Origin of the sequence: Mesorhizobium sp. M0062 (genome assembly GCF_040323125.1) — a bacterium.
Lineage (GTDB): Bacteria > Pseudomonadota > Alphaproteobacteria > Rhizobiales > Rhizobiaceae > Mesorhizobium.
In genome coordinates this window covers 112,997-170,667 of the sequence record NZ_JAMYUO010000003.1, presented here as the reverse complement: position 1 = coordinate 170,667, position 57,671 = coordinate 112,997, and the positions used below count along the sequence as shown (strand labels likewise).

General features: G+C 64.6%; 49 protein-coding genes and 1 pseudogene (2 of these 50 running past the window's edge). 17 read left to right on the top strand and 33 right to left on the bottom strand.

Annotated elements, in window-relative coordinates; genetic code table 11:
• The 3 genes in view from NKJ64_RS05055 to NKJ64_RS05045 are tightly spaced (at most 10 nt apart) and all read left to right on the top strand, a layout consistent with a single transcriptional unit that may run on beyond the window.
• Positions 1-1,610, top strand: the 3' portion of a protein-coding gene (locus NKJ64_RS05055; protein WP_023704806.1) for a type VI secretion system Vgr family protein. The gene continues 724 nt to the left of window position 1, outside the view; 1,610 of the gene's 2,334 nt are visible here — the last part of the coding sequence; the start codon falls outside the window, past its left edge; the stop codon is at positions 1,608-1,610.
• Positions 1,611-1,617: 7 nt separating this feature from the next.
• Positions 1,618-2,043 carry a DUF6484 domain-containing protein gene (locus NKJ64_RS05050; protein ID WP_023682625.1) on the top strand — a complete coding sequence of 142 codons (426 nt, stop codon included), beginning with the start codon at positions 1,618-1,620 and terminating at the stop codon, positions 2,041-2,043.
• Between the two features lie 10 nt (positions 2,044-2,053).
• Entirely contained in the window at positions 2,054-3,217 is a 1,164-nt protein-coding gene (locus NKJ64_RS05045; protein ID WP_023704807.1) for a hypothetical protein, read from the top strand.
• A gap of 33 nt (positions 3,218-3,250) precedes the next feature.
• Here the strand turns inward: NKJ64_RS05045 and NKJ64_RS05040 are convergent, their stop codons facing one another.
• The 18 genes from NKJ64_RS05040 to tssA form a co-directional block, all read right to left on the bottom strand.
• Positions 3,251-4,297 carry a hypothetical protein gene (locus tag NKJ64_RS05040; RefSeq protein ID WP_023815183.1) on the bottom strand — a complete coding sequence of 349 codons (1,047 nt, stop codon included), beginning with the start codon at positions 4,295-4,297 and terminating at the stop codon, positions 3,251-3,253.
• Positions 4,285-5,376, bottom strand: a complete 1,092-nt coding sequence (locus NKJ64_RS05035; protein WP_023682622.1) for a DUF2169 family type VI secretion system accessory protein — start codon at positions 5,374-5,376, stop codon at positions 4,285-4,287. Before NKJ64_RS05035 ends, NKJ64_RS05040 begins: the two co-directional genes overlap by 13 nt.
• Positions 5,377-5,379: 3 nt before the next feature.
• A complete protein-coding gene (locus NKJ64_RS05030) occupies positions 5,380-5,859 on the bottom strand; it encodes a hypothetical protein (RefSeq protein WP_023682621.1) in 480 nt (159 codons plus the stop codon).
• 18 nt (positions 5,860-5,877) lie between these two features.
• Entirely contained in the window at positions 5,878-6,327 is a 450-nt protein-coding gene (locus NKJ64_RS05025; protein ID WP_023682620.1) for a hypothetical protein, read from the bottom strand.
• A 3-nt stretch (positions 6,328-6,330) separates the two neighbouring features.
• A complete protein-coding gene (locus tag NKJ64_RS05020; protein WP_023682619.1) occupies positions 6,331-7,197 on the bottom strand; it encodes a DUF4150 domain-containing protein in 867 nt (288 codons plus the stop codon).
• 5 nt (positions 7,198-7,202) lie between these two features.
• A complete protein-coding gene (gene tagF / locus NKJ64_RS05015; RefSeq protein ID WP_023815184.1) occupies positions 7,203-7,739 on the bottom strand; it encodes a type VI secretion system-associated protein TagF in 537 nt (178 codons plus the stop codon).
• Positions 7,721-11,260: a type VI secretion system membrane subunit TssM gene (gene tssM, locus NKJ64_RS05010; RefSeq protein ID WP_352462073.1), complete on the bottom strand. Its 3,540-nt coding sequence runs from the start codon at positions 11,258-11,260 to the stop codon at positions 7,721-7,723. The genes tagF and tssM overlap by 19 nt, the downstream gene beginning before the upstream one ends.
• 1 nt (position 11,261) lies before the next feature.
• Complete coding sequence (icmH, locus tag NKJ64_RS05005) at positions 11,262-12,587, bottom strand: type IVB secretion system protein IcmH/DotU (protein WP_023804377.1); 1,326 nt, start codon at positions 12,585-12,587, stop codon at positions 11,262-11,264.
• 4 nt (positions 12,588-12,591) lie between these two features.
• Positions 12,592-13,926 carry a type VI secretion system baseplate subunit TssK gene (tssK, locus tag NKJ64_RS05000; protein WP_286488924.1) on the bottom strand — a complete coding sequence of 445 codons (1,335 nt, stop codon included), beginning with the start codon at positions 13,924-13,926 and terminating at the stop codon, positions 12,592-12,594.
• Between the two features lie 156 nt (positions 13,927-14,082).
• A complete protein-coding gene (gene tssJ, locus NKJ64_RS04995) occupies positions 14,083-14,535 on the bottom strand; it encodes a type VI secretion system lipoprotein TssJ (RefSeq protein ID WP_023682615.1) in 453 nt (150 codons plus the stop codon).
• Between the two features lie 3 nt (positions 14,536-14,538).
• The gene (tagH, locus tag NKJ64_RS04990) at positions 14,539-16,014 is read right to left on the bottom strand and encodes a type VI secretion system-associated FHA domain protein TagH (protein ID WP_023754027.1); all 1,476 of its coding nucleotides are present in this window, start codon (positions 16,012-16,014) and stop codon (positions 14,539-14,541) included.
• Complete coding sequence (gene tssG, locus NKJ64_RS04985) at positions 16,011-17,054, bottom strand: type VI secretion system baseplate subunit TssG (protein ID WP_023673712.1); 1,044 nt, start codon at positions 17,052-17,054, stop codon at positions 16,011-16,013. The genes tagH and tssG overlap by 4 nt, the downstream gene beginning before the upstream one ends.
• Positions 17,018-18,892, bottom strand: coding sequence for a type VI secretion system baseplate subunit TssF (gene tssF / locus NKJ64_RS04980; protein WP_023754028.1), 1,875 nt, complete (start codon positions 18,890-18,892; stop codon positions 17,018-17,020). Before tssF ends, tssG begins: the two co-directional genes overlap by 37 nt.
• Before the next feature lie 3 nt (positions 18,893-18,895).
• Entirely contained in the window at positions 18,896-19,651 is a 756-nt protein-coding gene (gene tssE, locus NKJ64_RS04975; RefSeq protein WP_023673715.1) for a type VI secretion system baseplate subunit TssE, read from the bottom strand.
• Entirely contained in the window at positions 19,638-20,087 is a 450-nt protein-coding gene (locus tag NKJ64_RS04970; protein ID WP_023673716.1) for an Hcp family type VI secretion system effector, read from the bottom strand. Before NKJ64_RS04970 ends, tssE begins: the two co-directional genes overlap by 14 nt.
• A 52-nt stretch (positions 20,088-20,139) precedes the next feature.
• Positions 20,140-21,645 carry a type VI secretion system contractile sheath large subunit gene (tssC, locus tag NKJ64_RS04965; protein ID WP_023682611.1) on the bottom strand — a complete coding sequence of 502 codons (1,506 nt, stop codon included), beginning with the start codon at positions 21,643-21,645 and terminating at the stop codon, positions 20,140-20,142.
• A gap of 3 nt (positions 21,646-21,648) precedes the next feature.
• Positions 21,649-22,185 (bottom strand): type VI secretion system contractile sheath small subunit, encoded by a 537-nt coding sequence (gene tssB / locus NKJ64_RS04960; RefSeq protein ID WP_023673718.1) that lies wholly within the window; start codon positions 22,183-22,185, stop codon positions 21,649-21,651.
• 6 nt (positions 22,186-22,191) lie between these two features.
• Positions 22,192-23,370 (bottom strand): type VI secretion system protein TssA, encoded by a 1,179-nt coding sequence (gene tssA, locus NKJ64_RS04955; RefSeq protein WP_023754029.1) that lies wholly within the window; start codon positions 23,368-23,370, stop codon positions 22,192-22,194.
• Positions 23,371-23,695: 325 nt separating this feature from the next.
• Between tssA and tssH the strand changes: the two genes are divergently transcribed.
• The gene (gene tssH, locus NKJ64_RS04950) at positions 23,696-26,500 is read left to right on the top strand and encodes a type VI secretion system ATPase TssH (RefSeq protein ID WP_352462070.1); all 2,805 of its coding nucleotides are present in this window, start codon (positions 23,696-23,698) and stop codon (positions 26,498-26,500) included.
• Here tssH and NKJ64_RS04945 read toward each other — a convergent pair whose 3' ends face one another.
• The 6 genes from NKJ64_RS04945 to NKJ64_RS04920 all read right to left on the bottom strand — a co-directional run bounded on the left by NKJ64_RS04945 (position 26,501) and on the right by NKJ64_RS04920 (position 34,566).
• Positions 26,501-27,736 carry a VWA domain-containing protein gene (locus NKJ64_RS04945; RefSeq protein WP_023687036.1) on the bottom strand — a complete coding sequence of 412 codons (1,236 nt, stop codon included), beginning with the start codon at positions 27,734-27,736 and terminating at the stop codon, positions 26,501-26,503.
• Between the two features lie 2 nt (positions 27,737-27,738).
• On the bottom strand, positions 27,739-29,991 hold the full coding sequence (locus tag NKJ64_RS04940) for a DUF5682 family protein (protein ID WP_023682608.1): 2,253 nt from the start codon (positions 29,989-29,991) through the stop codon (positions 27,739-27,741).
• A gap of 4 nt (positions 29,992-29,995) precedes the next feature.
• Positions 29,996-31,075 (bottom strand): ATP-binding protein, encoded by a 1,080-nt coding sequence (locus tag NKJ64_RS04935; protein ID WP_023673899.1) that lies wholly within the window; start codon positions 31,073-31,075, stop codon positions 29,996-29,998.
• 19 nt (positions 31,076-31,094) lie between these two features.
• A complete protein-coding gene (locus NKJ64_RS04930; RefSeq protein WP_023738416.1) occupies positions 31,095-32,528 on the bottom strand; it encodes a DUF5691 domain-containing protein in 1,434 nt (477 codons plus the stop codon).
• Positions 32,525-33,928: an SWIM zinc finger family protein gene (locus tag NKJ64_RS04925; protein WP_023684463.1), complete on the bottom strand. Its 1,404-nt coding sequence runs from the start codon at positions 33,926-33,928 to the stop codon at positions 32,525-32,527. Before NKJ64_RS04925 ends, NKJ64_RS04930 begins: the two co-directional genes overlap by 4 nt.
• 98 nt (positions 33,929-34,026) lie before the next feature.
• A complete protein-coding gene (locus NKJ64_RS04920) occupies positions 34,027-34,566 on the bottom strand; it encodes an Lrp/AsnC family transcriptional regulator (protein WP_023724276.1) in 540 nt (179 codons plus the stop codon).
• Between the two features lie 48 nt (positions 34,567-34,614).
• On the opposite strand from NKJ64_RS04920, the gene NKJ64_RS04915 reads away from it, so the two are divergent.
• Both NKJ64_RS04915 and NKJ64_RS04910 read left to right on the top strand, forming a co-directional pair.
• On the top strand, positions 34,615-35,793 hold the full coding sequence (locus NKJ64_RS04915) for an MFS transporter (protein ID WP_023696650.1): 1,179 nt from the start codon (positions 34,615-34,617) through the stop codon (positions 35,791-35,793).
• 60 nt (positions 35,794-35,853) lie between these two features.
• Complete coding sequence (locus tag NKJ64_RS04910; RefSeq protein WP_023684459.1) at positions 35,854-36,273, top strand: GNAT family N-acetyltransferase; 420 nt, start codon at positions 35,854-35,856, stop codon at positions 36,271-36,273.
• On the opposite strand, the gene NKJ64_RS04905 is transcribed toward NKJ64_RS04910, so the two are convergent.
• Positions 36,270-37,385 carry an anhydro-N-acetylmuramic acid kinase gene (locus NKJ64_RS04905; protein WP_352462069.1) on the bottom strand — a complete coding sequence of 372 codons (1,116 nt, stop codon included), beginning with the start codon at positions 37,383-37,385 and terminating at the stop codon, positions 36,270-36,272. The two genes, NKJ64_RS04910 and NKJ64_RS04905, sit on opposite strands and share 4 nt — an antisense overlap.
• 213 nt (positions 37,386-37,598) lie before the next feature.
• Between NKJ64_RS04905 and NKJ64_RS04900 the strand changes: the two genes are divergently transcribed.
• The 5 genes from NKJ64_RS04900 to NKJ64_RS04880 all read left to right on the top strand — a co-directional run bounded on the left by NKJ64_RS04900 (position 37,599) and on the right by NKJ64_RS04880 (position 42,362).
• Positions 37,599-38,282, top strand: coding sequence for an SDR family NAD(P)-dependent oxidoreductase (locus NKJ64_RS04900; RefSeq protein WP_023668581.1), 684 nt, complete (start codon positions 37,599-37,601; stop codon positions 38,280-38,282).
• A 172-nt stretch (positions 38,283-38,454) separates the two neighbouring features.
• Positions 38,455-39,309, top strand: a complete 855-nt coding sequence (locus tag NKJ64_RS04895) for a MetQ/NlpA family lipoprotein (RefSeq protein ID WP_023668580.1) — start codon at positions 38,455-38,457, stop codon at positions 39,307-39,309.
• Positions 39,310-39,392: 83 nt separating this feature from the next.
• Positions 39,393-40,481, top strand: coding sequence for a methionine ABC transporter ATP-binding protein (locus NKJ64_RS04890; protein WP_023735630.1), 1,089 nt, complete (start codon positions 39,393-39,395; stop codon positions 40,479-40,481).
• Entirely contained in the window at positions 40,462-41,118 is a 657-nt protein-coding gene (locus NKJ64_RS04885) for a methionine ABC transporter permease (protein WP_023668578.1), read from the top strand. The genes NKJ64_RS04890 and NKJ64_RS04885 overlap by 20 nt, the downstream gene beginning before the upstream one ends.
• A 137-nt stretch (positions 41,119-41,255) precedes the next feature.
• Positions 41,256-42,362 (top strand): isopenicillin N synthase family dioxygenase, encoded by a 1,107-nt coding sequence (locus tag NKJ64_RS04880; RefSeq protein WP_023704826.1) that lies wholly within the window; start codon positions 41,256-41,258, stop codon positions 42,360-42,362.
• Between the two features lie 160 nt (positions 42,363-42,522).
• Here NKJ64_RS04880 and fba read toward each other — a convergent pair whose 3' ends face one another.
• From fba to mtnK, 3 genes are all read right to left on the bottom strand, one after another.
• Complete coding sequence (gene fba / locus NKJ64_RS04875; protein WP_023687044.1) at positions 42,523-43,587, bottom strand: class II fructose-bisphosphate aldolase; 1,065 nt, start codon at positions 43,585-43,587, stop codon at positions 42,523-42,525.
• Between the two features lie 315 nt (positions 43,588-43,902).
• On the bottom strand, positions 43,903-44,997 hold the full coding sequence (gene mtnA, locus NKJ64_RS04870; protein ID WP_023668575.1) for an S-methyl-5-thioribose-1-phosphate isomerase: 1,095 nt from the start codon (positions 44,995-44,997) through the stop codon (positions 43,903-43,905).
• Entirely contained in the window at positions 44,994-46,268 is a 1,275-nt protein-coding gene (mtnK, locus tag NKJ64_RS04865) for an S-methyl-5-thioribose kinase (RefSeq protein ID WP_023735629.1), read from the bottom strand. The genes mtnA and mtnK overlap by 4 nt, the downstream gene beginning before the upstream one ends.
• Positions 46,269-46,405: 137 nt before the next feature.
• Here mtnK and NKJ64_RS04860 point away from each other — a divergent pair, with 137 nt between their 5' ends.
• The 3 genes from NKJ64_RS04860 (at position 46,406) to NKJ64_RS04850 (ending at position 50,086) form a co-directional block, all read left to right on the top strand.
• Positions 46,406-47,917, top strand: a complete 1,512-nt coding sequence (locus NKJ64_RS04860) for a sugar ABC transporter ATP-binding protein (RefSeq protein ID WP_023735628.1) — start codon at positions 46,406-46,408, stop codon at positions 47,915-47,917.
• A gap of 74 nt (positions 47,918-47,991) precedes the next feature.
• Positions 47,992-48,987: an ABC transporter permease gene (locus NKJ64_RS04855; protein WP_023668572.1), complete on the top strand. Its 996-nt coding sequence runs from the start codon at positions 47,992-47,994 to the stop codon at positions 48,985-48,987.
• Between the two features lie 46 nt (positions 48,988-49,033).
• Complete coding sequence (locus NKJ64_RS04850; RefSeq protein ID WP_023692173.1) at positions 49,034-50,086, top strand: substrate-binding domain-containing protein; 1,053 nt, start codon at positions 49,034-49,036, stop codon at positions 50,084-50,086.
• Positions 50,087-50,156: 70 nt separating this feature from the next.
• Here NKJ64_RS04850 and NKJ64_RS04845 read toward each other — a convergent pair whose 3' ends face one another.
• The 5 genes and pseudogenes from NKJ64_RS04845 to NKJ64_RS04825 all read right to left on the bottom strand — a co-directional run bounded on the left by NKJ64_RS04845 (position 50,157) and on the right by NKJ64_RS04825 (position 54,461).
• Positions 50,157-50,444 carry a type II toxin-antitoxin system RelE/ParE family toxin gene (locus NKJ64_RS04845; protein WP_023696644.1) on the bottom strand — a complete coding sequence of 96 codons (288 nt, stop codon included), beginning with the start codon at positions 50,442-50,444 and terminating at the stop codon, positions 50,157-50,159.
• Positions 50,437-50,697: a ribbon-helix-helix domain-containing protein gene (locus NKJ64_RS04840; RefSeq protein WP_023692171.1), complete on the bottom strand. Its 261-nt coding sequence runs from the start codon at positions 50,695-50,697 to the stop codon at positions 50,437-50,439. Before NKJ64_RS04840 ends, NKJ64_RS04845 begins: the two co-directional genes overlap by 8 nt.
• A gap of 94 nt (positions 50,698-50,791) precedes the next feature.
• A pseudogene (locus NKJ64_RS04835) lies at positions 50,792-51,126 on the bottom strand (D-alanine--D-alanine ligase A); the annotation flags it as partial.
• Between the two features lie 214 nt (positions 51,127-51,340).
• Positions 51,341-53,395, bottom strand: a complete 2,055-nt coding sequence (locus tag NKJ64_RS04830; protein ID WP_023668567.1) for a bifunctional aldolase/short-chain dehydrogenase — start codon at positions 53,393-53,395, stop codon at positions 51,341-51,343.
• A 94-nt stretch (positions 53,396-53,489) separates the two neighbouring features.
• The gene (locus NKJ64_RS04825) at positions 53,490-54,461 is read right to left on the bottom strand and encodes a sugar-binding transcriptional regulator (protein ID WP_023668566.1); all 972 of its coding nucleotides are present in this window, start codon (positions 54,459-54,461) and stop codon (positions 53,490-53,492) included.
• Positions 54,462-54,651: 190 nt separating this feature from the next.
• Here NKJ64_RS04825 and NKJ64_RS04820 point away from each other — a divergent pair, with 190 nt between their 5' ends.
• The 3 genes from NKJ64_RS04820 to NKJ64_RS04810 form a co-directional block, all read left to right on the top strand.
• Positions 54,652-56,292, top strand: coding sequence for an acyl-CoA synthetase (locus NKJ64_RS04820; protein ID WP_352462068.1), 1,641 nt, complete (start codon positions 54,652-54,654; stop codon positions 56,290-56,292).
• Between the two features lie 163 nt (positions 56,293-56,455).
• Complete coding sequence (locus NKJ64_RS04815) at positions 56,456-57,061, top strand: TetR/AcrR family transcriptional regulator (RefSeq protein WP_023668564.1); 606 nt, start codon at positions 56,456-56,458, stop codon at positions 57,059-57,061.
• 58 nt (positions 57,062-57,119) lie between these two features.
• A protein-coding gene (locus NKJ64_RS04810) for an efflux RND transporter periplasmic adaptor subunit (protein ID WP_023692166.1) crosses the window boundary here: on the top strand, positions 57,120-57,671 show its 5' portion. 588 nt of this gene lie beyond the right edge of the window; 552 of the gene's 1,140 nt are visible here — the first part of the coding sequence; the start codon lies at positions 57,120-57,122; its stop codon lies off the right edge, out of view.

Sequence of the window (57,671 nt, the reverse complement as noted above, 5' to 3'; positions counted from 1 at the left end):
AGTCGGCGCAGCCCTTCGGCCACAAGCAGGCCGCCGGCGAGAACTATCGCCACCCCGGCGCGCATCTGGAAGTCGGGCGCGGCGACAGCCTGGCGGCGATCAGGCGCGAAGAAATCCAGGCGCCGCATATGCGCATTGCCGCTGTCGGCACCGTGCGCGGCCTGTTCTCCGGCTGCACCTTCAAGCTCGACGGCTTTCCGCGCGACGACCAGAACAAGGAGTATCTGGTGATCAGCGCCGAGTACCGGCTGTTCGATCCGGGCTATCGCGCCGGCGTCGACACCGATGGCGAGAATTTCAAGGTGGTGCTCGGTGTGGCGCCGACCTCAGTTGCTTATCGGCCGCCGCGCATCACGCCAAGGCCGATCATGCGCGGGCCGCAGACGGCGACGGTCGTCGGTCCGTCCGGCGAGGAGATCTTCACCGACAAATATGCCAGGGTGAAGGTGCAGTTCCACTGGGACCGCCTGGGCAAGAAGGACCAGAAGAGCTCGTGCTTCGTGCGCGTGTCGCAGACCTGGGCCGGCAGCGGCTGGGGCTTCATCCAGATTCCCCGCATCGGCCAGGAAGTGATCGTCGATTTCATCGAAGGCAATCCGGATCTGCCGATCATCACCGGCCGGGTCTACAACGCCTCGCAGATGCCGCCCTACGGGCTGCCCGGCAACGCCACGCAGTCGGGCTGGAAATCCAACTCGTCGAAGGGCGGTGGCGGCTACAACGAGCTGATGTTCGAGGACAAGGCCGGCTCCGAACTGGTCAATTTCCAGGCGCAGAAGGACCATCACCTTCTGATCAAGAATGATCGCCAGAAGCTGGTCCAGCACGACCAGTCCGACCGCATAGACCACGACGCCAAGCACTCCGTCGGTCACAACCTCGACGAGGACGTCGGCAACAACAAGACGGTCAAGGTCGGCGTCGACCAGACGACCAATATCGGGTCGAACGACACTGAGACGGTGGGCAAGAACCGCTCACTGACGGTGGGGGTCGATGAGACGATCAACATCGGCTCGAACTCCACGGAGACCATAGGTGCCAACCACACCCAGACGGTTGCAATCGTCCAGACGGTGACCGTTGGCGCGGCCCGGGTCGATTCGGTCGGAGCATCCGAGACCCGAACTGTGGGCGGTCCGCAGACGAACACGATCGGTGCGACGCGGTCGGTCACCGTAGGTGCTGCGCAGAGCCACGATATCGGCGCGGCTGATAGCTGGAACATCGCGGCGGCGCAAAGCGTCAATGTTGGCGCCGATCAGAGTTTCACCATCGGCGGGGCACAGTCGTCGCAGATCGGCAAGGGCAGGTCGGCAAAAATCGCTGCGGACGACGCAACCGATGTCGGCGGCGGGCACGCGCTCAAGGTCGGCAAAGGCAGCGGAATCCAGATAGCCGAAGACAGTGTGATCAAGGTCGGCAAGAATCTGATGATCGAGGCGGCCGACTCGATCACGCTCAAATGCGGTTCGGCCTCGATCACGATGAAAAAGGATGGCACCATTGTCGCTGATGGGAAGGATATTACCCTCAAGGGCAGCGGCAAGATCACCGTCAAGGCCGACGGCGAGGTGATCGTCAAGGGCAGCACGATCAACAACAATTGAGGGCATCATCATGGAAGTGCTGGAGCGTATCGACGGCGTCGTGATCGGCCTGCTGATCGGCTTCCAAGGCGGGGCGCCGCTGGTTGTCTTCGTCGGCAATCCGCGCGAGACCGCGATAGCGGCGCGCAGCCTGACGGAGCTGGACGTTTCGGCCGTCGGATCCGAACTGGCTTTGCTCTTTGAGGGCGGCGACCCGGCGCGGCCGCTGGTGGTCGGGCGCATCGTCGATCCTGCGCCCCGCGGCAGGAGCCTCGAAGTCGTCCGCGACGGCGAACGTGTCGTCATCAACGGCGATGAGCGCATTGAACTGCGCTGCGGCCTGGCATCGATCATTCTGGAGAAGAATGGACGCGTGACCATTCGTGGCACCCAGTTGACCAGCCAGGCCAGTGGCACCAACCGCATCCGCGGCGGGGCCGTGCATCTTAACTGAGGCATTGCCGATGCACAGCATCGCGACCATTGCGGCGATCGTGGACCAACACGCCGAGGACGCGGCGTTCCTGTGGCTTCGACGTCGTCTGGAGATCGACGGTCCAATCCTCGACGAGACCGATATCGGCCGCATCGACCAGCGTCTCGAAGCCAATCTCGAAGGGCTCATGGCAGCCGGCAAGGCCGGTTGGGAAGCTGCTCAAGCGCGCTTCGCCGACTACGCCGAACCGGGCGAGATTTTCGTGCTTGGCACTCTGGCAATGCGTTGGAGCGATGCCAAATTGGTGACCTCTGCAATCGACGCGGGCGCAAGCCTAGGTGACGCCGGCATATCGAGCCTGTCTGCCGCGATCGCGCGCACGCCGGGCGAAAACCTGCGCCCGTTCGTGGCGCAGTGGCTGGACACGCGCGACGCGCGGCTGCGCTGTCTTGGGCTATCTGCGCTCTGGCATCATCGCGTCGATCCGGGACAGCGCCTGCATGATCTGGCCAGCCATTCCAATGCGAACGTGCGTTGGCGCGCCGTCCGGCTCGCCGGCGTGCTCAGGCGGCGCGACCTGCTTCCGGAAGTCCTGGCTGGGCTTGACGGCGAGACAACGAAAGAACGTCTTGCGGCCGCCTTCGCTGCTTGCCTGCTTGGCGAGGCTCGGTCCGCGCACTCGGTGATCGACAAGATCGTGCTGACGGAGACGGACCATGCGCAGGCGGCGATCGAGTTGCGCCTGCTGACGACGCCGCCGAAGGCCGGCAAGGCCTGGCTGCAATCACGTCTCGGACAGCCTGTCTTGCGCATCGCGGCCACGGCATCGATCGGGCTGCTCGGCGACCAAGCGGTGGTGCCGTGGCTGATCGAGAAGATGCGCGAGCCGGAACTGGCATCCGCAGCGGGTGCAGCACTTCGCGATCTGTTCGAGGTGGACTTCGGCGACACCGACCTTTTCGTTGCCGATCCAGCTGTTCTTGGCGAGGGCTTTGCCCAACTCGACGACAGCTCGCTGCCGGCCGCCGATCGCGTCGAAGCATGGTGGGACGAAGGGCGCGGCGGGCGCAACCATCGTCTGTTCCGTTCGATGCGCAGGCTCAGGGTGGATGCGTTGCGCGCGGCAATCGCCACGCCCGAGGCGCCGCTGGCAGACTGGCGCAGGACACGCAAGTTCCCGGCGTGGATGTGATCGCTTTCGCCGAGGGAAGGCTTGTCCCTCCGTTCAGCGTTGGCGGAGGTCGGTAAGCGCGATCGCCGACCGGTTGCCACCCTCGGATGCAAGCTCGCAGGCTGCGACGCGGCCCGGCGCGTAACCGCTTATAAAACTGTCGGCCGCCAGCATCAGAACAAGTGCCGCACTAGCGGCTCCAATGTCGCCGACCGTCATCGCAGGGTAGGCTGTCGGGAATATCTCGCGGTGCGTGCGGTAGAAGCGCGAGCGACCGACCAGTTGTTCGAGCCCGCTGTACCGTTCCCCGTTTCCATTGCTGACAAGGAACTCGATATCGGGTTCCTTGGGTCCGGACCCGCTGAAGGCAGCAAGCAGCGAAGCCACCATCGCACGGCCTTGACTCTGGCGTTCGGAAAGAACGCTGTCGATCTCTTGAGCCAGGCCCGCCCCGCAAATCATTGCAGCCGGCCCGCTCCCCGGCGCTCGCGTCAGGCGCACGAAGACAGCGCCCTCGCCAGGGACTGCCCCTTGAGCATTGTTTTCGGATTTCAGACGATTGGCTCGCATCAAGCGCGCAATGTCGGTCCCGTTGACGAGGCTGTCCACACCACCCAGCAGCACCTGCGCGACGGTCCCGGATTCTAGCATGTCGCCGGCATAGTCGAGCAGTCCGGCGCTGGCTGCGGCACCGCCGTCAAATACGCGCGAGCCGGCATTGAAGCGCAGGCCGCATCGCTCGAAAATGGCATTCAAAAGGCGCCCCCGCTCGACCTCTTCATACGCCGGATGGTCGCGGAAACTCTCCGGCAGCGCGAGCAGAACAGCGGTGTGGTCCGGCGTTGCCTTGTTGTCGAGCATCGCCTCCTTGAGAGCGCGGGCGCCCATGCTGGCGAGCCATACCCCGTCATTGCGTCGCAGGCCCGCCTTGGCTGGAATGCGTGCCACGATCTGTGTGGTGGGAAACGGCTCTGAAAGAGGCACCTCCTGAAATGCTGACAGGTTGGCGCGAATGGCTGAGATGGTCTGGCGCGCGTTCAATCCAGCAGGCGTGACGGCGCCACCAACCGAGATGTAGAGCGGCCGCTTCACGGCTGCCACGCCGAGCGATCGCGCAGGGCCCCGTCGCCGCCGAGAAGATTGAGATAGAGTTTTCGCTTGCGGCGCGCATTGATCCAAACAGGAGAAATGTGGCCGAAGGCGATTTCCCGCAGCGCCGGCACGTTGCGCCGGATTACCACTGCCAAACGAGCCTTAAGGGTCACGCGCTTCAAGTCAGGCTCGATGAGCACGGTGTCAGGCTTGAACGCGTTTTCTTCTACACGATCGTCATAAATGAGCCGAAGCGGGGCCGTGATGCGCGGCAGGCGGAAATCCCATCTGCCCGAAGCCGTCATGCCGATCACCGTGATATCCTCGCCGTTGCCGATGCCGGCCATCTGCTGATCGGCTGGGGCGCACATATAATGCCGCGTGTCGAAGTCTTTGGGAGCGAGCGGCCATTGGGATTCGAGCCAAGCCTTGTCGTAGGTTCCGGCGAAAGCCAGGCGCGGTTGCCAGCCCCGGCCAATCGTCCCGAATCCCGCCGGCCTCAGGGATTCCCCAGGTCGGGCTTGCGCTTCGCCCGGATACATGACGTTGGGCGCCTCGGTTCTGACCGCAGGATCTGCAGACCGGGCGTTATGGTACCCCACGCCGACTGGATTGCGCTGGTCCGTGCGCAAGTCTTCCAAAGTGCCGCCATAGGTGCGTTCATAGACGATCGGCATGGTCCGGAAAGGCGCCGGTGCGCTGTAGCCGCCGGAGTCGTAGATCCGGTCCCCGACGACCTGCAATACCTTGCGGATCGAGTTACCGACACGCAGGCCAACCTGCATCTCGCGTACCGGCCTTCCATCCGGCGCGTGCGCGACGCCATTCACGATCACCTCGGCGCCAGGCTTGACGGGCGCGATGTCCGCTTCGTAGCGGGTCGATGAAAGGGCCGGATCGCCAAAAGGCTCATCGCCAAAGATCACCGGCACCTGTTCGGCCGCTGGCTGGAATTCCTTTCCTTCATCCGTCGCCGTGAAACTTGCCGACAGCATGACAATCAGAGTTTCTTGGCCGTCAGCATTCAATTGGACGTGCGTCGCGGCGGCGAAGGGTGTCCTGTTTTCCAGCCAGACATCGAAGGCCATCGTTCAGCACCACCGGCCGTTTTCATCAAGCCCGATCGGCCAATAGGGCATGGCCGTCAGCAGTTCTACATATTCCTTGTTGCCTTCATCGACGACCCATTGCAGCAGGAACACCTCAGGCGCGAGGCGGTCGGCCGCGGGCAGCGTTTCCCCCACCGCAACGCATCGCAGCCAGTATTCCCGCACGAGCCACACCACCGCCGGATGATTCGCCGGGCCGGCCGCTGCATCATCCAGCTGGGCCGTGATCGCTTGATTGACGGTCAGGCCGCCATCGACCAGTTCGTCGAGGCCAGCTTCCCAGATCTCGGAAGCCACCTCGAACGTCTCCTGCAAGTCAGCGAGGTAGGCCTTGAACAGGGACCTATAGGCAGCAGAGGCCTCGCGGCGCGAAAGGCGGATTCCATGATCGGGACCGACAACGTCCTGGGGTGCGTTGAGAAGCCGGTTCAGGCCGAGTTCGACACTATGATCAATCCGCATTGCCATCTTCTTCTAGCCTCAGCACATTTCGAGAGATGGATCCTCGCCGATCGGGACATAGACGAAGTACTTGAAGTACTTGAATAGTTCCGTGTCGTATTCGGACATCATTTCGACCAGCAGCAGATTGGGCGGCACGGGACCGCTGGCGTCCGCTTCGTCGCCATCCTCACCCCAGTTCGATTCATCGTCCTCGTCGTCATCATCGGTCTGTCGGGCGTACCGTTCAAGGTTCAGGCCGTGAACCTTGAAGTAGTGCTTGCGGTAGATCGCCAGAATCCGTGGATGGGCCACCAGCCCGGCGGGCCAATGCAGATTGGCTATGTTCTCACCGGAGGCGTTCAGGCGCTGCTGCAGTGCGCCCCACCATTCCTCGATCGCCGGCATGACGGCGTGGAGCTCTGCGGTCCACGCATCGATTATCGCCGTATAGTCAGCGTCGAGATCGGCAAAACCCGTTGCACTCATCGCCTAGATCCCCCGAGCGTTCATGAACTTCCTAATCGCCTTGTTGTCCACCTTCGACTGCCGGCCCGGCTGGCTGTTGCTGTGGCTGGAGCAATGCGGCCTGACGTAAAGCGCTTTCATCGCATCCTTGAAGCCTTGTGGGACGATCTCTATATTGCATCCACCCGCGTACCACGCTGCCTTCTGCGTCGGCTGGTGATCGGCGATCAGCGGGGCTTCCTTCCCCGAAATTTGCCGGTTGACCTTCGCCTCCAGTCGCTTGATCGCGGTCTTGTTCTTGCCGGTCGTGCGTTTCTTCAACCTGTCAAGGTTACGTTTGCATTCCCAGCATGGCCGGTTCTGAACCTTGGCTTTCTGCGGGCCTGTTGGCTGGGTGTAATGATCGTCGTAGCAATAATCGGTCGTGCATTTCTTCTTCTCTTTCACCAGAAGAGCATTGCGGAAGTTGACCAAGGCGGCGGTATCGATGGTGTTCGGGAGTGGACTTGCCGTGTTCTGCTCCATGGTGTCGCCATGGCGGCAGACACCCTTACCCTCCACCTTGACGACGAACGACCAGAGCTTGAACACTCCCTTGCCCTTGATCTTGTGCGTTATGACCCCCGCGCCGAGGCCTTGGGTGGCCGGCTCGTTGCCGGTGCTGGTCGCAACCTCCGACGAGCTTTCGAGCGCGGTCGGATTGCCTTCGATCTTGACGCTCTTACTGCCTTTGGTGAGATCGCTGGAAGACAGCATGTTGACGTATGGAACCGGAACCGGGCCTGCCGGCGGGGAAGGCGGGCTCAAGCACACATCTCCCGGCGCCACGCCCTTGCCGCCGCTTCCTTTGTGGAAGAAGCCCATGCCTTCAGCAAAGACTGTGCTGCCCATCAGAGCTATTCCGTCTCAGGGCGCGGGGCGCGCATTTTCGGCAGGGCGTTGGCCGCCAGGTCGTGAATATCCGAGAACGCGAACTCATGCACCGACCAGTCGTCGAGCCAGAAGCCAATCCGGTTCGGATCGCCATGGCTGTTACTGGGCGCGGCAAGGTTGGCCAAGCCTTCGGCTATCCAGGACTGCGTCCTCTGCAATTCGACCGCTTCATCAACGATTGACGCAACGCCGTCGAACCATGCATCGTCAGGTGCCGGTGTAGCCCCAATCCCGATGATCGCGAACGGATAGCGGCGTCCCACGCGGTCCTCGCTCATGCGCCATGCGCCGGCACAGGGCCGGTCGCCGAAAATGCCGCTCTTGACGATGAAGCGCCAAACACGCGAATCCAATTCCCCCTCGTCGGGCCTCTCACGCAACTCCATCGACATCCAGCGGTCCCAGCGGTCGATGAAGGTCCGCGGCAGGTTTACGGCGACGAAATCTCCGGTCGCCGGAATCTTGCCGAAGAAGCCGGTGTTCATATCTGCGGCGGACATGAGAATTTCTTGAACATCTGGAGGTTGTAGGGATTTTCCACGCTCGCCGCCTTGAGCTTGAAATCGGCGTACATGCCTTTCGTTCCGAGCCGCAGGCTGTAGACATCGGACAGCGACGTCCCGGTGAAGCGGCCGCCGCGCAGCATCCTCAGCCACGCCCAGCTTCCCGTCTCGTTGAGCATGATTTCGGGCGAGCCGTCGATCGGCTGGAAGGCGAGCGAGATGACGCCGGTGCCGTCCTTGCCGGGCCAGGTCATCGGTTGCGGTCGCGTCGCATTGTTGAAATAGACCAGGTTCTGGCCATCGAGGTTGAGCGTGACGCGGGTCACGTTGGGCGACAGGTCGGTCGGCTCGAGCGTGAAGGCCATCACCGGGCCCTGACCGCCGGGAAAGAGATCGTCGCGGATGCGCCGCGCCTGCTCGAAGGCGGCAAGTGCGGACGGGTCGAGGCCGAAATCGGCACGCCATTTCCAAGGCTGCGCCGAGGTGTCGACATAGCCGATCAGATGGTCGTTGATGAAGCCGTCGATCATCCCTGCCGGTCCGAACAGGCGGGCGAAGTCGCGCACGTTGACGTCGACGGCACTGTCCGGGCTGAACGGATAGCGGTCGTTGAGCGCGGCCTGGCAGAAGGGCAGGATGTCGGCGCGCCAGATGGCGTTGAGCTCGGAGGCCACGGCCTTCTGCGTCAACCCGCTGGTGTCGCCGGCAATGCCGCTCAGCCAGGTGTTGACCGGGTCGGGCAGGATTTGCGCCTGGCGGGCGACGGCGCCGGTCAGTTCGGCAAGCCCGCCCTGTTTCTTGATCGCGTCCTGCGGGTCGGGATTGGCGGTCACCGTCTGCAGCACGTTGGACAGCGCCGTCAGCGCGACGACCGCGGCATCGAGCGCCGGCGGCTGGCCGTCGACCTCGGCAATCGTGCTCTTGAGCGGCTTGAAGTGTTCGGCCACCAGCGTGCCGGTCAGGTCGACTTCGCTGGCCGATCCTGCGCGCGGCAACAGCTTGGCGCCGGTCTTGACGATCTTGCCCAGCTTGCCGAGTTTGCCCAGCAGTTTCGAGCCGCCCTTCGCCGCCGCCTTGTCGTCAGTCGCCGGCGCGTCGTCCGAGCGGGTGAGGTCGACCTCCTGGACCACCGCCGTCAACAGCCGCTTCAGCGCGGAATCGGCGCTGGAAAGGTCCTTCAGATTCTCGCTGGCAATGTTGAGGTCGCTCAGCGGCGCCAGCCGCATGTCGCGCAGGAAACTATCCCACTGCGCGATGTAATCGTCATAGTAGAGCTTCAGGATATCTTCCGACAGCGCCGACACCGAGGTCTCGGAATTTTCCGAGCAGCCGCCGGCAAACACGGCGCGGTCGAGTGCCGCCTGGGCGGCGACATCCTCGACCCGGTCGAGGATCGCATCGTGGAAGCCGTCATAGGTGAAGGCGCCTGATATGCCGACGCGCAGCGTCTTGTCGGAGCGTCGCGAAAACACCTTGGCGCCGTTCGGCCCGGCGAAATTGGCGGGGATCCATTCCTTCAATCCGGCCACCGCCGGATCGGCCAGCAATTGCTTGTAGGCCCGCGCCGGCAGCGAGATCGTGCAGACCGTTTTCAGCGCTTCGGCGACCAGCGCCTGGTCGGGCGCGATGTAGCTGTCGTCGACCGCCATGCGGCGGATCGCTGCCAGCTGGTGTTCTTCCGCATCGGCTGTCGGGAAGGGCGCGGCCGGCGCGAATTCGGGCAGGTCGTTCACCCACCAATTCTCGACGAAGTCGGAGTCCATCTGAGACAGGCCGGTCATCATGCGGTAGGTCTTGAGCGCCCCCAGCATGAAGTCCGGATCGCGGATCTGCCGCCACATGGTCGCTTCGAGCAACGCCACCATCCGCGGCTCCAGCACGTTGCGCAGAGCGTGGTCATAGGTGTCGGTCTGCGCCCGCATCATCTCGGCCGAAGCCGATGGTCCGAGCAGGTCCTGTGCCTTGTTCGGAGGCGCAGTCCTGGCATTGGCGACTTCGTCCATGGCGGTCAGGGCAACGTCCATAGCCGGCTGCAGCACCGAGGCGGGAGTCGCGGCGGTCGACGTCAGCGGCGCCTGCAGCGCTTCGAACTGGCCGGCTTGCGCGGCGATGGCGTTGCGATTGTCGTAGTAGGACCAGGTGAACAGGCCGCCGGCGAGTATGGCCGCAGCCGCGCTGGCAGCGGCGGCACCGCGCCAGACCCAGCTGCGGCGGCGCTGCGCCAGCGGATCGAAGGTGCCGAGCCCGGCCTCCTTGAAGATCACCTCGGTCAAAAGGTTCTTGAGGAAGAAGCTGCGCTTCTCGAAGCGCTGCGCCGGCATCGTGCGTCGTGCCGGCAGGCCGAAGGAGGAGGCGAGCGCCGCGGTCAGCCGGTCGATCGGCGCGCCTTCCTGGGTCGCCGAGGTCAGATAGAGGCCGCGCAGCCAGGCTGCCTCCTCGTAGCGGCTCTCGCCGAACATCGCCTCGACCAGCACCTGGATGGGCTCGGACAGGCTTTGCAGCTGTGCGGGAAAGCGGAAGATCTCGGCCCGTTCGGCCAGCTTATCCTCGTCTTCCAGCCGCGGCACCAGTCGCTTTTCCAGCTCCCTCGACAGCGTCGTGACTTCACCCGCGATCGTCTTGGCGTCGACGCGTGCATCGAGCGGGAAGGTCGTCCCCCATACCTGTTCGCGCGCCGCCGTCGACAGGCCGCCGAAGAAGGCCTCGAAGCCTCTGATCAGATCGGCCTTGGTCAGCATGAGATAGACCGGCAAGCGGATTTCCAGCCGCTCTTCGAGCTCGGCCAGGCGCCTGCGGATCTTGCGGCCATGCGCCTTGACGGCTTCGTCGCCCTCGGACAGCGCGTCGATCCCAAGCGCAACGATGACGCCGTTCAGCGCACGACGGCCACGATGCTTCTTCAACAGATCGAGGAAACCCAGCCATTCCACGGCGTCGACAACGGGCTGGCTTTCCTGCTGGACATAGCGCCCGGCGGTGTCGATCATCACTGCGTTTTCGGAGAAGAACCAGTCGCAGTTGCGGGTACCGCCGATGCCCTGCAGATCGTCGGTGAGGTCGATCGGAAAGTTGAGGCCGGATTGGCGCAATGCCGTCGTCTTGCCGGTCGCCGGGGGGCCGACGATCACATACCACGGCATCTCGCGCAGGAACTTGCGGCCGCCGAGCTTGCGGCGCTTCAACTCGACCATGACGTCCTGGAACTTGGCGCCGACCGCGGCGACGTTTTCCTCGCCCGGGCTGAGCCGCTTTTCCTCGACCGGGGCGGAAATCTCGGCGACGAACATGCGGTTGGCGCGGATCGCGCGGCGCTGCGCGACGATCAGCCAGATCAGCCAGAAGATCACCAGAAGAGCGATGATGACGATGCGCACCGTCTCCGACGCCATCGGCACATAGTCGCCGACCCGTACGATCGGGCCGAATACCCAGATGATCAGCGACAGCAGCGCCAGGCCGATCAGCGTCCACAGGAAACGCGAAGTCAGGACCGCCCAGAGGAAGCGCAGGATGAACATGTCACAGCCTCTTTTCGACCAGCACTTCGACGCGGCGGTTCAAGGCCCGGCCTTCGCGTGTGCCGTCGTCGGCCACCGGATCGGTGGCGGCCCGGCCTTCGGAGCGCACGCGCTCCTTCGGCACGCCGTTCTGAATCAGGATATCGGCAATTTCCGCGGCGCGGGCTTCCGACAGCCGCTGGTTGGTGGACAGTGGGTTGGTCTTCTGCAACGGAACGCCGTCGGTGTGGCCGACCACGGTGATATCGCCGATCAGCTCCTGGTTCTCGAGGATCACCTTGGCGACCGAGGCGATGAGCGGATCGAAGCCGTCTGTCAGCTGCGCGCGCGACGACTGGAAGAGTTCGGGATTGGAGGCCTGGATGACCAGCCGCGCCAGCGACACGCTCTCCGTGCCGCTCAGCGCTCTCTTGAGCTCGTCGGGTGCTGCCGCCTGGAATTCCGGCAGCAGCGCGAAATCCACCGCCACCGGCGGCGGCGCGTCGACCTTCGGCGAAGCGCGGGTGACATCCGTACGCGTCGGCGGCGGCAAGGCGCGAACCAGCGCCGAAAGCTCGACCGCCTGGCTGCTCAGGCTCATCGACAGCCCGATATGAATGGCGGTGGCGATCACCGCCGCTGCCGCAACCATCACCCAGATCGGCACGATGAAGCGCTGCGGCTCGTCGGAGGCGATCACGCCCTTCCAGTTGGGCGAAAGCTGTGCGCCTTCGGCGTCGCTGTCGCGCAGGAAGCGCGCCGCGGCCACACGCACGGCATTGAGCGAACGGTCGCCGGAGCGGCCCGGCACGCGATATTTGCCGCGGAAGCCGAGCGCCATGCAATGATATTGCAACTCCAGCATTTCGCGGTCGCGATTGGGATGGCGCTCCAGCTCTTCAAGACGGGCGAAGAACTGCGCGCCGGCATCGACGTCGCCGCGCAGCATCACCACCAGCGGCTGGCGTGGCCATGCGCTGGCGCCGCCCCACGGCGTGTTCAGCGCCAGATCATCGAGCAACGCGGCCACCAGCCACGCGGCCTGGTCGGCGCGCTCAAGTGACGATCCCTGTGCCATGGTGGCGTCGCGGCAGCGCACGAGTTCGTCGAGCAGCCTGGTGCGCAGGGCTTCCGGGTTCTCAGGCGGCTGCGCGTTTTCGAGTTCGGGTGCAAATTCCAGCAGCGGCGAGAACGCGTTGACGAGCACGTTCGGATGCGCGCGCGCGGAGCGTTTCGCGGTCACCCCTGACGCCGGCAGCGGCATGGCGCGCGGCGTTGGCGCTCCGCTCAGCCGAATGCGCGTCCGCTCCCGATCCTCGGACAGTCCGAATGGATCGTCCCTGCTCATCATCTCACCTGTTGACCGAGTAGCAGTCGACCTGCGGTTCGCTGGGCAGCACGCCCGAAACGCCGATCACAAACCCGGGCGCTTCGAGCAGCGAGGCCCAGTGCTCGCTTTTCTGGTCCAGTTCGAGGCACAGCCGGTCGCCGTCATAGGGAATTTCGCGCGGCTGCGAATGCAGGGGCTTCAGCGGAATGCCGGGCAGGCGTGATTTCCACAGCCCTTCGAATTCGCTGGCCGAGCCGACGGTCGCCTGGTTGACGAAAATCTTGCGCAAGGCATCCTCCGAGAGTTCGGAGCCGATCCGCACCACGATGCGGCTCGCCACCAGAAGTTTCGGGTTGTCGATGCGGATCTTCCACACATTGGTGGCATGGCGCATGACCGGCAGGGCGCGCGATTTCGGCTCGATGTAGCGCAGGCTGAGGATCAGCGAACGCAGCGCGTCGGCCAGCGCCGAATAGGCCGGGCCTGGTGCCATGTGGTCGTAAACAGGCAGTTCGCCGAGCCGCCTTGCACTCGAGCCATAGGTCGCCATCGAGCCGGCGAGACCGGCCAGCTCCATATAGACCTCGGCTGGATGGAACACGTCCTGCGCCAGCATGTGCGCCAGCCGCGGCCGCGCGGCGTTGACCAAATTGAGGATCAGAAGATCCTCGACGCTGCGCCCGGGGCCGCCCAGCACCATCTTGCCATGCGCCTCGGCGATCTGGTCGACGCCGGTGACCACTTCCTGCAGCAGCCGGCTGTACCAGGACGCCGCGCCGATGACCAAGGTCGGCGGCAGGAAGGTGTCGTCCAGGGCCACGCCGCCATCGGCGCGCACGCCCTTGAGTTCGGCCACCGGCAGCGCGGTGTAGCCGCCGACGGCCGTGCCCGGCGCCAGCAACAGCGCCTGCGGCCGTGCGATCTCGATTTCCTCGGGATCGGAGCCGCCATGCACGGCGTCGCGCACCGACACGATCCGGCCGCGATAGCGCGCGCCGGACGGCTCGGCGTGAGCGGGGTCGAAGCCGACGCCGCCTGGCGGCTCGAGCGGCAGCGCTATCAGCACCGGTCCAGCGCCCATCTCCGGCGTCACCGCCAGCGGCCGCGGCGCATCCATCGTCTCGGGGATCGCGAACGGCGTCCCGTCTGGAAAGATGCCGCGTGCCGAGAGCACCGAGATCTGGCCGGCATCGAGCTGTGCCTGATCGAGCGTCAGCGTTCGAAAGCCGAACGTATGCAGATGCCCGGCCTGCAAGGCGCCGCGCACCGTCGCTTCGAAGAAGCGGTCCTGTTGCTGGAAATGCTGGGTGCGGAGGAACAGTCCCTCCGACCACAGCACCCTGTTTGCATCGCTCATGCCGGCACTCTCAGCTTCCTGCTCATCATGTTGCGCGGCTTGCGGACTTTTGCCGCCAATGCATGTCGCTCAAAAGTGGTCACGGTTTTGAGAGAACGATGCATAAAAACAAAGACCTAAAGCGCGTCGCCTGGATCCGTTCAAACGCGACGCGCTTTAGGCGGAAATCCCGCCGCTGCCGAGCTTCACATTGACCGTGAACTTCGATCCCGGCGAAACCGATTTGGTCGTGCGCCAGTTGCGTCCGCCGGGTTCCCTGATCAGCGCGACGAAGCCGAGTGCTGCCACTTCTGGCTCGACCGTGATGGTCTTCGATGCGGTCTTGCCGGGTCCGACGGAAACCGTGTCGGAGCCGATGAGATCGCCGCCAAGTGCCGCGCCGGCACCGCCCTGCAGGGCAAAATAATCGGCCGAATTGAAGGCGCCGGTGCTCTTCAGCCGTAAGACCATTACCGTTACCGGCCTGTCGCCGCCGCCCGGTCCCGGGTTCATGCCGGCCCCACCGGCAAGATTCACTGTGATGACGGATGGTTTGGGCGGGCCGCTCTGACAAGCCGTCAGCAGTCCCGTCGCCCCGATGGCAAGGATAAATTCGCGTCTGTCGATCATGTCTCAGTCCTCCTCATATGCATCACGAAAATCAGCGCCGATCTCGCCCAGAAAACGCGTCTCGGCGCTGTGAGCGATTTCACGGTGGCGTTTCTGGTACAATTCCCAGAGCTTGGCGCCGCGCCCGCCGGTCAGCAGATTGCCGATCGCCGAACTCGACTTCAATTCCTGCTCGATCGCCGCCGGATCGAAGCGGTCGATCATGCGCTTGAGCGCGCCTTGCACGCCGCGCCAGGCACGAACGTGGTGCTGCGCCAGATCGCGCACCGCGTCCTTGATCGCCGCTTCGGCGCCGAGGAAACCGGGGCTGCGCTCGGCCAGCATGGTCACCAGAGCATCGTCGACCGAAGGCAGGAATTTGAGCGGGTTGACCTCGAACGCGCCAACCACGGTCTGGGCGACGCGGGCGTTGCCCTTCTCTTCGGCGCGCTTGCGCAAAAGCTGCATCAACCCTTCCATCATCAGCCGGTATTCGCGGCCGAACTTCTCCATGTCGGCCACCGGATCGCTGCCGGGAAAATCGGCCTCGTCCATGCCCATGCCGCGCAGGAAAGCGGCGCGCAATTCCGCGTCCGCCTGTCCGGCCGATGGCCGCGCCGCAGCTTGCCGGACAGGCGCGCGTGGTGGCGGTGGAGGCGGGGCTGGCGGTGGCCGCTGTGGCGATGGCTCGGCAGCGCGGACCGGCAGATCCCAGGGCGCCGGGGCAGGCGAGGGCGCATCCACTGCGCCGCCATCCGTCACGCCGGCGTCGAGGCTGGTGGACTCGGCAGGGCCGAAACCAAACCCGTCATCGAAGGCCGGCGGCTTCTCAGGATTGGATCTGCTAGGCTCTCTCGACAGCGGCGCGGAGTCGAGGCCGAAGGGGTCGTCGAACAGCGGCTTGCCGCCGCTTTTGCCGGGGGCGGTCTCGGGCGCAGGCGTCGCCACAGGGTCGAGGCTGAATGGATCATCGAACGCCTGCGAGCTGCGTTCATCTGCACGCGCGAATGCGCCGGGCACCGGCTTTTCGAATGGATCGGGCAGGTTGGCAGGGCGTGGCCGTCCCGGCTCTTCTTCCGTGGTGGACGAAAAGAAATCGTCGCCGCCGAGGCTGACCGGCGCCCGCGACGCCGCCGGCTTACTGGCAGGCGCTGAAGGCCTGGAGGCCGGCGCCTCGGTCTTCGCCGTCTGCAAATCGACCCACACCACATAGTCGCCCAGTCGCAGTCGCATGCCGCTTTGCAGGCGCGCGGTATTTCCCGCGCCGAGCGGGCTGGCGGCATCGTCGATGAACAACCCACTGCTGGAGGTATCGGTGACGAAATAGCCGCCCTGCTTGCTGGTGATCTTGCAGTGGGCGCGCGAGACGAACATGTCGGGATCGTTGATCTGCCAGTCGGCGTCGGCGCTGCGGCCGATTACCAGCTCGCCCTCGTCCAGCCGCGCCTGCCGCGTGACTTGCGCGCGTGGTCCCTGTTCGAGAGTCAGAAGCAGGCTCATGCCGCCACCTCTTCCCGCCAGCCGACGATGGTCCGCAACCGCATGTCGTCGGCGTCCCCCTTTTCGACCGGTCGCGCCAGCCAGGTGGTGCGGGCAAGCTGGACGGTGCCGAGCTTCGCCGGCGGCACTGCCTTTGCCGCAAGCACGATCCTGAGATCGACATCGATGGTCTCGCCGATCAGGTCGCGCACCGCCTGCTTCAACAGCTTCAGCCGCTCACCGCCCGGCAGGAAGGCCTTGTAATCGATATAGCTGAGCGCGCCGATGCGCAGCTCGATGCGGCTCTGCCGGCTGAAGCTGCGCGGGCCGATGGTGGCGCTGCGGCCGAGCGTGGCATAGCTGCCGGCAAGCCGCGTCTGCAGCGCCTTGGGGATGGTCATCCAGGCCGCGACGAACTCCTTCAGCACCACCGGCACTTTGAAGGCTTCGGCCAGGAACAGCGTCAGTCGCTCGGGGCCGTCGACTTGGGCAGCGAGCGAGGCGGCCTGGCGAAGTTTTACTGTATCGAGTTCGGCATCCTGCGTGCCCGGCAGCCCGATGCCGGCCATCGCTTCCAGCATGGAACGGACGCGGCCGCCGACACCGCGTTCGACCTGCACAGCCGGATGCGCATCCGCCCAGGCCCGATAGTAGAGCGCGATCATCCTGTGCTGCAGGATATTGACAAAATCGACGAAGGTCGTGTCGCTTGTCTGCCGCGCCTCGGCGCCGGCATACCAGCGTTGCGACAGGCGATCGAGCACCCAGCGCGTCAGATGCAGTGGCATCGGCCCTTCGGGTCCGAGCAGGCCGAGATTGTTGACCGTGACGCGTGCCGGCGACTTGTCCGTCGGCTCGCGGAAATCCACCACGTCCTGCACTGCGAAGGACAGCCGCACATTCTGGCCGAGCCTTGCCGGCTCGCGGTCCGGCCGGCCGGAATGGCCGAACAGGCCGCCTTGCCGTTCGAGCCGGCGCAGCAGTTCGAAAAAGTCGAAACTCTCGGACAGGGTTGCGGCTCGCTCTAGATCAGGTAGCGATTGCCGGGCGTCATCGGCCATGGCACATCCTCCTGTTTCTGGAGCAACCGCGTGCGCGTGCGCACGAACCCGTTAATGCCGGCATGGCGGGCAAACAGCCGCGACAGCAGGCCCGACAGCAGCAGAGTGCTCTGTCCCGCCAGCACCGACTGGTCGACATGCAGCGTCACTTCCGTGCCGCGGCCGAAGCACATCGGCCCTTCGATCGCCAGCCTTTCGATCACCGCGCGCGAGTCGATGCGCACGATCGAGCGCACATTGCGGGCGAGCCCGGGGTCGCCGCGCTCGGCATAGAGATCGAGCAGCGCGTGCAGCGGATCGACGCCGCGGCCTTCCTTGGCCAGGCTGAGGAAGTTGAGCGCCAGCTGTGACACCAGTCGCCAGGCCAGGTCGTCGGCGCGCGACTCGCCGTCGGCGCCGGTCGGCAGCGCTGCCGGGATCGCCGGCTGCGGCGAACGCAATGCGCCGAGCAGCCGGACCGTCTCCACAGGGTCGCCGGCTTCCAGCGTCAGGGTCGGCGTGTCGTCGAGGATGGCCAGGTCGCGATTGGTGCAAAGCGCCATGATATCGACGCGCTTGAGCGGCCTGTTGGCCTGGCTGTGGACCGGGCGCGAGATCGCCAGGAAGACGTCGTCCCCGGCATAGGAGGTGCGGGTCACCCCCTGGCGCCGCTCGTCCTCGGTTGGCCGGCGCGGCCGCCGCTCGGTCGAATAGACCCAGCCGCTGCCGCGGTTTTGCCCGAGGCTGAACAGCTCCGGTATCTCGGCATCGGGCCCCTCGGCATCGGCGTCCTCGACGCGGATGACCCGGTAGATTTCAAAGTCGCGCGCCCGCGTACGGTCGGCATGCAACACCTGCCGCGTCTTGCGCTGGTCGAGCTCGATGACGTTGCACTCGCGCTCGAAGAGATTGATGATCGGCGTCGCGAACAGATCAAAATCCGCCGGCGTCAGGTCGGCGAGCTCGGGCACGGGACGCCTGAACAAAAAGACGATTTCGAGCCCGGCCTGGCATTTACGCACGACCGGCAGCAAGCCGGTGACGCGCGCATAATGGAAGCGCTCGGGCATCATGAAATATTCGCGCAGCAGGCGGTAGCCTTCGAAGGTCGGCCGCGTGCGCGGCATCAGCGCCTCGGCATCGGCAATGCCGACCATCTCCGGCGGCGGTAGCGGCGACAATGGATTGGTCTTGCCTTCCGGTCGAGCGCCGACACCAGAGCAGACTCCGAAGATGGCGTCGAAGATCAGCGGCGCCTTGGTGCGGTTGGCGAAATAGAAGTCGAGCCGGTCGAGCGCCAGTTCGTCGAGCTTGCCTTTGCCGGTCCGCGCCAGCGTGATGCGAAGTGCCGCTTCGCCGGCCTTGCCGGCGATCGGGCCGATGCCGGCGGCGGCAAGCGCGCTGCGGTCCTGGAAATAGCCGACCGAACTGATCGCGATCGGAAACAGCGTCATGTCCTGCGCGGTGGTGAAGGTGCAGCGTGTCGACAGGCCAGCCTGCAGGCTGGAGACCAGCCGCGTGCCGCGCTTGACGACGTGGCCGGCAAGCATTGTCTGCACCTGCTGGCCGGGCTTCAGCACCACCATGGCGGTTGCCGGCACCGGCGTGACGAGATCGGGATAAAGCACGTCGAGGATGCTGCGCGAAAACCGCGAGCGCTCGGCATCCACCTTCAGGCGCGTGCGCGCGGCGAGGAAGGCGACGCCGTCGAGCAGCCGCTCGACATAGGGGTCGGGACACGGCACCGTATCCAGCGACAAATTGCGGGCAACCGCCGGATGCATGTCGGCGAACTCCGCCGCCAGCCCGCGTATGTGGGACAGTTCCTCCTCGTAATATTCTACGAAGACCCGGTCCATCTCTCAGGCTTCCCTGAACTCGGTGCGCGCCAGTCCGTTGTCGAGATTGATCGTCGTGCGCAGGCGCATGCGCTCGGGCGTCGGCGTCATGATCAGCACGGCGTCGATCTCGATCTTCAGGCCGGTCTTGTCGCCGAGGTTGACCGTGACTTTCGTCGCGCTCTCCTTCAGCCGCGGCTCGAATGCGGCGAGCACGGCGCGGATCTCGCGTGCCAGAACATCGCGATCGAAGTCGCGCGACGACCGGCCGGAGAAGGACGGCACGCCATAATTGACAACGCTGCGGCGCACCTCCGGAAAGTCGGCCAGCGATGTCGGACTGTCGGTCATCTGCTCGGCCTCGAGATCGGATAGCAGCGGCGCGGATTCGAAACGCTCGGTGTTGAACAGCGCCTCGATGTCGCGCCGCACGGCCTCGCGCAGCACATCGGGCGACACCACGATGCCTCGGCTTTCAAGCTCTCCACGGTGCCGGTTCTGAAACGCCAGCCGGTGCAGCCGGCGCTTCTGATCGGGGTTCAATGCGTCATCGGCGTCGATGCGCCTCGGTCCGTCTGCCAGCAGCTCGTCCAGGCGCTCTGCGCCAAGCTCCTCCTGCAGAGCCTGCCTGAGCCCGTCTATCTCCGAGCTCAGGCCCGGCAGATCGTTGACGAGGCGGTCCCACAGCGAAGGCTGTACCGCCTCGCGCTTGGCCCGTGAACCGCCCGCCTGTACCTTGTCGGCGGCAGGGCGCTTTGCTCGCCCCTCACTTGCCGACATAGACATCCATTTCGGCTTCGTCATTGTCGTCATAGACGAACTTGATCTTCTTGTAGGCGAAGGAGACTTCCTCCTGGATCAGGTCGGCTTCATCATCGGCCTGCGACATGTCGTATTCCATGATCGAGGCGTCGGTCAGGGTAACGACCAGATAGTCCTTGCTCTCGCCGTCGATGGTCCGCCGCGCGGAGAATTTGACCTCGTCCAGCGCCTTGTTTTCGAACAGGGCCTTGGCCAGATAGGGTGAGGCCTTGTCATAGTGCTTGGTGAACTTGATCATGCCCATCGACACGCGGCCTCGGCGCGAGAGGGAATTGGGGTCGTAGGGCGCGACCATCTTGTAATCGACGCCATGGATTTCGATCTCGTCGTCATGGCCGTCGCGTGTGCTAGGCCCCTTGATATCCGGAACTTTCAGAAAACCGTCGATCTTCATTGTGGGCATTTTCGTTCTCCACCGCTTTCAAACAAAGGTTTGGTTGCTGCAATCAGGTCTTCACGGACGGCAATTCCGACACCAGCCTGAGCGAGGCGTTGATGCCCTCCAGCTGGTAGTGCGGGCGCAGATAGAAGCGGGCGTTGTAGTAGCCCGGCCGGCCCTCCACGCTGTCGACCTGCACCTCGGCGGCGGCAAGCGGACGCTTGGCGCGTGCCTTGTCGTCGGCGAAGGCCGGGTTGGCCAGCACGTACCGGTTGATCCATTCGGTCAACCAGATCTGCATGTCGGTGCGTTCCTTGAACGAGCCGACCTTGTCGCGCGCAATCGCCTTGAGGTAGTGGGCGAAGCGCGAGACCGGGAACAGATAGGGCAGGTTGGCGGAGAGCCGCTCGTTGGACTGGGCGTCGGGGTCGACCAGGCGGCCCGCCCGCGTCTCATCGTCCTGCAGCGAATGGGCGCCGATGAAGGCCGCGAGATCGGTGTTCTTGCGGTGCAGGATCGGCATCAGCCCGAGCTTGGCCAGTTCCGCCTCGCGCCGGTCGTCGATGGCGACTTCCGTCGGGCATTTCATCGCGATCGAGCCGTCATCAGTCGGGAAGGAGTGCACCGGCAGGTTAAGCACAGTGCCGCCATTTTCGACGCCGCGGATCTGGGTGCCCCAGCCATAGAGCTTGTGGCTGCGGTTGATGTTGACGCCCATCGGGAAGGCAGCGTTCATCCAGACATATTTGTTGTGATCGCCCTGCACTTCCTCCTCGAAGGAGAAGCCCTTGACCGGGACTGTCTCCGAGCCGTAGGGCAGCCGCGCCAGCACGCGCGGCATGGTCAGCCCGATATAGCGCGCATCCTCGCTCTCGCGCAGCGATTGCCACGAGGCGTAGGCCGGGTTGGAGACGATCTGCTGCAGGTCCTGCGGGTTGGGCAGTTCCTGCCAGCTGTCCATGCGGAACAGCCGTGGCGAGGCGGCGGCGATGAATGGCGTGTGCGCCGAGGCGCAGATGCCGGAGATGTTGCGCAACAGGCCGACGTCGCGCGGGTGGTTGGAGAACTCGTAGGCGCCGATGACGCAGCCGATCGGTTCGCCGCCGAGCATCGAATACTCGTCGGTGTAGACCTTCTTGAAGATCGGGCTCTGGTCCCACATCTGGCCTTCATAGTCTTCGAGCGTATCGGCCAGCTGCTCCTTGGAAATGTTCATCACCCGGATCTTCAGCTTCTGATCCGTCTCGGTGTTGTTGATGAGGTACCAGAGGCCGCGCCAGGTGCCTTCCATCTGCCGCACTTCCGGCGCGTGCAGGATTTCGTTGACCTGGGTCGTCAGCATCTTGTCGATGCCGGCGATCAACGACTTGATCGACTTGATCGAGTTGGACGAAATCGTCGTCGTCTCGGAGCGCGACTGCGCCGCCAGAGCCAGGTTGCGAACCAGCTGCTGCAGCTTCTCGCTGTCGTCCTTCTTGACCTTGAAGTCCTTCTCCAAGAGCTGGCTGAATTCGCCGAGATCGACGGCCTCGGCCTCGGCGACGGATGCTGCGGTCTTTTGCTGTTCGGCCATGATCTATTCCTCACCCTTGTCGTCGGACAGCGCCTGGGCGGCGATCTGGCCAAGCAGCGGCTGGTTGTTCAGCAATTGGGCGATGCGCTTTTCGGCATCGACGCGGCCGTCCATGAAGCCGAGCAGCTCCTCGAGCTGGCGCCGCATCTTGAGGATCTCGGCCAGTTGCGGGACCTGTTCGGCGATCTTGTCGGGGGCGAAATCGCCCATCTTGGTGAAGGTCAGGTCGAGCGCCAGTTCTTCGTCGCGCTCCTGTCCCTCGGCCTGCGGCAGCGTGTTCTTCACCCGCGCCTTGACCCTGGGTCCCAGCGCTTCCATGAATTTGGGGAAGCGGTTGGCATCGGTCTCGACAAAGGAACGGTCGAGCACCGTCTTGGACGCTTCCCTGGTCTGCGATGCGCCCGACAGGTCGGCCATCACGCCCATGACGAACGGCAGTTCGATCGTCGTCGGGCTGCCGTAGGTTTCGACATCGTAGGCGATCTGCACGCGCGGGGCGCGATTTCGCTCGATGACCTTCGCTTTGCTTTCGGCTGGCATGTGTTGCTACCTTTCATCCTTCTGGGCAGTCTTCTTGGCGTCGGGAACGCCGGCGAGCAGCCGGAATTCCTTGAGCCCCGACGGGGCGAGGTCTTCCATCAGTTCAACGAAATCCATGTGCACCATCCTGCGCACCCGGCGGGCGAGATGCGGGATCGGACTCGACGGCTCGGTGCGGTCGTAGAACGCGACCACAAGGTCGAGGCACTTCACCACATCGTCGCGCGAGGAAATCCTGTCCGGGAGCCCCGCACCGGTCTCCGCGTAGCTTGCCATCATCTCGGCTCCATGACCGTTTCTGACCGGCGCGGCCGGGCTTGCCGGGGGAGCAGCCGGGCTGGCAGCCCCCTTCGTCGCTGCCTCTTCCGTGGTCTCGACCGCCGTGTTGCGTTCCAGCGTCGTCAGCACGCGCTGCAAAAATCGTTTCAGGTCCGGGACGGCAGCCCCGTTGCTGTCAAGACGGGCATTCAGGGCCGTATCGACCGCGTCGAGCGCCTCGATCGCTGCGTGCGCCCCGGCGATGAGCGCTGTCATCTGTTCACCGGCCTGGTCCTGATGGGCGGCACAACCGCTGCCCACCCGGTTCAGGAGCTGTCCGTGCGCGCTGACCAGCGCTGCCTTCTCCGTGGCATTCAATCCCGACGCCGCTTCCTGAAGCATGACGCGATCGTCGAGCGCACCCTGTTCGAGATCGCGTCCGCTGATCGGCCCGATGGGACGCGGCGCGAAGAAGACCATTTGCCTGAGGTTCGCCAGCAGGCCTTCCTGGCCGTTCTGCAGGTCGGCGAGCGCGTTGAGGCGGCGCAAGGCGGCCTCGCGTGGTTGGGGGCTGGCCCGCAGCGCCGGGTGCATCGTCTCCCAATGCGTCTCGAAGGTCCTTGCAATCAGGGTCAGGCCCTGTGCCAGTCCGGCCAATCCCTCTTCATTGGCCAGCGCCCGGGCGACAATGACAAGCAGGCGCAGGTCGCGGCCATGCGAACGCAACTCCTCGGCCTTGCCGAGCACGGCAGGCCAGTCGACCGGAATGGTCGATTGCGCGGCTGGCTTGTTGCGCCCGTCATGGACGACCTTGACCTGCGGCTCCGTGAGCCGCTCCAGCTCATGAAAAGCCGGATCGTTGCGCAAGTCTTCGCCTGACGGATTTTCACCGTCCAGCGGAGCAAGCCAGAGTGCGAGATCGATCACAGATACCCCCGGCGACCGGCTCTAAAACCGTACGTGACCTAACGTTAGCACACGGTTGCATATTCCCACAATTCGCCATCCGCTCAAAAGTTAACGAGCGCTAATGAATGTCGGTGCAACTGCGTCTCGGATGGCGCAATTCATGGCGTGCTTGGCCAACCTCGTATGTGAAGCGCATCGCATAGGATTAGAAAAAATCGTGGTTGTCTGCATTTGGCGGCGCGGGACTCTCCACAAAGGGAAAAGGCCGGCTGCATCAAGCGCTTTGTCAAGCGGCTGCTTATGTGGCAGGCTGTCGACGGGGCAGATTGCAGGAGCACGTTCGATGGAACAGCGCCGGTCGTCGCAGGGGTTCAAACGCAAGGAACTGGTTGGCAAGCTCAATCCGGTCTGCCTGCGCGCCTTCAAGGCCGCCGCCGACAGCGCCAAGCTGCGCGGCAATCCTTACGTCGAACTCGTCCATTTCATAGAACAACTGGTGCTGTCCGAGCGTTCGGATGTGCAGATGATCATTGCCGATGCCGGCGTCGATGCCAGCCGGCTTACCAGCGAAATGACCCGCGCCGTCGACAAGCTGCCCTACGGCGCCACCTCGATCGAGGAATTTTCCGACCACATCTTTCACGCCATCCAGGAGGCCTGGAACCTGGCGACGCTGGAATTCGGCATGGAGGAGGTCCGCAGCGCCCATGTCGTGCTCGCCTGCCTGAAGACGCCGGTGCTGGAAGGCCTGGTGGCGAAGATCAGCGGCGAATTCGACAAGATCGACGCCGACGGGGTCATCGCCCGCTTTGCCGAGGTGGTGGACGGTTCGCTCGAAGCCGGCGCCACGGCAGCAGTGGCTCCCACCGCGGAGGCGCCGCGGCGAGCTCCGGGCGGGGACTCCGCGCTGGCCAAATACGCCACAGACCTCACCCAGCGCGCCCATGACGGCAAGATCGACCCGGTCGTCGGCCGAGACCCGGAGATCCGGCAGATCATCGATATCCTGATGCGGCGCCGGCAGAACAACCCGATCCTGACCGGCGAGGCCGGTGTCGGCAAGACCGCGGTGGTCGAGGGGTTTGCCCTGCGCATCGCCCAGGGCGACGTGCCGCCGCCCCTGCAGGGCATCAGCGTGCGTATGCTCGACGTTGGCCTGATGCAGGCCGGCGCCAGCGTCAAGGGCGAGTTCGAGAAGCGCCTGAAGGCGGTGATCGACGAAGTTCAGTCATCCGAGACGCCGGTCATCCTGTTCATCGACGAGGCGCACACGCTGATCGGCGCCGGTGGTGCCGCCGGAACCGGCGATGCCGCCAATCTCTTGAAGCCGGCGCTGGCGCGCGGCGAATTGCGCACCATCGCCGCAACCACCTGGGCCGAGTACAAGCAGCACATCGAAAAGGACCCGGCGCTGACCCGCCGTTTCCAGGTGGTCAAGATCGATGAGCCGTCGGAAGCGGTCGCTGTGCTCATGCTGCGCGGTGTAGCCGGCGTGCTCGAACAGCATCACGAAGTGCAGATCCTGGACGAGGCGATCGAGGCGGCGGTCAGCCTGTCGCATCGTTACATCCCGGCGCGGCAATTGCCCGACAAGGCGGTCAGCCTGCTCGACACCGCTTGCGCCAGGGTGGCGATCTCGCAGCATGCGACGCCGGCCGAGGTCGAGGACATTTTGCGGCGCCGCCAGGCGCTCGAGGTCGAAAGCGGCATCATCGGCCGCGAGGCCGCGATCGGCATCGAAGTAACTGACCGGCAGGCGCGGGTCGAGGCCGGGCTCACTGAGACCGGGACCATGCTCGCCGCCGCCGAGGAGCGCTGGGAGCGCGAAAAGGCGCTGGTTGCCGAGATCCTCGAACTGCGCGCGCGGCTGCGCGGCGACGGCGTGCCGCTAGATCCGGTGGCGACAGCCGAGACCGATGCCGAACCAGCAGCGCCGGACGAAGAAAAGACCAAGGTACCGAAGGCCGAGACGCCCAAGGCCGGAACGTTCAAGCCTGAAAAGCCGAAGGCCAAAGCGTCCGAGACCGAAGCGCCGGCTGCCGAAGCTGCACCGTCAGATCCTGCCGCCGATCTGGCGCGGTTGCGCGAACTCATGGCCGAGCTTGCCACCGCGCAAGGCGAGACGCCGCTGATCCTGCCGTCTGTCGACCGCAATGCGGTCGCTGCCGTGGTCCAGGACTGGACCGGCATCCCGACGGGACGGATGCTGTCCAGCCAGACCGAAAAGGCGCTCAAGCTCGCCGACACTTTGTCCGAACGAGTCGTCGGCCAGGATCACGCCATGGAGATGATCGCCAAGCGCGTGCAGACCAGCCGCGCCGGGCTCGGAGCGCCGGAAAAGCCGGTCGGCGTGTTTCTGCTCTGCGGCCCCTCCGGTGTGGGCAAGACCGAGACGGCCCTGGCGCTGGCCGAGACGCTCTATGGCGGCGAGCAGAACCTGATCTCGATCAACATGTCCGAATTCCAGGAGGCGCACACCGTCTCGACGCTCAAGGGCGCACCGCCCGGCTATGTCGGCTACGGCAAGGGTGGCATTCTCACCGAGGCCGTGCGCAGAAAACCCTATTCGGTGATCCTGCTCGACGAGGTCGAGAAGGCGCATCCCGATGTCCACGAGATCTTTTTCCAGGTCTTCGACAAGGGCATGATGGATGACAGCGAGGGAAGGCGCATCGACTTCAAGAACACGCTGATCCTGCTGACGTCCAATGTCGGCTCCGAAGTCATCATGGAGCGGACGCAAAACGGCACGGTGAGGGCAGGGCTCGACGGCCTCGATGCTGCCCTGCGCGCCCCACTGCTGAAGGTGTTTCCAGCGGCCTTCCTCGGCCGCGTCGTGACCATCCCTTACTATCCGCTCTCGGATTCGATGATCGAGGCCATCACCCGCCATCAGTTCGGCAAGATCGCGCGGCGGCTGCGCGCCAGCCACGACGCCGAACTGGTGATCGGCGACGGCGTCATGGCGCTGGTCAAGGCGCGCTGCACCGAAATCGAGTCCGGTGGCCGCATGATCGACGCCATCCTCACCAACACGCTGTTGCCGGAACTCAGCCGCGGCGTGCTGAACCGGTCGCTCGACGGCGAGAAGATGACCAAGGTGACCGTCAGCGCTTCCACTGACGGGTTTGCCTATTCGTTCGAATAGTCAGGCCTGACTGCTCGGCTCCGTCTCGGCGCGGATCAGCTTGATGTCGGCGCCGGCTGCCCAGGCGCCGATATCCTCGCGCCGCAACGCCGCCGCCATCATGTCGGGAAACAGGTCCGGCGTGCAGGCGAAGACCGGTATGCCAAGTGCCGCGACCGAAGCCGACATCGCCGGATCATAGCCCGGCCGGCCCTGATCGGTCAGCGCCAGCAGCACGATGACATTGACGCCGGACCGGACCAGCGCCGCAAGCCGCCGCAGCAAGTCCTGGCCGTTGCCGCCCTCATAGAGGTCGGTGATCAGCACGAAGTGGGATTTGGTCGGCCGCTCGATGCGGTCGGCGCAATAGGCGACCGCCTGGTTGATGTCGGTGCCGCCGCCGAGCTGCACGCCAAACAGCACCTCGACCGGGTCGCTGAGCTCTTCGGTCAGGTCGACGATGGCCGTGTCGAAACAGACCAGCTTGGTGCGCACGACCGGCAGCGACGCCATCACCGCGGCGAAAATCGAGGCGTAGATCACCGAGCTCGCCATCGAGCCGGACTGGTCGACGCACAGCACCACTTCGTCGAGATCGACCAGCCGGCGTTGCTTGCGCATGAAGCCGACCAGTTTTTCCGGCACGACGGTTTTGTGCTCAGGCTGGTAGTGGCGAAGATTGGCCGAGATGGTGCGCGGCCAGTCGATGTCGCGTTGGCGCGGCCGGTTGGTGCGTCGCGACTTGTCGAGCGCGCCACGGATCGCCTCGGCGGTCTTCTGCTCCAGCCGCTGCATCAGCTTGGCAACGATGTCGGCGATGATGGTGCGGGCGATGTCCTTGGTCTTGGCCGGCATCACCGAACGCAGCGAGATCAGGTCGGCGACGAGGTTGACGTCGGCCTCGATCGCCTTGAGGAATTCCGGCTCCATCAGCATCTGCTTCAGGTTCAGCCGCTCAAAGGCATCCTTCTGGACGATCTGGACCACCTGGGCGGGAAAGAAGGAGCGGATATCGCCCATCCATTGCGCCACGCGTGGCGCCGAGCGGCCGAGCCCGCCGCGCCGCTTGCGCGGGTCGGCATCGGCATTGGCGCCGTCGCCGTAAAGCGCATCGAGCGCCGAAGACAGTTTTTTGTCATCACTGGAAAGGGCGGAGGAAGCCTCGTCATCGGCGCCGATCGCCAGCCGCCAGCGGCGCTCGCGCCCGCTATCGGAGGATGCTGGGCCGGGTTCGGGCACTTCGGCTTCGTCATCCATTGTCACACTCCGCCCGCCAGCAATGGCCCAAGCCGCTCCAGGTGACGGCGCCAGCCCTCGCCGCCATCCGGCGCCGGCGTCAGGCCGGCCGGCAACCTTGCGGTGCGGCCGAGCACGGCCTCGATCAACCGCTGCCGCTCCATCGAGTCCAGATTGGAGAAGACGCGGCGCAGCAATGGCAGATGCGCGATGAAAGCGTCCTCGCCGAGCGATTTCAGCCACCCATCGACGGCGCCGCGCAGGCCCTCGTCGTAGATCAGCCGCTGGCCGGCAGTGCTGAAGAAACCTTCGAAGAACCCCGCTGCCTGGGCGACCGGCGTCCCCGGCGACAGCCTGCGTCCGAGCAGCCCGGCGGCGTCCTCTGCCGACAGTTGGCCGGCTTCATAGAGCAGATGCGCGGCGCAGCCGGCGAGCAGCGCCGTCGAGCCCGGACCTTCCAGCACGCCGGTCAGGCCGTTGCGCCATGCATCGAGCACGCCTTCGCCGGGCTCGACCAGCCGGATCGCCGTGTCGGCCTTGCGCACAGCACCGACCAGCGTGGTGGCGGCCTGCTCGTCCAGGTCGCGCACCGCATAGGGCAGCGCGATCGCGCCTTCGACGATCAACCGTTCCAACAAACCGGACAGCCGGTTGGTTTCGGTCTTGCGCGCCTCGCCGTAACGGATGATGTCGGCAAGCGGCGGCACCGAGGCCAGCATCTCCAGGCATTCGCTGCTGTGCGCTGCGCGCGCCTCCAACGCTACAAGGCCGGCGCTCGCGGCCTCCGACAGATCCGCCGTAATGGCGCTCTGGACAAGGGCGGCAAGCGTGTCGAGGCTCGCGGCCGCACCGAGCATCTGGATCAGGCGGCCATTGGCGGCCTTTTCGATAGTCGGGCCGTAGATCAGGTTCTCGACCAGGCGCACGGCATATTCCGGCTCCCAGGCCAGCGTCCATTTTTCGCGAAAGGTGCCGCGGCTGCGGCCGGCGTCGGCCAGCCTGCCCCATTGCACGCCAAGCACGTTCAGCCGGTGCAGCAATGTCGAACGAAACAGTCCGCTTTCGCTGCGCAGATCGACCGACAGCTCGCGTTCCAGCGCCTCCGGCTTCAGCCGCGCCGCCTTCTGGTTGCGCTGCAGGTCCTCGATCAGCGGCGCCAGCGGCGTGTCGGGCGGAATCTCGCCGACATCCGCGCCCAAAAGCAGCTCGGCCTCGACCAGCGCCCACAGCACCGCTTCGCCGTTGAACAGCGCCGCGATCGCGGCATCGCGCAATTCCTCGAAGCCGGGCTTCGGCCGCTCGCGAATGGCAGCCAGTGTGCGCGCAAGCCGCTCGGCCTCGATCAGCGACGCGGTCGACACCAGATGGCCCTTCGCCCGGAGCACCGCCGCGATCGTCGCCAGCCACAGCGTCGCGGCGTCGCGCCGCCCTCGTGTGCGCCATAGATGCTTGCACCAGCCGGGCGCGACGACGCCAGCGCCATAACCATAGCCCAGCGCAAGACGCGGCCCGGTCCATGGCGCCCATGTCATGATGCTTTTGCGCCGGGCAATTCCCTTGATCAGCGCCTGGTCGTTCTTCTGCGTGTGCGCGGCCTGCAGGGCCGGCACATGCCATGCGCCGCAGACGACGGCGATCGGTCCGGCGAATTCCTTGCGCGCGGCGGCGATTTCCAATCGCATATGCGCTTCACGCTTGGCCTCGAACGGCGCGATCGCACCTTCGCCGTCGCGCAGCGTCGTCATCGCATCGGTGATGGCAGCGAAGATTGGACCCGGCTGCGGATTCTGCTCGATAATGTCGGCCCACCAGCTTTCGCCATCTTCATAGCCGGCGGCCGCAGCCAGCGTGCCGATCGGGTCGCGATGCGATGCGGGCTCGCCATCCTCACCGGTTTCGTCCTTGGGTTCGGGCTTGTCGGCGTCAGCCGTTTTGTCGGGGTCGTCGGTTGCCGGTGCCGCGAACCGTGCCGATGACGGCAGGTCGATGAACCGCAATGCCGCCTTGTTCGCCACCGCCCACACCGCCGCCTGGTATTCCGGCGAGAACTCGGCGAACGGCCAGAAACTTGTCGCGGCCGGATCGTCCTCGGGGTAGCAGAGCAGCGCCACCGGCGGCTGCATCTGCGGGCGCGCCAGCAATGGCAGCAGGGCGGACGCGTCGCTCGGCCCTTCGATCAGCACCGCGACCGGCTGCAAGTCCCGCAGCGCCTGCACCAGGCTGTCGGCGGAGCCCGGCCCGTGATGGCGGATGCCGAAATAGGCGACGTCGCTCATGACCTCAGATCGCTGCGTTCAGCGCCGCGTAATAGCCGGCATAGTCCGGCCGCTTCTTGAGCACCGTTTCGAGATATTCCTCCAGCACCACCTTGTCCTGCACCGGGTCCTTGACGATGGCGCCGACAAGGCTGGCGGCGAGGCCTTCGGCGCCGAGCTTGCCGCTGTCGAACCACGCCGCCTGGCTGAGGCCGCCGACCATGGTGGCGATCGCCTCGGCGGTCGAGAGCGAACCCGAAGGCGTCTTCAGCGTCACCTTGCCGTCGGCGGTTGCGCCCGAGCGCAGCTCGCGGAAAATGGTCAACACTCGAGCGATCTCCTCGCCGACATTTTTCGGCACCGGCAGGTCGAGCCCGCCGGCCATCTCGTCGACCCGCTTGGAGACGATCGCCACCTCTTCGGCCATGTCTTCGGGCAGCGGCAGAACCACCACATTGAAGCGGCGCTTGAGCGCCGAGGACAGCTCGTTGACGCCCTTGTCGCGATTGTTGGCGGTGGCGATGATGTTGAAGCCGCGCTGGGCATAGAGCGAGGTGTTGAGCTCCGGGATCGGCATCATCTTTTCCGACAGCACGGTGATCAGCGTGTCCTGTACATCGGAGCCCATGCGCGTCAACTCTTCCAGGCGGCATAGCTTGCCGCTCTCCATGGCGCGGTAGAGCGGCGTCGGCACCAGCGCCTCCTGGCTCGGCCCTTTGGCCAAAAGCTGCGCATAGTTCCAGCCGTAGCGGACCTGGTTCTCGTCGGTACCGGCCGTGCACTGCACGATCAGCGTGGAATTGCCCATGATGGCGGCGGCGAGATGTTCCGACACCCAGGATTTTGCGGTGCCGGGAACACCGAGCAGCAGCAGCGCGCGGTCCGTGGCGAGTGTCGCCACCGCCGTTTCCATCAGTCGGCGGCGGCCGACATATTTTGGCGATATCACGGTGCCGTCGCTTGCCTTGCCGCCGAGCAGGTAGGTCAGAACGGCCTTTGGCGAGAGGCTCCATCCCGCAGGTTTTTGCTTGTCGTCATTGCGCGCCAGCGCCTGCAGTTCAGCGGCATAGGCCTGCTCGACGGGGAGGCGGATGGCTGCGTTCATGGTGCTGTTCTCCGGATTGTCATGGGTTGGTTCCCGTCAGGGCCGCGTTGAGGCGCAGGAAAGCGAGCGAGGCTGCCGCCGGCGGCATGCCGGCCGCAACGACATGCTCGATCAATTTTTCCGCTGTCGCCGCAGTGGCCAGAAAGCCCAAAGTTTCCAACAGGTCGTCGACGGTTCGCTTCATCGCGTCATCATTGCCGGCGACAGCCGAACGCAACACCGCCAAGCTCTGGCCGTTCGTCAGGTCGGGCCAATCCAGCCAGTTGGCTTCGAAGCCCTCGGCAAGGGTGAGCGTGCTAACATACTGCGGCGTATCTTTCAGGATCAATCTGACCAGGACACGCTTCCTGCGGCTATCCAGGCGCGGTGTCAGGTGCAGCACGAACAGTGCCGGCTTGCCACCCTCGGCGATCAGCGTGTCGGCCATCTGCGTTACTGCAGCGTCGCTGCCCGACGCGGCGACCATTCGTGAGATCTGGATGTCGGCATTGTTGTCGGCACCGAACTGCCAGGCTGCAATGAAATCGGGTTCGCTGACCCCAAATCGGGAAGCAAGGTCGACCAGATTGCAGGTCTCGAACAGTTCGGCGCGGCGCTTTTCCTGCGCCGGGGATTTGAGTTTTGCCGGGGTGTAGGTGGTGCGGCGGCGGATAAAGCCGGATTTGCCTTCTGCGATGAAGGCGGCAAGTTCGGCAACGGGATCGTCGGCACCGCCACCAACACGACCGTGCTCGCCCAACCTCGCCAGCAGCCGGCTCGCCAGTTCCTGCACCTTGCCGGAGCGGTCAGTGGCCAGGCTTTTCAGGAACGGCGCGTCCTCAGGCGTCAGGCCGAAATGCATGAGTTCGATCAGTGCCAGCCGGACTTCCGCCGGCTCGCCGGGCGCCTTCGCTTCCATCAGGCTGCGGGCCGTGGCCGGATCGCGACGGCGCATCTCGGTCAACGCGATACGGCGCGCGGCGGGGTAAAAGTCATCCCAGTTCTGCACCGTCAGTTGCTCCTGCGGCGCAATCTTCAGCCCCTCGACGCTGGCCTGCCAGTCGATCCACGGCGCATAGATGTCAGGGCTGTTCTGGTCTGATGCCGACGGCATCCAGTCCATCGGATGCAGCACGTAGCCACGGCCGGCGACGAGCGTCGCCACGCGCGCCTTGCGCCGCGCATCGGCGGTGTTCTTCAAGGCAGCCCGCAACAGCGGCCGCAACCGCTCCGGCAGCAGCGGCAGGCCAAGCCTCGGCAGCGGCGGGCGCCGCTTCAGCGACTTCGGCGCGGCTGGCCTTAAGCCCACATCGAGCGCCTGCGCGGCGATGGCCAGCAACAGCCGCTCCCGTTCGTCCGGGCTTGCGCCGCCGGCGATTTCCTTCCACGCGGCTGGCGCCAGATCGAACGCAGTTCCGCCGGTGATCCAGCAGTCGCGCATCGTCGCCAGGCCGGTTTGCTCGAGCTCGTTCATGACAGATCGAGCCTCCCGAAGCCGCTTTGCGCGGCGAGCAGATCGAGCCGCGCGCCGTTCCACAGGGCTGCCGTTGCCGAAAGGTCGAGACCGAGCACGGTTTGATCGACGGTTCCGGCGACAGGCAGGGCGATCCCTTGCGGGTCGTGCGCCGCTTGCCACCAGGCGGTGCCGCGCTCATCGAGCAGGATCGCGCCGGCAGGCAGCATCAGCGGGCTATCGGTCGACCAGGGTGCTGCGTCCTGGTGCGCCGCATGCGCCGCCAGCGGATCCTTGACAATGCCGAGGCCGAAATCCGGCCAGGCGCCCGACACGACATCGCCCTTGCGCTCCGCTACCAGCGCCCGCAGCCGTTGGCGTGACGGATAGAACACCAGCCTTGCATCGAACCGGTCGCCAGGTGTGAACGCGGCAGAGCGGCGGCCGGCCGAGGCCGGAAAGAAATCGAGTAGCAGCGCAAATTGCGGCGTCGGGCTTTTCAGGTCGAGCAGCCAGGTAGAATGGCTGACAAGGCCGTCGCGGCGGGTCTCGATCTTCTCGCCGATGACTTCCCACTGGCTGTCGACCTGTCTTGCATCGGGATTGGCCAGCACCTGGTCGCGGGTTTCGGATGCCGACACCAGCCGCTTCAATTCGGGATCGTCTGGCGCCGAGCGCCAGGCCTTGGCCAGCAAAACCAGCTTGCCGAGTTCGCGGATCGCCGCGTCCGGCCGTTCCTCGCTGCGCAGCGCCATTAGCCGGGCCGGGATTTCGTCGATGCGTCCCGCAAGCGCCGTTGCTTTCATGTCGACCAGCCTGGCGGCAATGCGGCGGCAGCGCTCGCTGCTGGCGTCGGCAAAGGCGGAAAGGCCGAGCCGCAGCTGGTCGGCAATCCACTGGTCGAGTTCGTCCAGCGCGCCTGCCACCGCGGTGCGCGTATCTTCCGCCCGCTTGCGCTGCGCCGTCTCGCGGCGCTCCGTCGCGGCGGCGTCATCGACGGTGCTTTCCTCTGCCTGCGAGGCCTCGCCAATGCTCTTGCCAGACGCGCCCCTGCCAGACTTTGCGTCGACCGGCGGGGGCGCACTCTTCCTGCGCCGGCCAAGCCAGTCATTGACCCATTCCGGCGTTGTTTCGGCTGATGTGAAGCTGGCCGGCGCCGTGGCGGCGATCCACATCAGCGCCAGCGTGTGCTTGCAGGGAAATTTTCGCGACGGGCAGGTGCATTTGTAGCCGTGGTCGCCGGTGTCGACGACGGTGCGATAGGGGTTGGATCCCGAGCCCTGGCATTCGCCCCAGATCAGCGCCTGCTGCTCGTTCTTCTCCAGCCGCGGCCAGTTCGAGCGCTTGGTGAGCTTCGAGGCGGCGCTTAGCGACGCCTGATCGGGGGCCAGCGCCTCGATGGTTTTCAGTTCGAATTCCAAGCCGCGCCTCTCGTCACCCCAAATCAATGCCTGGCATCAATATAGGGTGCCGTTTGTGAAGGATTGTTGTGGCCCCGGCAAGACGAAGATAGCGCAGATCAGTACAACGGCGTGGCCATATGCCGGGGCGTCGGCCATTGCGCGGTGATCTCGGGCTGCACCGGGCGCTCGAGATAGGTCGACAGCACGACATAGCTTCGCGTCGAGGTGACGCCGGGCGTTTCGTAGAGACGCGCCAGCAGGCCTTCGAGCGCCCTGGTGTCCTCGGTGCGGACCTTGAGCAGCAGGCAGGTGTCGCCGGCCACCGAATGGATTTCCTCGACCTCAGGATATTGCGAAACGGCCATCAGCTCCGGCGTCTTGCCCCAGCCCTTGGTATCGATATGCACGAAGGTGAGCAGCGGCTTTTTCACCGCCTTCGGGTCGATGATCACAGCCGTGCCGCGGATGGCGCCGCTGCGCCGCAGGCGCTTGACCCGCTCATGCGCCGCCGGCGGCGACAGGCAGACGCGTTCGCCAAGTTCGGCGTAGCTGATCGTCGCATCCTCGACCAGCACGCCTAATATTTTTCGGTCGATTGCGTCGAGCTCTCGGGGAGCTACCTTATTCTGCAGAACCCCATCTGTTTCTTCGTCCATATCGAAATTCCTTGTTGTCGCGGAATTCAGTTCGGCCATTATGACCCGATGACGAACGCGCATCAAGCTGCAACGCTCCATCAGCCGATCCCGGCGCTGGCCTATCTCCTGACCGGCTGCATCGCCGTCATCGGCTCGAACTCGCTGGTCCTGGGTCCAATTGCTCCGGCAGTCGCCGCATCCTTCGGCACCAGCGTGCCGGCGGTGATGGCCGCGTCGGCTGCCTTCGGTCTCGGCACTTCCGCCAGCGCTTTGTTCCTCGCCCGCTATATCGACGGCGTCGGCGCCCGCCGCATGCTGCAGGGCGCTCTGCTGTTGCTGACGGTCGGGCTTCTCGCCAGCGCGCTGGCGCCGACGGTGATCATGCTGGTCGCGGCCCAGGCCGTCGCCGGCATCGCCGCCGGCGTCGCCATGCCGGCCATCTATGCCAGTGCAGCGGCAATTGCGCCGCCCGGCCGCGAAAGCGGCACGATCGGCGTCGTGCTGACCGGCTGGACGGTCTCCATGGTGGCCGGCGTGTCGCTGTCGGCCGTGCTTGCCGATCTCGTGCACTGGCGCGCCGTCTTCGCCGCCGTCGCGGTGCTTTCCGCCATTGCGCTTGCTGCCTTGTCGATGACCTCGCTCAGCGACGTCAGGAAGAGCGGCCCGGCGCCGTCGCCGTTCGTTGCGCTGGCCATTCCGGGCATCGTGCCGCTGCTCATCGCCTGCACCGCCTTCATGACCGCTTTTTACGGCGTCTACGGCTATCTCGGCGATCATCTGCACCAGGATCTGGGCGAGCCCGTCAGCGCCAATGCGCTGGCCGCACTCGCCTACGGCGCCGGCTTCGGCGCCGCGGCCTTCCTCGACGGCGTCATCGACCGCATCGGCGCACGGCGCGTCATGCCTTTCGCCTATCTGCTGGTCGCCGTCGTCTATGTCGCGATCGCGCTCGCAAGCAGCAATTTCGTGCTGATCCTGGCTATGATCGCCATCTGGGGCCTTGCCAATCATTTCGGCCTGAACGTGCTGGTGATGCGCCTTACCGCGCTCGATCCGTCGCGCCGTGGCACCATCATGGGCCTGAACAGCTCGGTCACCTACCTCGCCGTCTTCATCGGCACCACCAGCTTCGGGCCGCTTTATTCATCGTTCGGCTTTGCCATCTGCGCCATCGTCGCCGCCGTGCTGATGCTGGTTGCGGCAGCAGCGGGGTCATGGCGATCGCCGCTGCCCATCAAGCCGTAAAGCTTGCGTTCTCATCCCGTCCTTCGCTAGAGCTTGGCTTGCCATGCGAGCCCCGCCCGGATGAAGACGACGCTTGAAACCACTGCCGACCCCTCGTCAGACGACCTCGCCTTCCTGGCCGAGCGGCTGACGGCGTTCAATGACGGCGATGTCGGCCCCTCCGGCCGCAAGCCGATCGCCGTCTTCGTTCGTGATGAGCACGGCGCTGTCGTCGCCGGCATTTCGGGATACACCGCCTGGGGCTGGCTCTATGTGCAGTGGCTGTGGGTCGACGAACGCCTGCGCGGCCGGCATATGGCCGGCGACATGCTGGGCGCTGCCGAGGAGGAAGCGGTCAAGCGCGGCTGCCAAAACGCCTGGATTGATACGTTCAATCCGACAGCGGCCAAAGTCTATGAGCGGCAAGGCTACCGGCGCTTCGGCGAACTGCCTGACTTTCCCGTCGGCCGCAGCCGCATCTTCCTGCAGAAGAAGCTCTAACCTGCCAGCCGCCCGCCTTGCATCGGCCGCGGCACGCCGGTGGTGCTGGGAAAGCTGATCGGCAGGCCGCGCAGCACGCGCACGGCAAGGAAGGCAAAGCATTCGGCCTCCACCGCATCGCCTTTCCAGCCCAGTGTCTCGGCCTGCACAACCTCGACGTTGGCGCGCCTCGCCAGCATCGCCATCATCGTCGGGTTGCGGCGGCCGCCGCCACTGACCGCCAGCCGCTTCGGCCGGCGCGGCAACAAATCGAGCGCCTTGCCGACGGCCGAGACGGTGAAGGCCGTCAGCGTCGCCGCCCCATCCTCTGCGCCGAGGCCGTCGGCCATGGCGGCGCCGAAGTCGAAACGGTCGAGCGATTTCGGATAGGGCTTGGTCAGATACGGATGCTGGAGCAATTTGGCCAGCCGCACTTCATCGACGGTGCCGGCCGCGCCCAGTGCGCCGTCGCGGTCCATCTCGCCGAGGCCGTTTGCCTTGATGAAATCGTTGAGCGGCGCGTTGGCCGGGCCAGTGTCGAAGGCGACGATGTTGTCCTTGCCGTCCCACCAAGTGACGTTGCCGACACCGCCGAGATTGAGCACAGCGGTGTCCCCGCTGGCGTCGGCTTCCCTCAAAAGCGCCGCGTGGTAGGCAGCCGCCAGTGGTGCGCCCTGGCCGCCAGCGCGCACATCGTCCGAGCGGAAATCATAGGCGACCTTGGCGCCCAAAATGGAATGCATCAGCGCGCCATCGCCCAACTGGCGCGTATCGCCGCGCCGCCCGGGTTGCGGGGCACGATGCAGCACGGTTTGGCCGTGAAAACCGACCACGCCGATATCGCCTATGGTTAGGCCGTAGCTTTCGACAAGGTCCTTCACCGCCGCCGACTGCGCCCGCGTCAGCGCCTCCTCGGCTTCGGCAAAGATCGCCGGCTCGGGCCCGTCGAAATTCCACACCCGGGCCTGACGCAGCGTCTCCTCCAGCAAGGCACGGATCGCTGCGGGGTAGGGGGCCAGCGTATAGGTGCCGAAATCGGCGATCCGCTCGCCATCGGTCTTGATCAGCGCCACGTCGATATTGCCGTCAAGCACGGTGCCGGTCATCAGGCCGACGGCCCAGATTGGTTCCACGGTCGACTCCCTTGCGACACCGTTTGCGATTCCAACGCAATCACCTGTCGGACGGATTGTCTCGCCAGGCAAGACCCTGGCCGCGGTCGATTGCTCCGAACCTGCCGGCAGAGTTTTTCACCGAACAGCGAAAATCGAGCAACGCCGTTCTTGCGTCTCGCCGCTCAAGACGCCAGCTATGAGACGAACACGTCATCGCCAAGGAGAAACGACATGGCATCCGAAGTCGCAGTGATCGCCGGCGCGGGTGCGGGCCTGAGCGCCTCTTTGGCACGCCTTCTCACCACGGAAGGCTATCGTGTGGTGCTGGCCGCCCGCAACACGGCCAAACTCGCGGCGCTGGTCGGGGAAACCGGCGCGCTGGCCGTCGAAACCGACGTCGCCGATCCGGCCTCCGTCGCCGGCCTGTTTGACGCCGCCGACAAGCAAGGCCCGCTGGCCCTTGCCGTCTTCAATGCCAGCGGCCGCACGCGCGGCCCGATCGCCGAGGTCGATCCCGATGCGGTCAAACAAGCCTTGCTTGTCGGCGCCTATGGCGGCTTCCTGGTCGGCCAGCAAGCGGCGCGGCGGCTGCTTGCGCGCGGCTCCGGTTCGATTCTTTTCACCGGCGCCTCCGCCAGCATCAAGGGCTTTCCCAACTCCGCCGGCTTTGCCATGCCGAAATTCGGCCTGCGCGGTCTGGCTCAGTCGATGGCGCGCGAACTCTTCCCGAAGAACATCCATGTCGCCCATTTCATTATCGACGGCCAGATCGAGCCGGTCGGGACGAAGCCCGAGCGACCGGACAGCCAGCTGTCGCCCGATGCGATCGCGCAGACCTATCTCGCGACCCATCGCCAGCATCGCAGCGCCTGGAGCTTCGAGGTCGAGCTGCGGCCCTTTGTCGAGACATTCTGACCGGTCCGGCGTGACCGTTCTCGCAATTGCGAAATCTTTGAGAGAATATTCCCGGCTTCGTGTTTGAGAAGAAATGCGGTTCTTTGATCCGGCAAGCAGCATTGCCGATGATGTCGTCAAGGCTTGGTATTCCACCTCGCCGCAATGACTTCAGGATTACGAGGGATCGACAATGTCCGAACGCGGAAACGCTTCCAGCTCTCTTCTTTTTTCAGCCATCAGCCGGCGAGCTGCCCTTGCGGCACTTTTTGCCTCGGCCGTCACGCTTGCCGGTCTGGCTCAGCCGACGCCGTCCTTCGCCGAGGACAAGAAGTCTATCAAGGTCGGCATCATCAGCGGCGAGGATGAGGATGTCTGGCGCGTCGTCGTCGCCCAGGCCGCCGAAAAAGGCCTGACCGTCGAGACCGTGGTGTTCAACGACTACACCCAGCCCAACGAGGCGCTCGAGCGCGGCGAGATCGACGCCAACGCCTTCCAGCACCAGCCCTATCTCGACAACCAGATCAAGACCCAAGGGTACCACATCGTGCGCGTCGGCTACACCGGCGTCTGGCCGATCGGCCTCTACTCCAAGAAATACACCAAGGTTGCCGACCTGCCCGAAGGCGCCGTCATCGGCTTGCCCAACGACCCCTCGAATGAGGGCCGCGCGTTGCGCGTTCTGCAGAACGAAGGCGTGATCAAGCTGAAGGACGGCACCGGCATCCTGGCGACCACCGCCGACATTGCCGAGAACCCTAAGAAGGTCGTCATCAAGGAACTGGACGCCGGCATTGTCGGCCGCTCGGTCGAGGATCTCGACGCGGCTGTCGTCAACACCGACTGGGCGCTGAAGAGCGGTCTCGGCCCGGACAACCGCATCGCCCAGGAGCCAGTGGCCGACAACCCCTACCGCAACTTCATCGCCGTGAAATCCGGCAACGAGAACGAGGCGTGGGTGAAGACGCTGGTCGCGTCCTACCAGAACGAGGCGGTCAAGGCCGAGTTCGACAAGGTCTACAAGGGCACCGGGATCAGCGCCTATTGATTGGCGCCTGGTTGTCAGGAGCAGGCGGCCCGCTGTTGAGCGGGCCGCTGTCGCATTTGTCGAGCGTTGAAACGGACAGTGAGATGAACCAGCACGTCACGGCCGAGGCATCCGGTCCGGTCAATATATCGGCCGGGCAAGAAGATGTCGTACGCCTCGTCGACCTCAAGCGCCGCTTTGGCGCGACGCCTGCGCTCGACGGCGTCTCGCTGACGGTGAAGAAGGGCGAGATCCTCGGCATCATCGGCCGCAGCGGAGCCGGCAAGTCGACGCTGATCCGCTGCCTCAACGGGCTGGAGCGGCCGGACTCCGGCGACGTCTTCATCGAGGGCCGCGAGATCGGCCGGCTCGGCGAGCGTGAATTGCAGCCGCTGCGGCGTCGCATCGGCATGATCTTCCAGCACTTCAATCTGCTGTCGGCCAAGACCGCGGAGGACAATGTCGCGCTGCCGCTGAAGATCGAGGGCCGCCCAAAGGCCGAACGGCTGGCGCGCGCCGCCGAATTGCTCCACCTCGTCGGCCTGTCGGAGAAGGCGAAGGCCTATCCGTCCTCGCTGTCGGGCGGCCAGAAGCAGCGCGTCGGCATCGCCAGGGCGCTGGCCGCGCGGCCAGCGCTGCTGCTGTCCGACGAGGCGACCTCAGCGCTCGATCCGGAGACGACGCGCTCCATCCTGGCCTTGCTGAAAGACATCAACCGGCAGCTCGGCCTGACCATCCTGCTCATCACCCACGAGATGGAGGTGATCCGCTCGATCGCCGACCGCGTCGCGGTGATCGATGCCGGGCGCATCGTCGAGCAAGGCCCGGTGTGGTCGGTCTTTGCCGAGCCGCGTTCCGAAATCACCAGGAGCCTGCTCGGCGGCATCCGCCCGCAACTGCCGGCCGAGATTGCCGGCCGGCTTGCTCCCGGAGGCGGCGCCGAGCTCATCCTCAGGGTCGACGTCGCAGGTGAGGCCGCGCGCGGTCCGCTGCTGTCCGATCTTGCGGTGGCGGTGCCGGGGCCGTTCCGCCTCGTCCATGGTGGCATCGACCATGTCCAGCAGCAGCCGGTCGGCACGCTGTTCCTTGCGGTCGCGGGCAACGATCCGAAACATCTGTCGAAAGTAATCGCATTCCTGAAGGCCCGCGACGCACGGGTGGAGGTGCTTGGCCATGTCGCCGGTTCTGTTTGAACTTCTGCTGCGCTCGATCTGGGAGACGGTCCTGATGACGGCGGCATCGGGCCTCATCTCGCTCGTCTTCGGGCTGCCGCTCGGCCTGGCATTGATTGCCACGGAGCGCGGCGGCATTGCCGAAAGCCTGTGGGTGAACCGCGCGCTCGGCGCCGTCATCAACGGCTTCCGCTCGGTGCCTTTCATCATCCTTCTGGTGGCGCTGATCCCGGTGACGCGGCTGATCGTCGGCACCTCGATCGGCACCTGGGCGGCGATCGTGCCGTTGTCGATTGCGGCGACGCCCTACTATGCCCGCATCGCCGAAGTGTCGCTGCGCGAGGTCGATCGCGGCCTGATCGAGGCGGCGCGCGCCATGGGCGGCAACCGCTGGACGATCATCCGCGAGGTGCTGGTGCCCGAAGCTTTGCCCGGCATCGTCGCCGGTTTCACGGTGACGCTGGTAACGCTGATCGGCGCTTCGGCCATGGCCGGCGCCATCGGTGCCGGCGGGCTCGGCGATCTCGCCATCCGCTATGGCTACCAGCGTTTTGAGACCAGCGTCATGGTCGCCGTGGTCATTGTGCTGATCATTCTCGTTTGCGGCATCCAGTGGGTCGGCGACCGGCTGGTCGCCAGGCTGGACCGGCGCGGATGAGCGGCCACGAACGTTATTTGCCGGCAGGCTGCCAAACGCAGCGTCGGCTTTCTCTATCGGGGCCGAGATTGGATTGCGCGTTGCTTTGATCGGACCGGCCTGCGTGCCACCGTGACAGCGAAACAAGGAGCTTGACCATGCCCAGGATCGTACCCGTGCTTGATCTCGGCCGCCTCGAGCAGGGCGCTTCGGAACGGCGAACGTTTCTCTTCGACCTGCGCACGGCCGCGCGCGATGTCGGCTTCTTCTATTTGACCGGCCACGGCATATCGGCTGCGGATACCGCAGAAGTGCTCGACGCGTCGCGCCGCTTCTTTGCCCTGCCGGAAGCCGACAAACTGGCAATTGAAATGGTCAAGTCCTCGCAGTTCCGCGGCTACACGCGCGCCGGCGGCGAGCTGACCAAAGGCAAGGCCGACTGGCGCGAACAGCTCGACATCGGCGTCGAACGCGCGGCCATCGAACAAGGCCCCGGCGTGCCCGCCTGGACGCGGCTGCAAGGGCCCAACCAGTGGCCGGCCACGCTGCCCGAGCTGAAGCCGGCGCTGCTCGCATGGCAGGCCAAGGCGACCGCGGTGGCGATCCGGCTGCTTAGGGCCTTCGCTTTGTCGCTCGACCAGGCCGAGGACGCCTTCGATCCGATCTACCGGGCCGAGCCCAACCATCGCATGAAGATCGTGCGCTACCCCGGCCGCGACGCCACCGGCGACAACCAGGGCGTCGGCGCGCACAAGGATGGCGGTTTCCTGACGCTTCTGCTGCAGGACGAGAACAAGGGGCTGCAGGTCGAATATGACGGCGCCTGGGTCGACGTCGATCCGCTGCCCGACACGCTGGTGGTCAACATCGGCGAACTGCTCGAACTGGCGTCGAACGGCTATCTCCGGGCGACAGTCCACCGTGTGGTGACACCGCCGGCCGGCGTCGAGCGCGTCTCGGTCCCGTTCTTCTTCAGCGCCCGGCTCGACGCCACGATTCCGCTGCTCGACCTGCCCGAGGATGTAGCGGCCGAGGCGCGGGGGCCGGCCAGCGATCCCGACAACCCGCTGTTTCGCAATGTCGGCACCAATGTGCTGAAGAGCCGCCTGCGCTCGCATCCCGACGTGGCGCGCCGGCACTATGCCGATCTTCTGGAAACCGACGCCTCACCGGCTGAAATCTTTCAAAACGAGAACGAAATTTCCGAATCTCGCGTTGTTTTAGAAAGCCGTTCGTCGCCATATGCGGCGAATACGCGCATATAGGAATTATCGTTCGGCGGTTTCCTCCCATTCCACCGAGCGGTGTTCCCCTCTGAAGGTTCTTGACCTTCTTTTGGCCGGGCCGCTTTCGCGCCCGGCCTTTTTTATGTCAATAGCTCTTCTTTCTTCCCCACAAGGGAGAAGGAAGAGGCGCCAGGGGACTTCACCCAAACTTCGGATCAAGGCTCCCCGACTTGTAGCGCTTGGCCATCTCGGCCACCGGCAGCGGCTTGATCTTCTGCGCGTTGCCGGCGGTGCCGAACTGCTCGAAGCGCTCCTTGCACAGCTTGCGCATCGCAGCCATGGCCGGCGTCAAATATTTGCGCGGATCGAACTCCGACGGGTTTTCGGTAAGCACCTTGCGGATGGCGCCGGTCAGCGCCATGCGGTTGTCGGTGTCGATGTTGATCTTGCGCACGCCGTGCTTGATGCCGCGCTGGATCTCTTCCACCGGCACGCCCCAGGTCGGCTTCATCTGGCCGCCATATCTATTGATGATTTCCTGCAGGTCCTCGGGCACTGAGGACGAGCCGTGCATCACCAGATGCATGTTGGGCAGGCGGCGGTGGATTTCCTCGATGACGTTCATCGCCAGCACCGCGCCGTCTGGCTTGCGCGAAAATTTGTAGGCGCCGTGGCTGGTGCCCATGGCGACTGCCAGCGCATCGACATGGGTGTCCTTGACGAACTCGACCGCCTGTTCCGGATCGGTCAAGAGCTGGTCGTGGCTGATGGCGCCTTCGACGCCGTGGCCGTCCTCCTGCTCGCCGCCGCCGCTCTCAAGCGAACCGAGCACACCGATCTCGCCTTCCACCGACACGCCGCCCCAATGCGCCATGTCGACGACGCGCCGGGTGATGCCGGAATTGTAGGCATAGTCGGCCGGCGTCTTGCCGTCCTCTTTCAGCGAGCCGTCCATCATGACAGAGGTGAAGCCGTACTGGATGGCGGTGACGCAGGTGGCTTCGTTGTTGCCGTGGTCGAGATGCATGCAGACCGGAATGTCGGGGTGGATTTCGACCAGCGCGTCGATCAGCTTGGCCAGCACCACATCATTGGCGTAGGCGCGGGCGCCGCGGCTGGCCTGCAGGATGACCGGCGACTTGGTCTCCTCGGCCGCCTCCATGATGGCGAGGCCCTGTTCCATATTGTTCATGTTGAAAGCGGGTACGCCGTAGCCGTACTCGGCGGCGTGATCGAGCAATTGTCTCAGTGTTATGCGAGCCACCCAATAGTCTCCCGTATCTGGTTTCAAGCGCAACGTCGCGGGCCGGCCGATTGCCGGCCTAGATGCTTCTGGCCGGATTTCGCCAGAACCGCAACCGTCAGCGGCCATCGAGGCCGCAATTCTTGTTGCAGGGCTGAAATCCGGTAGCCAGCCGGTGAGGCGCTAATCTCCCCCATTGAGGGGGAGATGGCCGGCAGGCCAGAGGGGGTCGGTTCGACTGGAGCGCTAGCATCATCTGTCGGTGCTGGGAGGTCGCGTCAGGACGCGCCGACCCCTCTGTCGCCTTTGGCGACATCTCCCCCTCAAGGGGGGAGATTATCCGCGTTCGGGGAACATCGCCTTCAACCCTTCGCGCGAAGCCTTGGCCACACCGCGCTCGGTGATCAGCCCCGTCACCAGCCGTGCCGGCGTCACATCGAACGCCGGATTGGCCGCCGGCGTCGCTTCGGGCGAAACCCGAACCTGCGCGATCTTGCCGTCCGCCGTCTTGCCCCAGACCAGCGACACCTCGTCACCGGAGCGTTCCTCGATCGGGATTTCGGTGAGGCCATCACCCACTGTCCAGTCGATGGTCGGCGAGGGCAGAGCGACGTAGAAGGGCACCTCATTATCGGAGGCGGCGAGCGCCTTGAGATAGGTGCCGATCTTGTTGCAGACGTCGCCATTGGCCGTGGTGCGGTCGGTGCCCACGATCACCATGTCGACCGCGCCACGCTGCATCAGATGGCCGCCGGCATTGTCGACGATCAGCGTGTGCGGCACGCCGTGGCCGGCCATCTCCCAGGCGGTCAGCTGGGCGCCCTGGTTGCGCGGGCGCGTCTCGTCGACATAGACATGGACCGGAATGCCGGCCTCGACGGCGAGATAGATCGGCGACGTGGCGGTGCCGTAATCGACCGTCGCCAGCCAACCGGCGTTGCAATGGGTGAGGATGTTGACCGGCTCGCCCGGCTTCTTGCGTGCCGCGATCTCCTTGATGATGGCAAGCCCGTTCTCGCCGATGGCGCGATTGAGATCGACATCCTCGTCGGCGATTTCCGCGGCGCGCTTATAGGCCGCCTCCGCGCGCTGTCCCAATACGATCGGCCTGAGGAACCGCCGCATCTCGTCCAGTGCCCAGCGTAGATTGATCGCAGTCGGCCGCGTCTTGTGCAGCGTCTCCCAGACCGCGTCGAGCGCTTCGTCAGACGGATCGTCCGCCATCTGGATGGCGACGCCGTAGGCCGCGGTGACGCCGATCAGCGGCGCGCCACGAACCCACATGTCACGGATCGCGGTGGCGATGCCGGCAACGCTCCCGATCGTCTCGACCCGGAACTCGTGCGGCAGCCAGCGCTGGTCGATGATCTCGACCGAACGCTGGTCGTCGCTCAGCCAGATGGTGCGGTAGTGGCGCTCGCCGACGTTCAAATCCTGCTCTCCCGTTCGATCAAAGCGGCCAGATTATTGACCTCGTCCATGCCGTGAATCTGGCGCCGGTTGACGGCGATGTGACGGCCGAATTTCAGCGCCTTGGCCTCGCAGGAGGCTCGCAGATCCTCGTCCTCGATGGTCTCGAAATCGGCATTGTGGGCGAGGCCGAGGATGCGCCGGTGCACCTCGATGCCGGCAAAGCCCAAGAGGTCGGTCCAGATCTGGTGCAGCACATGGTCGAGCGCCTGCTCCGAGGCGAGAATGTCGCCCTGATCCTCGAACAGGCTCTTCTGGTAAAGCATGCCGGTGCGCTCGGTGCGCCATAGATGCGAGAACTCGGCGCGGAACACCGTCCAGGTGTCATTGGTCACCCCGAGCAGATAGGCACGCATGGCGTCACGCTTGCCCTTGTGTTCATGGCCGCGCTGCGAGAAGTAGGACATCCAGAAATTGGCGAGCAGCATGCCGACGTCGAAGGCCATCGGACCGTAGAAGGCGAATTCCGGATCGATCATCCGCGTCTCGGTGTCGGTGACCATGATCGAGCCCGAATGCAGGTCGCCATGCAGCAGCGTCTCGGCGTTGGCGGCGAAGATATGCTTCAGCCGCTGCGCCTCGACCTTGAGGTCGCGGTCGGCGCGCAGCTCGGCGACCAGGCCGTCGAGCTGCGGCGAGGTGTGCCGGTTCAGCTTGGCGTCGAAATAGGGATCGGAAAACACCAGGTCTTCGGTGATGCCGCAGAGCTCGACATTGTCGGCGAACAGCGCCAGGTCGGCCTTGCGGTCCTTGGTCGGCATGGAGAGATCGGAGCCGCGGAACAAAGTGCGGGCCATGAACAGGCCGATGTCGCGGGCGATATTTGGCAACTCGCGGCCGCCGATCAGGGCACGGCGCAGGATGATGTGCGGCGGCGCCAGATATTCCATGATGATCAGCGCCTGGGCTTCGTCGAAATGGAGGATCGCCGGCACCGAACCCGGCGCGCGCGCCTCTTGCCGCGTCAGCGCGTGATACTCGAAGAAGGAGCGTTTGAGCGGCAACGGCCAGCTGTCGCCGACGAGGCGAACATAGGGCAGGGCCTGCTTGACCACGGCCGCACCCGACACGCCCTCGACGATGAAGACGAGGTTGAGATTGCCGTCGCCGACCTCGCGCACCTTCCAGGCACCGGTATCGGGGCCGATTTTTGCGCACAGCGCTTCGTTCGTGCCGAGGCGCGTTGCAAGCGTCTCCACCGACAGTGCTTCGAACGGCAATTTCGCAGTCATTCCTCACCCTCCCGCTTGCTCGCTCAATCATAGTGGAGCGATGGCGGTGAGGCCAAGCTAGGAAGCTGACTGGCAATTGTCAATCGAGTTGACAATTGATGACGTAGCCCATAGCGTCATGGTCAGGGAGGAAACGAATGGGCAATGATGCCGTGTTCCGCGTGGACGGGCTGAGGAAGTCCTTCGGCCATATCGAGGTGCTTGGCGGCGTCTCGCTCGAACTGCATGCCGGTGAGATCACCGTGCTGATGGGCGCCAATGGCGCCGGTAAGTCCACCCTCGTGAAAATTATCAGCGGCGTCTACGACCATGCCGGCGGCACCATGCACCTGGCCGGTCATGATTTCGCGCCGAACACGCCGGCCGAGGCGATCCGCGCAGGCGTCGTCACCGTGCATCAAAACATCAATGACGGCGTCGTCGCCGATCTCGATGTCGCCACCAATCTGACGCTGGATAGGTTGAGCGGCAAGGGCGCGCCGCTGCTGTTCAACCCCGGCCGGGTGCGCCGCGAAGCCAAAGCGGTGGCCGACCGCATGGGGCTCGCCATCGACCTCAAGGCCCGCATCAGCGATCTGTCGCTGGCCGATCGCCAGATGGTGGCCATCGCGCGCGCCATGGCGCACCAGCCGAAAGTGCTGATCCTCGACGAGCCGACCTCCTCACTGTCCAGCGCCGAGGCGGACCGGCTGTTCGCCCTGCTCGACCGGCTGCGCGAGCAAGGCGTCGCCATCCTCTACATCTCGCACCGCATGTCGGATATCAGGCGGCTTGCCGACCGCATCGTCTCGATGCGCGATGGCGTCATCTCAGGCGTCTTCGACAGCGAGCCTCTCGACTATGAGGGCGCCGTTAACGCCATGCTCGGCCGCAAGATCCATCTTGACCGCATCGAAGCCAGGAGTTCTGCCAAGCCGATCCTGACCGTCGATGCCTTGCGCATCGCCCCTGGTGCCCGGCCATTCTCGCTGACGCTCGGCGACGGCGAGGTCGTTGCCATCACCGGCCTCGTTGGCGTCGGCAAGACCGCGCTCGCCGAGACGCTGTTCGGCTTGCGCAAGCCGCTGTCCGGTACGATGACTTTATATGGCAAGCCCTATGCGCCCGCGTCGACCGGCGAAGCCATCGCCGCCGGCGTGTTTCTGGTCGCCAAGGACCGTGGCGAAAACGGCATCGTCGGCGGCTTCAACATCCAGGAAAACATCAGCCTGCCCTTCCACAAGCGCATGTCGCGCTTTTCAGTTCTCAAACGCGGCCTTGAACGCACTATTGCCCGCCGGCAGATCGAGGATCTCGGCATCGTCTGCCGCTCGGAGAAGGACGAGATGACCACTCTGTCGGGCGGCAACCAGCAGAAGGTGATGGTGGCCCGCTGGATGGCGCAGGACGCCCGATTGTTCATTCTCGACGAACCGTTCCAGGGCGTCGATATCTCCGCCAGGCGCGACATCGCCGCCAAGCTGAGGGCAAGCGCCAATGGCCGCGCCACGCTGCTGTTCGTCACCGAACTCGACGAGGCACTGGAGACGGCCGATCGCATATTGGTGATGTCCGAGCAGACCATCGTCGGCGAACACCGCAACGCCGATGTCGATCTCGACCGTCTGCTGGCCGAAGTCGCGGGCGGGCCGTTGCACAGTGCGGCCTGAGCCACGATGATTGAAGAACTGAGGGTTGGAATGGAGTGCACGGGTTTGAGTTGGGTATTGACGGCGGGCGCTGAATGACGCTGCGCGATTACGCTATCCGCTACGGGTTCATCGTGCTTCTGTTCGGGCTGATCGCGTATTTCGCCATCGCCGCCGACGGGTTCGTCTCGCCGCAAAGTGCCGTCTTCATTTTCCAGTCGGTCGCCATCACCGGCGTGCTGGCGCTGGGCGTCACCGCCACACTGGTTGTCGGCGGCTTCGATCTCTCGATCGGCTCGGTTGCCACATCGGCCATGATGGCGGCTGCCTATGTCATGGTGGTGCTGGAGCAGAACGTTGTCGTCGCTGTCCTCATCTGCCTGCTCATCGGCGCCCTTGTCGGCCTCATCAATGGCTGGCTGATCGTCTATATGCGCGTGCCCGATCTGCTGGCGACGCTCGGCATGATGTTCCTGCTCGTCGGCCTCCAGCGCATCCCGACTGAAGGACGCTCCATCGCCACCGGTATGACAATGCCGGACGGCTCGGTCGCCAACGGCAAATTCTCCGACGCCTTCCTGGCGCTCGGCCGCCACCGCTTCGACTTCTTCATCCCGAACCTCATTCCGGTCTCGGTGGTCGTGCTGATCGTGCTCGCCGTGCTGATCTGGTTCTTCCTCGAATACACACGCTTCGGCCGCATGATGTATGCCGTGGGCAGCAATGAACGGGCCGCCGAACTCGCCGGCGCGCCTGTCAAGGCATACAAAATCTGGGCCTACGTCATTTCAGGAGTTTTTGCCTCGATCGGCGGGATTTTGCTGGCCGCACGGCTTGGACGCGGTGACATCGCGTCGGGTAATAATCTGCTGCTCGATGCGGTTGCCGCGGCGCTGATCGGCTACGCGGTGCTCGGCGCCGCCAAGCCGAACGCCTTCGGCACCGCCATCGGCGCGCTGTTCGTCGGCATCCTGCTGCAAGGCCTGACGATGATGAACGCGCCTTACTACACGCAGGATTTCGTCAAGGGCGTGGTTCTCGTCGTCGCCCTTGTCTTTACCTTCGCCCTTTCCGGCCGGGGCAGGAGATAGAATGGCTGCCGGGACAGTTTTGGGTTCAACAAACGGAGGAAAGAACGTGAACATCACAAGACGACTTTTGGGGAAGGTCGCGCTCGGATTGGCCGGCGCAACAATGCTGATGCAGGTCCCGGCCTTTGCCGCCGACAAGCCGGCGCCGTTCGACAAGCCCGGCGTCAAGATCGCGCTGGTGCGCTATCTCTCGACCGGCGATTTCTTCCAGGCCTATCTCTCGGGCGTCGAGTCCCAGTCCAAGGCGCTCGGCATCGATCTGCGCGTGCTCGACAGCCGCCAGGACGCCGCCCTTCAATCCGACATGGTCGACCAGGCCATCGCACTCGGCGTGCAGGGCATCATCATCCAGCACGGCCTAACGGAATCGATGAAGGACGCCGCCCAGCGCGCGGTCGATGCCGGCATCAAGGTCGTCGCCTTCGACGTCAATGTCGAAAACCCCAAGATCCCGCAGATCGAACAGTCCGACAAGGACCTTGCGCGCCTGGCGCTCGAGCAGGCGGTCAAGGACAATGGCGAGAGCTGGAACGCCGGCTATGTCTATGTCGCCGGCATCGCGCCGCTCGACCGCCGCAACGAGACCTGGGTCGACGTGAAGAAGAAACATGCCGGCATCAAGGAAGTCGCGATGTTCGGCACGCTCGACAACCCGATCGCCAACTCGGTCGCCAACCAGGCGCGCTCGGTGCTGCAGGCGCATCCCGACATCAATGTGATGTTCGCGCCCTATGACGAGTTCGCCAAGGGTGTGAAGATCGCCGTCGACGAGGCGGGGCTGAACAAGAAGATCAAGATCTACTCCGCCGACATCTCTACCTCGGACATCGCGGCCATGCGCGAGACCGACAGCGCCTGGGCCGCCACCGCCGCCACCAACCCTGCCGTCGTCGGCCAGGTCTCGGTGCGCGCGCTGGCGCAGCTGCTCGCCGGTGAAGATCCCGGCCACAACGTCATCGTGCCGCCGACGCTGATCACCCAGAAGGACCTGATCGACAAGGACATCAAGAACATGGAGGACCTGTCGGCCAAGCTGCCGCAATTCGCCCATGCCGATGTCGCCATGCCGGCCTGGATGCCGAACCCGAACGCGAAGTAGGATCGGACATCTGATAGATGCGAAGGGCGGCATGGGCCGCTCTTTTCATATTGATCGTAAGCCTGCCGGCCTACAACCAATGGTCTGGATCGCGCATCCCGTGGACAATCGCCACAGCGATAACACCATCGGGCTGCGGCTCGTAGATGATGATATAGCGGCCTTCGACGAGCACGCGGGCCGTTGCGCTTAACTCGGGCCGTGCGCTGCCCATCTTGGGGTGCTGCGCCGCCAGCTCCAGTCTTTCGAAAATGCGCATCAACAGTCTGTCTGCTGCCTTTTCATTGTCGGCGGCGATGGTGTGCCAGATGTCTCGCAAATCCTGCGAAGCGCGCGGTGTGAGCCTATAGCTAGCCACGGGCGCGGCGTTCTGCCTTCAGGCTGCCGATGAACTCGGTGGGGTCGACAGCCACTGGCTTGCCGCTGCCCATCCCGTCGGCATAGGCCCGCTTCAAGTGCTGGAGTTCGAGCGTGCGCAATTCCTCGCGCTGCTCCCATAAGCGCAGGGCGTCGCGGACAATCTCGCTGTTGGAAGCATAACCGCCACCTTCGATAGCGCTTTGCAGGCGAGCTATCTGCTGCGCGGTAAGGGATATGGTGAGGGTGCGCATAGGTTCGTTTTTCATACCCACATTATAATGCAGCCAACAAGATCTAACAATATCTGTTAGGAATCTGCCCCTGCATCATGACCGCCCGACGCGCACCAGCCACCGCGCCGTCCTCGCCATGCAGGCGTGCAGCACCGGAACACCATATTCGATGGCAGGCAGGTCATGCGGCGCCCTTGGCGGGATCGCCAGCATCCGCCATGCCCGCCCGGCGGCAGGCAAAGCTGCGTCCCATCAGACGGTGTCGCCAGCGCGCCGTCCTTGAAATCGCTCAGCAGCCATTGGCCTTCGCGGGTGACGAAGGTGGGAACGGAGTCGTATTTCGCCGATCCAGAGTACGCATGACATGGTTGCCGAAAGCAGCGAAACCTCATGCTCGGCGGAGCGCCCGCCGAACAGCACGCCGACACGAAGTCTCTTCGCAGCCATCGACAACTCCACCAAGGATCAGGGTCGGAGCTCGCATGCGAAACACAAGGCGCGCCCTAAAGTGGTCGAGCAATAGGCCAAGGATTGGAGTGGATTTTGACCAGTTCGAGCAGTTTTTCAGCACGACCTGCAAAAGCAGTTCTCCGCCTGGAGTCCTTCAGGTGGGAGAGCGGTTCGTCGTTTTGGTGAACGATGAACCGCTCCAGGTCTATGTCTAGCGCAGCGCTGCGGCGATGTTGCCACCGTCGACCGTCGTCACATCGGCGGTGGTGCGTTCGGCCAATGCTTGGTGCAGGAAGGCCTGCGCCACGTCTTCTGCCGTCACCTCCTGTCCGAGCAGATTGCCCGACATGTATTCCTTCTCCGACACGCCGCGCGCGCCGGAACGGCTGGCGATCATGGCGTCGGTCAACAGGCCGGAGCGGATGCGGTCGGCGTTGACCGCATTGGAGCGGATGCCGTGCGCGCCGTAGTCGAGCGCATATTGCCGGGACAGGAACAGCGTCGCCGCCTTCGGCACACCATAGGCGCCGAATTTCGGACCCGGGTTGACCGCCTGCTTGGAGGTGTTGAACAACAACACACCGCCGGTGCCCTGTTCCAGCATGATGCGCACCGCGTTCTGCGCCGCCGACTGGTGGGCGAAGAAGTTGAGCTCGAAACTCTTGCGCAGCAGCGCGTCGTCGAGCTCGCCGATGCGGCCTTCCCAGGCGGCACCGGCGTTGGAGACCAGGATGTCGACGCCGCCATAGACAGCGACAGCTTTGTCGAAGGCGGCGCGCAGCTCGGCCGGGTTGGTGATGTCGGCGCCGACGCCGATCGAATTGTTGCCGGCTGCCTTTGCCGCCTCGGCCGCCCTGGCCGCATCGAGATCGACGACGACGGCATGCGCGCCATTGGCGGCGAACAGTTTTGCCGTCGCAGCACCGATCGCGCCGGCGCCGCCAGTGATCAGCACCACCTGGCCGGTCAGCGGCTTCGGCTTGTTGGAGGCGAGCTTGGCCTGCTCAAGCGACCAGTACTCCAGCGGGAAGAGGTCGGCCTTCGATAGAGGATGGAAGCTGCCGACGGCCTCGGCGCCGCGCACCGCCTCGATCCACATCTCGCCGACATCAGATGCGATCTTCGCATCCTTCAGCGTGCGGCCATGGCCGAACATGCCGAGGCCCGGCACCAGCGTCAGCCGCGGCATCGGGTCGAGCATGGTGCGCTCGACGTCGTCCAGCGCGTCGTTGGTTTCGAAATACGCGCGATAGTCGCTGGCGAAGGCCTCGACATGGCTCTTGATGACGGCCTTGTAGTCGCCGGCCTTGTCGGCGTCTGGCGCCGGAACTGCCATCGGCCCGGTCTTGATGCGGATCGACAGGTCCGGCGTCGACACACCGCGTGCGGCATAGTCGGCGATGCCGGCCGAATTGATGAAATCGACAATGGCATCCGAGGTGCGGAAGTCGCTGATCATGCGATCGAAGCGGCCTTCGCCACGCGATACCGCCACCGCGCCGCGCAGCATGGGCGCGATTGCCGCGGGCGTCGCCAGCTTTGCCGGCAGCGTGACCTTGGCCGGCTGCGGCTTGCCGTGCTTGGCGACATAGTCCTCGGCCACGTTCACATAGTGGATCATCCGGTCGTAAGCCTGCCTGGCATCGTCGCCGAAGGTGAAGATGCCATGCTTGTCGAGGATCAGGCCTTCGACGCTGGGGTCGGCGTCGTAGACATCGGCGGCCACCTTGGCGAGGTCGAAGCCCGGCTTGATGTAGGGCACGTACCCCATCTTGTCGCCGAACACGGTCTTGATCAGCGGCTTGCTGTCCGCCTGGTCGACGATGGCGAGGATCGCGGTCGAATGCGTGTGGTCGACGAATTTATGCGGCAGGAAGGCGTGCAGCAGCGTCTCGACCGATGGATTGGGGGAGGCGGGGTCGATGAGGTTCGCCCGCTGCAGCGCCACCATGTCCTCGTCGGCGAGGCTGGCCAGCGCACGCGCCTTCAGCAGCGCGCCGAGCTTGACCGCCGGCAGGCCTTGCGGCTCGATCACACCCATGTCCCAGCCGCTGCCCTTGACGCACAGCACATCCCATTCGTCGCCGACGAGATCGGTGGCCTTGGTCTTGCAGGAGGTGTTGCCGCCGCCATGCAGCACCAGCCGCGGCTCGCCGCCGAGCAGCCGGGTCGTGTAGACGCGCAGCGCGAGGTCGCGGGCAATGCCCTTTTTCGCATAGTCGGCAACCAGTCTTTCCGCGTCGCCGTCATTCCAAAGGTTCTTCATGTCGCTATGTCCGCTTTGCTGTCTTTGATGTTGCTGTGAACAGGAGTACCGCGACGCCTTGATGACAATGCGCCGGCTGCTGGGATTTCGTTGGTCAGGAAGCCTTTTTTGCCCCCGCACTGGCTCCGGCATGGTCGAGCAGCCGCCGCGCCATGCTGGCGCCGACGACGAGATGCGTGCAGAGCCCGCCGGCGAGCGCGGCGAGCAGCGGTTCGAACTTGCTGTCTTCCTGCACCACCATCAGCCGCTTTTCGATCTGGCGCAGTGACGACAGCGAGGCCGAGATGACGCGGCGGTTGTAGCTGCAGTCGAGCGCCTTGCCGGCGGCATCGATGATCTGGCCGGCAACCACGCCGGCGGCGCCCGCTTCGCGCAACAGCCCCATCTCGCCGGGGCTGAGCGCGCCGCATTTGACGACATGGCTGTCGCCATCGACCGTGCCTACCGAATAGAGCGCCAGATCGCAGTTTGCAATATCGGCCAGTTGTTCGCGGATCACCGGTTCGGCGCGCAGCCCATGCGCCAGCAATTCCGTCGTCAGCACCAGCGGCGCGTAGAAATTGAGGCCCTTGGCGTTGAGCCGCCGGGCGATCTCCATCGTGCACTGGTCGGGACGGTAGGAGTAGGGCGCGCCGAGATTGCCGCAGAGCTGCACAACGGTGACGTCCTGCAGGTCGGCATAGGACATGACGTCGGCGATGGTGTAGACGGTGCGGCCCCAGGCGACGCCGATCCGGTCGCCCTTCTTGACCAGTTCGAGAAAGACGCCCGCCGCCAGCACCGCAACGTCCGTCGAAGGGTCGACGACATAGGCATTCTCCGGCGCGATCCACACCGCATCAAGCTTGAGCGCGTCCTCGAGCTGGCGCGCAAGCACGTCGTCGGTGAACAGCTGCGTCGAGGTCGAGATGTTGACGATGCCGGTCTCGCGCGCCTTGCGCAAATACATGGCGACCGAGGCGCGGGAGATGTTAAGCTGGCTGGCGACCTGGTCCTGGCGCAGGCCATGGGCATAATAGAGCCATGCGGCCTTGTGGATAAGCTGTTCTGCCGGTCGGATCGCCATGCCGTCTCCTCGGCTGACATTATTCACGGCTCTCGACAAAAGTCAAACTGGCGTGGGTACACGATACCTCTTTGCCCATCGAATCTGGACGATCATTGCGCCAAATGTGCCCGGTCGGGAATCGCCGATGGTGACGTGGCGGGAACCTGTGGTTAGAAGTTCTCAACAATGAAAATTCGGGGAGCACGGGATGGGCAGTCCCTACGAGCAGGATCTCGGCAAGAACGCCGCCAACCATCAGCCGCTGACGCCGCTCACCTATCTGGAGCGGGCGGCAAGCACCTATCCCGATCATGTCGCCATCATCCATGGCAGCCAGCGCATCACCTATCGCACCTTCTGGCAGCGCTCGCTGAAGCTCGCCTCGGCTCTGTCGAAGCGCGGCATCGGCAAGGGTGATACGGTGACCGTCATGCTGTCCAACACGCCCCCCATGCTGGAGGCGCATTTCGGCGTGCCGATGGCCAAAGCGGTGCTGCATTCGCTCAACACAAGGCTCGATGCCGCCGTCATCGCGTTCCAGCTCGACCATGCCGAGACCAAGGTGCTCATCGTCGACCGCGAATTCGCTGCTGTCGTCAAACAGGCACTGGCACTGGCCAAGGTGAAGCCGCTGGTCATCGACTATGACGATCCCGACTATGCCGCCGATGCACCCTATCCCAAGGGCGAGCGCATCGGCGCGATCGACTATGAGGCGTTCGTCGCCGGCGGTGACCAGGGCTACGCCTGGTCGATGCCCGACGACGAATGGGACGCCATCTCGCTCAACTACACCTCCGGCACGACAGGCAATCCGAAGGGCGTCGTCTACCACCATCGCGGCGCTGCCCTGATGGCTTACACCAACACCATCCATGCCGGCATGGCCAAGCACGCCGTCTATCTGTGGACGCTGCCGATGTTCCACTGCAATGGTTGGTGCTTCCCATGGACAATGGCCGTCCAGGCCGGCACCCATGTCTGCCTGCGCTGGCTGCGGCCGAAGCCGATCTACGATGCCATCGCCGACCACGGCGTCACACATCTTTGCGGTGCGCCGGTCGTCATGTCGGTGCTCATCAACGCCAGCGATGAGGACAAGCGCCACTTCCCGCAGACCGTTACCTTCAACACCGCTGCCGCGCCGCCGCCGGAAGCCGTGCTGTCAGGCATGGCCGACGCCGGCTTTGCCGTCACCCATCTCTACGGCCTGACCGAGACCTATGGCCCGGCGGTCGTCAACGAATGGCACACCGCCTGGGACGGTCTCGACAAGGGCGAACGCAGCGCCAGAAAGGCCAGGCAGGGCGTGCGCTATGCCGCACTCGAAGGCCTGACGGTGATGGACGCGGAGACGATGCAGAAGACGCCGGCCGACGGCGAGACCATCGGCGAGGTCATGTTCCGCGGCAACATTGTCATGAAGGGCTATCTGAAGAACAGGAAGGCGACCGACGAGGCTTTCGCCGGCGGCTGGTTCCACTCCGGCGACCTCGGCGTCATGCATCCCGACGGCTACATCCAGCTCAAGGACCGCTCCAAGGACATCATCATCTCCGGCGGCGAGAACATTTCATCGATCGAGGTCGAGGAAGCCCTCTACAAACACCCGTCCGTGGCGTCCTGCGGCGTCGTCGCCAAGGCAGACGACAAATGGGGCGAGGTGCCGGTCGCCTATGTCGAACTGAAGCCCGGCAAGGTGGCAAGCGAGGCCGAGATCATCGAACACTGCCGCGCGCTGCTCGCCCGCTTCAAGGTGCCGAAGGCGGTGATTTTTGCCGAGATCCCGAAGACATCGACGGGGAAGATCCAGAAGTTTCAGCTGCGGGAAATGGCGAAGGGATCTTAGTTCCAGAGCGCAACGGCACGCGCAAGGTCGAGTTCGCGCACACCCTCTGTCACCCTCTGTCACCAAATTATACGCGTACGTCGAATTCGCATTGACACTTCCCTCTTTTCGATTTACGACTGACGAAAGTTGAAATTCGTCACTCATAAATCGACAGAGAGCCATGTCCGAAGCCGCCAGCATAATGGCCGACTCCACCCGCCAGGAGAATGTCACCCGCATTCTCGACTGTGCCGAACGCCTGTTCCGGCACTATGGTTACGGCAAGACCAATGTCGCCGACATCGCCCGCGAACTCGGCATGTCGCCGGCCAATATCTACCGTTTCTTCGCATCCAAGGTCGAAATCCACCAGGCCGTTTGCGGCCGCATGCTCCTCGCCAGCTACAACATGGCCTACGAGATTTCCCGGTTGCCGATCAGCGCCGAGGAGCGGCTGCGCCGCTACGTGCATGCGCAGTACAAGATGACGCTGGAAGTCATGCTCGACGACCAGAAGGTCCACGAAATGGTCATCGTCGCGCTCGAGCGCGACTGGGGCGTCATCGACAAGCATATCGACAGCATTCACGACCTGTTTGCCGAGGTCATCCGCGAGGGCATCGAGGCCGGCGAGTTTGCCGACCAGGATCCGGTCATCGCATCGCGCTGCTTCGGCGCCGCCACCGTCATTCTGTGCCACCCGCAAATGGTGGCGCAGTGCCTTGCCAAGACCAATCGGGCGATGCCCGACGATCTCATCGATTACGCGATCAAGGCTCTGAAGTAATAGCCGCCGCCCGCCGGGCGCCGGTGTCGACCGTTCATCTCCAGTCGGGAGTACGAAAGTGTCTTTGTCCAGTTCCATCATCCGCAAGCTGCCGGTCGCCGGCCTGATCGTCGCCACGCTCGGGCTCGCCGCCTGCAGCCAGGAGAAGACCGAGGTCCAGGACATCATCCGTCCGGTCAAGGTGGTCGAGATCGGCCAGGCCGAAAAGAGTCGCGAACTCACCTATTCCGGCTCGGTGCGAGCCCGTACCGAAATGAACCTCGGCTTTCGCATCTCGGGCAAGGTCACTGAGCGTCTGGTCGACATCGGCCAGCATGTGACGACAGGCGATGTGCTAGCCCGTATCGATCCCACGGACTATGAGTTGTCGGTCAAGAGCGCCAAGGCCAGCCTCGACGCCGCCGAGCGGCAGGTCGAGACGGTCGATCTGTCCCGCAAGCGCGCCGAACAGCTTTTTGCCAAGAACTTCACCTCCAAGTCGCAGCTCGAACAGGCGACGCTGAGCTACAACCAGGCGGTAGCGACGCGCGATGCCGCCCGCTCTACCCTTGCCCAGGCGCAGAATCAGGTCGTCTACACCGATCTCAAGGCGAGCGAGAACGGCATCGTC

Excerpts from the sequence above, each read along its gene's own strand:
- tssB (WP_023673718.1), bottom strand. The coding sequence starts at position 22,185 with ATGCCAGCCGAAAGCAAAGCGAAGGTCATCGAGCGAAATCGCGCCCCG.
- NKJ64_RS04945 (WP_023687036.1), bottom strand. The coding sequence starts at position 27,736 with ATGGATGACGAAGCCGAAGTGCCCGAACCCGGCCCAGCATCCTCCGAT.
- NKJ64_RS04815 (WP_023668564.1), top strand. The coding sequence starts at position 56,456 with ATGTCCGAAGCCGCCAGCATAATGGCCGACTCCACCCGCCAGGAGAAT.
- tssM (WP_352462073.1), bottom strand. The coding sequence starts at position 11,260 with ATGTTCATCCTGCGCTTCCTCTGGGCGGTCCTGACTTCGCGTTTCCTG.
- tagF (WP_023815184.1), bottom strand. The coding sequence starts at position 7,739 with ATGTCCGCCGCAGATATGAACACCGGCTTCTTCGGCAAGATTCCGGCG.
- NKJ64_RS05030 (WP_023682621.1), bottom strand. The coding sequence starts at position 5,859 with ATGCGGATTGATCATAGTGTCGAACTCGGCCTGAACCGGCTTCTCAAC.
- NKJ64_RS04920 (WP_023724276.1), bottom strand. The coding sequence starts at position 34,566 with ATGGACGAAGAAACAGATGGGGTTCTGCAGAATAAGGTAGCTCCCCGA.
- tssC (WP_023682611.1), bottom strand. The coding sequence starts at position 21,645 with ATGGCCGAACAGCAAAAGACCGCAGCATCCGTCGCCGAGGCCGAGGCC.
- tssE (WP_023673715.1), bottom strand. The coding sequence starts at position 19,651 with ATGTCGGCAAGTGAGGGGCGAGCAAAGCGCCCTGCCGCCGACAAGGTA.
- NKJ64_RS05045 (WP_023704807.1), top strand. The coding sequence starts at position 2,054 with ATGCACAGCATCGCGACCATTGCGGCGATCGTGGACCAACACGCCGAG.
- NKJ64_RS04820 (WP_352462068.1), top strand. The coding sequence starts at position 54,652 with ATGGGCAGTCCCTACGAGCAGGATCTCGGCAAGAACGCCGCCAACCAT.
- NKJ64_RS04885 (WP_023668578.1), top strand. The coding sequence starts at position 40,462 with ATGTCGCCGGTTCTGTTTGAACTTCTGCTGCGCTCGATCTGGGAGACG.
- tssK (WP_286488924.1), bottom strand. The coding sequence starts at position 13,926 with ATGAGCGATGCAAACAGGGTGCTGTGGTCGGAGGGACTGTTCCTCCGC.
- NKJ64_RS04840 (WP_023692171.1), bottom strand. The coding sequence starts at position 50,697 with ATGCGCACCCTCACCATATCCCTTACCGCGCAGCAGATAGCTCGCCTG.
- tssJ (WP_023682615.1), bottom strand. The coding sequence starts at position 14,535 with ATGATCGACAGACGCGAATTTATCCTTGCCATCGGGGCGACGGGACTG.
- NKJ64_RS04890 (WP_023735630.1), top strand. The coding sequence starts at position 39,393 with ATGAACCAGCACGTCACGGCCGAGGCATCCGGTCCGGTCAATATATCG.
- tssF (WP_023754028.1), bottom strand. The coding sequence starts at position 18,892 with ATGGACCGGGTCTTCGTAGAATATTACGAGGAGGAACTGTCCCACATA.
- NKJ64_RS04940 (WP_023682608.1), bottom strand. The coding sequence starts at position 29,991 with ATGAGCGACGTCGCCTATTTCGGCATCCGCCATCACGGGCCGGGCTCC.
- tssH (WP_352462070.1), top strand. The coding sequence starts at position 23,696 with ATGGAACAGCGCCGGTCGTCGCAGGGGTTCAAACGCAAGGAACTGGTT.
- NKJ64_RS04935 (WP_023673899.1), bottom strand. The coding sequence starts at position 31,075 with ATGAACGCAGCCATCCGCCTCCCCGTCGAGCAGGCCTATGCCGCTGAA.
- NKJ64_RS04930 (WP_023738416.1), bottom strand. The coding sequence starts at position 32,528 with ATGAACGAGCTCGAGCAAACCGGCCTGGCGACGATGCGCGACTGCTGG.
- NKJ64_RS04860 (WP_023735628.1), top strand. The coding sequence starts at position 46,406 with ATGGGCAATGATGCCGTGTTCCGCGTGGACGGGCTGAGGAAGTCCTTC.
- NKJ64_RS04855 (WP_023668572.1), top strand. The coding sequence starts at position 47,992 with ATGACGCTGCGCGATTACGCTATCCGCTACGGGTTCATCGTGCTTCTG.
- icmH (WP_023804377.1), bottom strand. The coding sequence starts at position 12,587 with ATGAGCAGGGACGATCCATTCGGACTGTCCGAGGATCGGGAGCGGACG.
- NKJ64_RS04970 (WP_023673716.1), bottom strand. The coding sequence starts at position 20,087 with ATGAAGATCGACGGTTTTCTGAAAGTTCCGGATATCAAGGGGCCTAGC.
- NKJ64_RS04900 (WP_023668581.1), top strand. The coding sequence starts at position 37,599 with ATGGCATCCGAAGTCGCAGTGATCGCCGGCGCGGGTGCGGGCCTGAGC.
- NKJ64_RS05020 (WP_023682619.1), bottom strand. The coding sequence starts at position 7,197 with ATGGGCAGCACAGTCTTTGCTGAAGGCATGGGCTTCTTCCACAAAGGA.
- NKJ64_RS04825 (WP_023668566.1), bottom strand. The coding sequence starts at position 54,461 with ATGGCGATCCGACCGGCAGAACAGCTTATCCACAAGGCCGCATGGCTC.
- tssG (WP_023673712.1), bottom strand. The coding sequence starts at position 17,054 with ATGGCCGATGACGCCCGGCAATCGCTACCTGATCTAGAGCGAGCCGCA.
- NKJ64_RS05025 (WP_023682620.1), bottom strand. The coding sequence starts at position 6,327 with ATGAGTGCAACGGGTTTTGCCGATCTCGACGCTGACTATACGGCGATA.
- mtnK (WP_023735629.1), bottom strand. The coding sequence starts at position 46,268 with ATGACTGCGAAATTGCCGTTCGAAGCACTGTCGGTGGAGACGCTTGCA.
- NKJ64_RS04910 (WP_023684459.1), top strand. The coding sequence starts at position 35,854 with ATGAAGACGACGCTTGAAACCACTGCCGACCCCTCGTCAGACGACCTC.
- NKJ64_RS04830 (WP_023668567.1), bottom strand. The coding sequence starts at position 53,395 with ATGAAGAACCTTTGGAATGACGGCGACGCGGAAAGACTGGTTGCCGAC.
- NKJ64_RS05035 (WP_023682622.1), bottom strand. The coding sequence starts at position 5,376 with ATGGCCTTCGATGTCTGGCTGGAAAACAGGACACCCTTCGCCGCCGCG.
- NKJ64_RS04880 (WP_023704826.1), top strand. The coding sequence starts at position 41,256 with ATGCCCAGGATCGTACCCGTGCTTGATCTCGGCCGCCTCGAGCAGGGC.
- tagH (WP_023754027.1), bottom strand. The coding sequence starts at position 16,014 with ATGAGCCTGCTTCTGACTCTCGAACAGGGACCACGCGCGCAAGTCACG.
- NKJ64_RS04915 (WP_023696650.1), top strand. The coding sequence starts at position 34,615 with ATGACGAACGCGCATCAAGCTGCAACGCTCCATCAGCCGATCCCGGCG.
- NKJ64_RS04895 (WP_023668580.1), top strand. The coding sequence starts at position 38,455 with ATGTCCGAACGCGGAAACGCTTCCAGCTCTCTTCTTTTTTCAGCCATC.